At 65.1% G+C, this 55,979-nt stretch carries 54 protein-coding genes and 1 riboswitch (2 of these 55 cut by a window edge); of the genes, 29 read left to right on the top strand and 25 right to left on the bottom strand.

What is annotated here, in order from left to right:
- Positions 1–602, bottom strand: the 5' portion of a protein-coding gene (locus BCO18175_RS01565) for a hypothetical protein (protein ID WP_174979061.1). The gene continues 325 nt to the left of window position 1, outside the view; only the first 602 of its 927 coding nucleotides appear in the window; it begins with the start codon at positions 600–602; its stop codon lies off the left edge, out of view.
- A gap of 179 nt (positions 603–781) precedes the next feature.
- Positions 782–1,822 (bottom strand): hypothetical protein, encoded by a 1,041-nt coding sequence (locus BCO18175_RS01560; protein ID WP_174979060.1) that lies wholly within the window; start codon positions 1,820–1,822, stop codon positions 782–784.
- A 1,188-nt stretch (positions 1,823–3,010) separates the two neighbouring features.
- Between BCO18175_RS01560 and BCO18175_RS01555 the strand changes: the two genes are divergently transcribed.
- Complete coding sequence (locus BCO18175_RS01555) at positions 3,011–3,298, top strand: hypothetical protein (RefSeq protein WP_174979059.1); 288 nt, start codon at positions 3,011–3,013, stop codon at positions 3,296–3,298.
- A 161-nt stretch (positions 3,299–3,459) separates the two neighbouring features.
- Here the strand turns inward: BCO18175_RS01555 and BCO18175_RS01550 are convergent, their stop codons facing one another.
- The 3 genes from BCO18175_RS01550 to BCO18175_RS01540 form a co-directional block, all read right to left on the bottom strand.
- The gene (locus tag BCO18175_RS01550) at positions 3,460–4,695 is read right to left on the bottom strand and encodes a metal-dependent hydrolase family protein (RefSeq protein WP_174979058.1); all 1,236 of its coding nucleotides are present in this window, start codon (positions 4,693–4,695) and stop codon (positions 3,460–3,462) included.
- Positions 4,696–4,706: 11 nt separating this feature from the next.
- On the bottom strand, positions 4,707–6,023 hold the full coding sequence (locus tag BCO18175_RS01545; RefSeq protein ID WP_174979057.1) for an MFS transporter: 1,317 nt from the start codon (positions 6,021–6,023) through the stop codon (positions 4,707–4,709).
- Between the two features lie 128 nt (positions 6,024–6,151).
- Positions 6,152–7,063: a LysR substrate-binding domain-containing protein gene (locus BCO18175_RS01540; RefSeq protein WP_174979056.1), complete on the bottom strand. Its 912-nt coding sequence runs from the start codon at positions 7,061–7,063 to the stop codon at positions 6,152–6,154.
- A gap of 207 nt (positions 7,064–7,270) precedes the next feature.
- Between BCO18175_RS01540 and BCO18175_RS01535 the strand changes: the two genes are divergently transcribed.
- The 4 genes from BCO18175_RS01535 to yfcF all read left to right on the top strand — a co-directional run bounded on the left by BCO18175_RS01535 (position 7,271) and on the right by yfcF (position 9,200).
- The gene (locus BCO18175_RS01535; RefSeq protein ID WP_174979055.1) at positions 7,271–7,531 is read left to right on the top strand and encodes a hypothetical protein; all 261 of its coding nucleotides are present in this window, start codon (positions 7,271–7,273) and stop codon (positions 7,529–7,531) included.
- A gap of 43 nt (positions 7,532–7,574) precedes the next feature.
- Positions 7,575–7,802 carry a hypothetical protein gene (locus tag BCO18175_RS01530; RefSeq protein ID WP_174979581.1) on the top strand — a complete coding sequence of 76 codons (228 nt, stop codon included), beginning with the start codon at positions 7,575–7,577 and terminating at the stop codon, positions 7,800–7,802.
- Positions 7,803–8,013: 211 nt separating this feature from the next.
- Positions 8,014–8,424 (top strand): TIGR02594 family protein, encoded by a 411-nt coding sequence (locus BCO18175_RS01525; RefSeq protein ID WP_174979579.1) that lies wholly within the window; start codon positions 8,014–8,016, stop codon positions 8,422–8,424.
- 143 nt (positions 8,425–8,567) lie between these two features.
- Positions 8,568–9,200: a glutathione transferase gene (gene yfcF, locus BCO18175_RS01520; protein ID WP_174968278.1), complete on the top strand. Its 633-nt coding sequence runs from the start codon at positions 8,568–8,570 to the stop codon at positions 9,198–9,200.
- Between the two features lie 46 nt (positions 9,201–9,246).
- Here yfcF and BCO18175_RS01515 read toward each other — a convergent pair whose 3' ends face one another.
- From BCO18175_RS01515 to BCO18175_RS01485, 7 genes are all read right to left on the bottom strand, one after another.
- Complete coding sequence (locus BCO18175_RS01515) at positions 9,247–9,951, bottom strand: hypothetical protein (protein WP_174979054.1); 705 nt, start codon at positions 9,949–9,951, stop codon at positions 9,247–9,249.
- A 136-nt stretch (positions 9,952–10,087) separates the two neighbouring features.
- Complete coding sequence (locus BCO18175_RS01510; RefSeq protein WP_254607938.1) at positions 10,088–10,663, bottom strand: hypothetical protein; 576 nt, start codon at positions 10,661–10,663, stop codon at positions 10,088–10,090.
- A 198-nt stretch (positions 10,664–10,861) separates the two neighbouring features.
- The gene (locus BCO18175_RS01505) at positions 10,862–12,298 is read right to left on the bottom strand and encodes an efflux transporter outer membrane subunit (RefSeq protein ID WP_174979053.1); all 1,437 of its coding nucleotides are present in this window, start codon (positions 12,296–12,298) and stop codon (positions 10,862–10,864) included.
- A 19-nt stretch (positions 12,299–12,317) separates the two neighbouring features.
- Entirely contained in the window at positions 12,318–13,892 is a 1,575-nt protein-coding gene (locus BCO18175_RS01500) for a DHA2 family efflux MFS transporter permease subunit (protein ID WP_174979052.1), read from the bottom strand.
- 13 nt (positions 13,893–13,905) lie between these two features.
- Positions 13,906–15,000, bottom strand: a complete 1,095-nt coding sequence (locus tag BCO18175_RS01495; protein WP_174979051.1) for an HlyD family secretion protein — start codon at positions 14,998–15,000, stop codon at positions 13,906–13,908.
- Between the two features lie 64 nt (positions 15,001–15,064).
- Positions 15,065–15,496 carry a MarR family winged helix-turn-helix transcriptional regulator gene (locus tag BCO18175_RS01490; RefSeq protein WP_174918896.1) on the bottom strand — a complete coding sequence of 144 codons (432 nt, stop codon included), beginning with the start codon at positions 15,494–15,496 and terminating at the stop codon, positions 15,065–15,067.
- Positions 15,497–15,603: 107 nt separating this feature from the next.
- Positions 15,604–16,524: a LysR family transcriptional regulator gene (locus BCO18175_RS01485; protein ID WP_174979050.1), complete on the bottom strand. Its 921-nt coding sequence runs from the start codon at positions 16,522–16,524 to the stop codon at positions 15,604–15,606.
- Positions 16,525–16,614: 90 nt separating this feature from the next.
- On the opposite strand from BCO18175_RS01485, the gene BCO18175_RS01480 reads away from it, so the two are divergent.
- The 3 genes from BCO18175_RS01480 (at position 16,615) to BCO18175_RS01470 (ending at position 18,918) form a co-directional block, all read left to right on the top strand.
- Entirely contained in the window at positions 16,615–17,043 is a 429-nt protein-coding gene (locus BCO18175_RS01480) for a MarR family winged helix-turn-helix transcriptional regulator (protein WP_174968287.1), read from the top strand.
- Between the two features lie 185 nt (positions 17,044–17,228).
- Positions 17,229–18,476 (top strand): aconitase X, encoded by a 1,248-nt coding sequence (locus tag BCO18175_RS01475; RefSeq protein ID WP_174979049.1) that lies wholly within the window; start codon positions 17,229–17,231, stop codon positions 18,474–18,476.
- Complete coding sequence (locus BCO18175_RS01470) at positions 18,469–18,918, top strand: aconitase X swivel domain-containing protein (RefSeq protein WP_174979048.1); 450 nt, start codon at positions 18,469–18,471, stop codon at positions 18,916–18,918. The genes BCO18175_RS01475 and BCO18175_RS01470 overlap by 8 nt, the downstream gene beginning before the upstream one ends.
- Positions 18,919–18,939: 21 nt before the next feature.
- Here the strand turns inward: BCO18175_RS01470 and BCO18175_RS01465 are convergent, their stop codons facing one another.
- From BCO18175_RS01465 to BCO18175_RS01455, 3 genes are all read right to left on the bottom strand, one after another.
- Positions 18,940–19,542, bottom strand: a complete 603-nt coding sequence (locus BCO18175_RS01465) for a hypothetical protein (protein ID WP_174979047.1) — start codon at positions 19,540–19,542, stop codon at positions 18,940–18,942.
- On the bottom strand, positions 19,539–20,084 hold the full coding sequence (locus BCO18175_RS01460) for a hypothetical protein (RefSeq protein WP_174979046.1): 546 nt from the start codon (positions 20,082–20,084) through the stop codon (positions 19,539–19,541). The genes BCO18175_RS01465 and BCO18175_RS01460 overlap by 4 nt, the downstream gene beginning before the upstream one ends.
- Positions 20,085–20,180: 96 nt before the next feature.
- Positions 20,181–21,263 carry an AraC family transcriptional regulator gene (locus BCO18175_RS01455; RefSeq protein WP_174979045.1) on the bottom strand — a complete coding sequence of 361 codons (1,083 nt, stop codon included), beginning with the start codon at positions 21,261–21,263 and terminating at the stop codon, positions 20,181–20,183.
- 75 nt (positions 21,264–21,338) lie between these two features.
- Between BCO18175_RS01455 and BCO18175_RS01450 the strand changes: the two genes are divergently transcribed.
- Positions 21,339–23,372: an NADPH-dependent 2,4-dienoyl-CoA reductase gene (locus BCO18175_RS01450; RefSeq protein WP_174979044.1), complete on the top strand. Its 2,034-nt coding sequence runs from the start codon at positions 21,339–21,341 to the stop codon at positions 23,370–23,372.
- Between the two features lie 201 nt (positions 23,373–23,573).
- On the opposite strand, the gene BCO18175_RS01445 is transcribed toward BCO18175_RS01450, so the two are convergent.
- Both BCO18175_RS01445 and BCO18175_RS01440 read right to left on the bottom strand, forming a co-directional pair.
- Positions 23,574–23,978, bottom strand: a complete 405-nt coding sequence (locus BCO18175_RS01445; protein WP_174979043.1) for a DUF2471 family protein — start codon at positions 23,976–23,978, stop codon at positions 23,574–23,576.
- 164 nt (positions 23,979–24,142) lie between these two features.
- Positions 24,143–25,036: a LysR family transcriptional regulator gene (locus tag BCO18175_RS01440; protein ID WP_174968294.1), complete on the bottom strand. Its 894-nt coding sequence runs from the start codon at positions 25,034–25,036 to the stop codon at positions 24,143–24,145.
- Between the two features lie 86 nt (positions 25,037–25,122).
- On the opposite strand from BCO18175_RS01440, the gene BCO18175_RS01435 reads away from it, so the two are divergent.
- Positions 25,123–25,911, top strand: coding sequence for an NAD(P)H-dependent oxidoreductase (locus tag BCO18175_RS01435; RefSeq protein WP_174979042.1), 789 nt, complete (start codon positions 25,123–25,125; stop codon positions 25,909–25,911).
- A gap of 149 nt (positions 25,912–26,060) precedes the next feature.
- A complete protein-coding gene (locus BCO18175_RS01430) occupies positions 26,061–27,251 on the top strand; it encodes a hypothetical protein (RefSeq protein WP_174979041.1) in 1,191 nt (396 codons plus the stop codon).
- A 101-nt stretch (positions 27,252–27,352) separates the two neighbouring features.
- Here the strand turns inward: BCO18175_RS01430 and catC are convergent, their stop codons facing one another.
- The 3 genes from catC to BCO18175_RS01415 are packed head-to-tail and all read right to left on the bottom strand — an operon-like array spanning position 27,353 to position 29,754.
- Entirely contained in the window at positions 27,353–27,643 is a 291-nt protein-coding gene (gene catC / locus BCO18175_RS01425) for a muconolactone Delta-isomerase (protein ID WP_011355923.1), read from the bottom strand.
- 43 nt (positions 27,644–27,686) lie between these two features.
- Positions 27,687–28,589: a catechol 1,2-dioxygenase gene (gene catA / locus BCO18175_RS01420; protein WP_174917622.1), complete on the bottom strand. Its 903-nt coding sequence runs from the start codon at positions 28,587–28,589 to the stop codon at positions 27,687–27,689.
- Between the two features lie 31 nt (positions 28,590–28,620).
- On the bottom strand, positions 28,621–29,754 hold the full coding sequence (locus BCO18175_RS01415; RefSeq protein ID WP_089428086.1) for a muconate/chloromuconate family cycloisomerase: 1,134 nt from the start codon (positions 29,752–29,754) through the stop codon (positions 28,621–28,623).
- Positions 29,755–29,845: 91 nt separating this feature from the next.
- On the opposite strand from BCO18175_RS01415, the gene BCO18175_RS01410 reads away from it, so the two are divergent.
- The gene (locus BCO18175_RS01410) at positions 29,846–30,736 is read left to right on the top strand and encodes a LysR family transcriptional regulator (RefSeq protein ID WP_047851664.1); all 891 of its coding nucleotides are present in this window, start codon (positions 29,846–29,848) and stop codon (positions 30,734–30,736) included.
- 150 nt (positions 30,737–30,886) lie between these two features.
- Here the strand turns inward: BCO18175_RS01410 and andR are convergent, their stop codons facing one another.
- Positions 30,887–31,846 (bottom strand): anthranilate 1,2-dioxygenase regulatory protein AndR, encoded by a 960-nt coding sequence (gene andR, locus BCO18175_RS01405; protein WP_174979040.1) that lies wholly within the window; start codon positions 31,844–31,846, stop codon positions 30,887–30,889.
- Positions 31,847–32,059: 213 nt separating this feature from the next.
- On the opposite strand from andR, the gene andAc reads away from it, so the two are divergent.
- From andAc to BCO18175_RS01380, 5 genes are all read left to right on the top strand, one after another.
- The gene (gene andAc / locus BCO18175_RS01400) at positions 32,060–33,331 is read left to right on the top strand and encodes an anthranilate 1,2-dioxygenase large subunit AndAc (RefSeq protein ID WP_122949727.1); all 1,272 of its coding nucleotides are present in this window, start codon (positions 32,060–32,062) and stop codon (positions 33,329–33,331) included.
- Between the two features lie 14 nt (positions 33,332–33,345).
- Entirely contained in the window at positions 33,346–33,834 is a 489-nt protein-coding gene (gene andAd / locus BCO18175_RS01395; RefSeq protein ID WP_069251004.1) for an anthranilate 1,2-dioxygenase small subunit AndAd, read from the top strand.
- A gap of 20 nt (positions 33,835–33,854) precedes the next feature.
- The gene (andAb, locus tag BCO18175_RS01390) at positions 33,855–34,181 is read left to right on the top strand and encodes an anthranilate 1,2-dioxygenase ferredoxin subunit AndAb (protein ID WP_174917625.1); all 327 of its coding nucleotides are present in this window, start codon (positions 33,855–33,857) and stop codon (positions 34,179–34,181) included.
- Positions 34,171–35,391, top strand: a complete 1,221-nt coding sequence (andAa, locus tag BCO18175_RS01385) for an anthranilate 1,2-dioxygenase system ferredoxin--NAD(+) reductase (RefSeq protein ID WP_174979039.1) — start codon at positions 34,171–34,173, stop codon at positions 35,389–35,391. Before andAb ends, andAa begins: the two co-directional genes overlap by 11 nt.
- Before the next feature lie 170 nt (positions 35,392–35,561).
- Entirely contained in the window at positions 35,562–36,848 is a 1,287-nt protein-coding gene (locus BCO18175_RS01380; protein WP_174979038.1) for a DUF445 domain-containing protein, read from the top strand.
- Between the two features lie 48 nt (positions 36,849–36,896).
- Here the strand turns inward: BCO18175_RS01380 and BCO18175_RS01375 are convergent, their stop codons facing one another.
- Together BCO18175_RS01375 and BCO18175_RS01370 are read right to left on the bottom strand one after the other, a co-directional pair.
- Complete coding sequence (locus tag BCO18175_RS01375) at positions 36,897–37,196, bottom strand: addiction module antidote protein (protein ID WP_039344756.1); 300 nt, start codon at positions 37,194–37,196, stop codon at positions 36,897–36,899.
- A 3-nt stretch (positions 37,197–37,199) separates the two neighbouring features.
- Positions 37,200–37,517, bottom strand: a complete 318-nt coding sequence (locus BCO18175_RS01370; protein ID WP_174917674.1) for a type II toxin-antitoxin system RelE/ParE family toxin — start codon at positions 37,515–37,517, stop codon at positions 37,200–37,202.
- A 352-nt stretch (positions 37,518–37,869) separates the two neighbouring features.
- Here BCO18175_RS01370 and BCO18175_RS01365 point away from each other — a divergent pair, with 352 nt between their 5' ends.
- The 7 genes from BCO18175_RS01365 to BCO18175_RS01335 all read left to right on the top strand — a co-directional run bounded on the left by BCO18175_RS01365 (position 37,870) and on the right by BCO18175_RS01335 (position 48,162).
- Positions 37,870–39,510, top strand: coding sequence for an acetolactate synthase large subunit (locus tag BCO18175_RS01365; RefSeq protein WP_174979037.1), 1,641 nt, complete (start codon positions 37,870–37,872; stop codon positions 39,508–39,510).
- A 29-nt stretch (positions 39,511–39,539) separates the two neighbouring features.
- Complete coding sequence (locus BCO18175_RS01360; protein ID WP_174917629.1) at positions 39,540–40,973, top strand: aldehyde dehydrogenase family protein; 1,434 nt, start codon at positions 39,540–39,542, stop codon at positions 40,971–40,973.
- A 253-nt stretch (positions 40,974–41,226) separates the two neighbouring features.
- Entirely contained in the window at positions 41,227–42,810 is a 1,584-nt protein-coding gene (locus BCO18175_RS01355; RefSeq protein ID WP_174979036.1) for a Na+/H+ antiporter, read from the top strand.
- Between the two features lie 484 nt (positions 42,811–43,294).
- Complete coding sequence (locus BCO18175_RS01350) at positions 43,295–44,428, top strand: hybrid sensor histidine kinase/response regulator (protein ID WP_174979035.1); 1,134 nt, start codon at positions 43,295–43,297, stop codon at positions 44,426–44,428.
- 124 nt (positions 44,429–44,552) lie between these two features.
- Entirely contained in the window at positions 44,553–46,229 is a 1,677-nt protein-coding gene (locus BCO18175_RS01345; protein WP_174979034.1) for a methyl-accepting chemotaxis protein, read from the top strand.
- Positions 46,226–46,738 carry a chemotaxis protein CheW gene (locus BCO18175_RS01340; RefSeq protein WP_174979033.1) on the top strand — a complete coding sequence of 171 codons (513 nt, stop codon included), beginning with the start codon at positions 46,226–46,228 and terminating at the stop codon, positions 46,736–46,738. Before BCO18175_RS01345 ends, BCO18175_RS01340 begins: the two co-directional genes overlap by 4 nt.
- Entirely contained in the window at positions 46,735–48,162 is a 1,428-nt protein-coding gene (locus tag BCO18175_RS01335) for a CheR family methyltransferase (protein ID WP_174979032.1), read from the top strand. The genes BCO18175_RS01340 and BCO18175_RS01335 overlap by 4 nt, the downstream gene beginning before the upstream one ends.
- A gap of 63 nt (positions 48,163–48,225) precedes the next feature.
- Here the strand turns inward: BCO18175_RS01335 and BCO18175_RS01330 are convergent, their stop codons facing one another.
- Positions 48,226–49,278 (bottom strand): RNA-guided endonuclease InsQ/TnpB family protein, encoded by a 1,053-nt coding sequence (locus BCO18175_RS01330; RefSeq protein WP_174979031.1) that lies wholly within the window; start codon positions 49,276–49,278, stop codon positions 48,226–48,228.
- A gap of 92 nt (positions 49,279–49,370) precedes the next feature.
- On the opposite strand from BCO18175_RS01330, the gene BCO18175_RS01325 reads away from it, so the two are divergent.
- The 5 genes from BCO18175_RS01325 to BCO18175_RS01305 all read left to right on the top strand — a co-directional run bounded on the left by BCO18175_RS01325 (position 49,371) and on the right by BCO18175_RS01305 (position 55,591).
- Positions 49,371–50,078, top strand: coding sequence for a chemotaxis protein CheW (locus tag BCO18175_RS01325; protein ID WP_174979576.1), 708 nt, complete (start codon positions 49,371–49,373; stop codon positions 50,076–50,078).
- Positions 50,075–52,384: a hybrid sensor histidine kinase/response regulator gene (locus BCO18175_RS01320; RefSeq protein ID WP_174979030.1), complete on the top strand. Its 2,310-nt coding sequence runs from the start codon at positions 50,075–50,077 to the stop codon at positions 52,382–52,384. The genes BCO18175_RS01325 and BCO18175_RS01320 overlap by 4 nt, the downstream gene beginning before the upstream one ends.
- Entirely contained in the window at positions 52,381–53,400 is a 1,020-nt protein-coding gene (locus BCO18175_RS01315; RefSeq protein WP_174979029.1) for a chemotaxis response regulator protein-glutamate methylesterase, read from the top strand. The genes BCO18175_RS01320 and BCO18175_RS01315 overlap by 4 nt, the downstream gene beginning before the upstream one ends.
- A gap of 84 nt (positions 53,401–53,484) precedes the next feature.
- Positions 53,485–53,588: riboswitch (Fluoride riboswitch) on the top strand.
- Positions 53,589–53,667: 79 nt separating this feature from the next.
- A complete protein-coding gene (locus tag BCO18175_RS01310) occupies positions 53,668–54,909 on the top strand; it encodes a voltage-gated chloride channel family protein (protein WP_174979028.1) in 1,242 nt (413 codons plus the stop codon).
- Positions 54,910–54,979: 70 nt separating this feature from the next.
- A complete protein-coding gene (locus BCO18175_RS01305) occupies positions 54,980–55,591 on the top strand; it encodes a shikimate kinase (RefSeq protein ID WP_254607936.1) in 612 nt (203 codons plus the stop codon).
- 13 nt (positions 55,592–55,604) lie between these two features.
- Here BCO18175_RS01305 and BCO18175_RS01300 read toward each other — a convergent pair whose 3' ends face one another.
- Positions 55,605–55,979, bottom strand: the 3' portion of a protein-coding gene (locus tag BCO18175_RS01300; protein WP_174979027.1) for a riboflavin synthase subunit alpha. The gene runs 339 nt beyond the window's last position; 375 of the gene's 714 nt are visible here — the last part of the coding sequence; its start codon lies off the right edge, out of view — the gene reads right to left on this strand; its stop codon occupies positions 55,605–55,607.

Below are 55,979 nucleotides of genomic sequence, written 5' to 3'. Positions count from 1 at the left end.
AAGCCGGTGGCTTTGATCACTTCTGGATCGTCATTCAGCAGTTGGTCCGCGACTTGCTCGAACTGCTTCACGATTGGGTTGTCCACTTGGTCCGTGCGGATTTCCACATCTACCTTGCGTTGTTTCCGCTCAAGAAGAAAAGCAACTAGGTGTGAATATAGGCCAGAGAAAAGCGCCACGTGCATTGAGGGAACTTCGATTCGGGGACTTCCGCGCTTTACCCTTGGCTCTGCATCGCCGCGCGCAGCCTTTAACCCCGCCGCGTGCTGCTTCAGCATTTCCTGCAGATCCATATGGTGTTTATGGAAACCCTCGACGTGCATCGCATACCAGAAGCACGGCAATCCAGATTGACGAGTTGCGGCATAAAGCTCATCGCGTAGGGCCTGCTGTTTGTCTGCCGCCAAATCAGCAATGTGCAGCTTGCCTGAGGGCGGCGCATACTTTCTCCCAATAGCATCGAAAGCGGGCTTGACTCGCTCAATTTCAGATTCCGGGACCATGATGCCTGCAAAGACGCCGACTTCGCCCGGATATGCCTCTCCCCGATCGGCATAGCCTTTTGAACCGGATTCGTCGCAATAGAAGAACACTTTTGTCATCTAGTTATCTCAAGCAAGGTAAGCTAATTTGGGGGGCGCCGGCCGACCGCTATCGGGTCCGTATGCGCACATAAGAGATTAATATTTCTTAAACGAACTGGCTCGTTGTCCGTCGAGCAGACTACGCTCATCTTTGCTCTGGCGCAGGAGACGGAGTGAACTTGAGCCCATGTTAGGCATTAAGAATTTGATATGAAAATGGTTTTAATGAAATCATGCCTTGCATTAATAAATTCTTTGAGCCTCTGCTTCTCAAAATCAACGTCAAAATACGAAAGAGTTCCGCGTTGAATGCTATCAATGCCAACATTCTCGCTGCGGAGGTTGTTTATTCTATTTTGTGTTACGTAGTCATATGACCAGATATAAAATGAATTTATGCTGCTTATTTCATTTGAGTTGGCAATTTTTCTGTCATCCAAAATTCCAGAAAGTTGAGCTGTTATGTTGTTTAGTATATTGAAGAACTTGTCAACTTTATGCTCCAATAATTGAATACTTTCATCGTCTATATTACCCGAAACAATGCACTCAAAAACCAGCGAGACGATATAGTTGGATAGCGCGTACCTTGCAACTAAATAGCTGTTTGCGATATCCTGCGGGTTGAAATAACCTGATTGAACTAACTGCTCGAGTCGGCCAATAAATGTATGAAATGTTTGCTTTAAATCGATTCTGCGCTGCTGGAGATTGGTGAGTGTTGCGGCGCTTAAATTATTCGATTTCGATATGTGGGCGATATCATCAGATACATCTTGTATGAACTCGGCTATCGACTTGAGCTTGCTTATCTCCGGGATAATAAATTGGTCTTGAATTTGACTTAGATAATGATTGTTTTGATCAATCAAGTCTGCATATATAGCTGCAAGTCTTTGATTGAGCATGGGTACAACGCAAGTCATTATTTTCTGGGCAACATCCATGCTGCTTATTATTTCGAAACCTTGGTGTTGTGAAAAACCTCCCTTAACTGATTTTTCCATTGATGAGAAGCTTCCATCTTTATATCTAACGATCCTTTCTAGGGGGAGGCTCGTTTGAAAAAAAGGCGCTGCAGAGTTAAAATAATCTGATAGCCCGGAGAATAGGTCGCCAGAAACAATGTTCAATATATCGCTATTTTTCGAACTTCGGATATTTGATGTGGGAACAATAACCTCTGCGCCTAAGATGGCTTCCAGTAGGGCTTTCTTTTCTTCTTGATTGGCCATCATCAGATCCATTTTCCTTGGTTGTCTAACAGTGTTTCTACGGGCAGCGACATTCGCATAACAATTGACAACATCGCAAGGCATTATCGTACTCCAACACCACGCTTTTCAAGCGCCTTTACATATCCATGGCAGTATAACAACCTTAAAATCCCGTGACGTCGTAGTCATTCCTATCCTGTTAAAAGGAGAGGCTCGTGCCCAAACGGCAGCTTCGTAACCGGTTGCCGTCGTTTCGTAGCCTTGACGTAAGAGGCTGCAACGGGGAGCGGCTTCAGCCTATCGCATCCGGCAGCAATCGGCCATGGAACGAAACCACTCGCGCGGTAGGGGCTACGGCTAGGCGTGCCGGTTCGTGAGGGGGCCGCCGCGCGGTTCGGTATGTTGGCGAATGACGCTAAGTCAGATTTGGCCGAACAGCGGGAGTCGATCCGCGCGAGCAGATGTCTGTTCGACCTTGAAAGCGGACGGTGAGGTCATGATTGGTCGAAGGGCAGCTAGGGGTCGATGAGAGCCGGTCGCCCGTGCGCGAACGGGCCAAGCTGCCCTTGGACGTTCAAGGTGAATGGACGGTACAGCAGATAGTTCAACATTGAATGAGCGGGCCTGCCGGTAGGCAATGTACCGATGGCATATCGAAACCAAGCTGAGTGAATCTCGACATGTGGGTCGATTGCCGACTTTGGCATTGGCGGTAACCGCGCACGATTGGCATTCCAACTCAGTCCTTAAGGGTACGGCCACAAGCGGTGGTTCGCCATCCGCGCGTTGAGCGCTAACGATCATGTGCCATACGGCTTAAGAAGAATTGCGGTCAAGGTTTTCCCCGCAATTGAAATGGTTTGGGATCGATCGGCCTTAGCGATTCGTAGGTACAAGCCCCCCAAAACCACCGACCTGGAGCACTAGGCACGGGCGCGCACCTCCCTATACCTAACGGCCAATCCCCCTCAATCCCCCATTTCTGAGATGCCAGCGCGACTACACTGGTCTTGAAGCCTTGCTTCTCGCCATCGGGAGTAGAACGCAGTCCCCTTCGCGCCGATGGTCGACCGTAAGTCGTCTTGCCCAACAAGACCCAGTGAAGGGGGAGAAAGAAGGGGAAACCCAAGGCATCAAAGAAGCGCGGGCCGCATGGGCGGCAACCCATACGACCCGCTGACCACCACCAACTCATCACCGGAGTCGGCAATGGCTAACGCCTATAGTAAGACACGTCCCAAGAAGCTCAAACAGTATCCCGAGGTTGCGCTGATCCTCGACAACAAGCCTGACCTTCCGCAGGATGGCCAGCCGTACATGCCATGGATGCGCGCCATTGACTTGCATTTCGAGATGTTCGGATTCAAGCCGGGTGATGTCGTCTATCTTGAGTTCAACTTTGATTACCGAAAGGTCATCATCACGCCCGACTACAGCGCGCTGAACTGGCGAGAGCAGCCTTACGGTGCGGCGGCCCAGGAAGAGGAACAGGCATAAGCAGCAAGGGCCGCTTCGCGCGGCCCTTGCTGCTGGATTGCTGTTTCCGCGTGAACATAACTGAGAGCGGGCGCTATCGCGGGCGCGGTGTCCGTGTTGATGCTCACCTTTAACGATTGTCACGACCGCCGTATGCGGAGGGACCCGCGCAACCGCGAACCCTAACCCGCGCGCGCTTTCACGATCTTCCCTCGCTGCAATACATATTCGACGCGTTCACCTTGACCGGCCACCACTTCGATATCCTCAAGCGGATTCCCATCGAGCACGACCAGATCCGCGATCGCTCCCGCCGCCACCACTCCGAGTTGCCCCTGCATGTTGACGATCTCCGCCGCCACGGTCGTCGCTTGCCTGAGCGCTTCCAGATTCCCCAACACCTCGGCCCGGATCCGAAACTCTCCGCACTGAAATGCGTGCATTTCCCCGAGCAGATCCGACCCGAACCCCATCTTCACGCCGGCGTTCGCATAGATTTCCAGCGATTCGCGTCCCTTCTGCTGAACGGAAGCCACCTTCGCCACTGATTCAGGCGGCATCCCGAACTCCGCGCCGTGTTTGGCAAGCGCGTCATAAGTCACAAGCGTGGGCACCACAAACGCGCCATGCTCGTGCATCAACTTCGCCGCCGCCTCATCCACGAGATTCCCATGCTCGATCGTCCGAACCCCACAGCGCACCGCCCGCGCAATCGCCCGCCCCGTATACGCATGCGCCATCACATAAGTATTCGCGGCCTCGGCTTCATCCACGATTGCCCGAATCTCGTCCTCGGAGTACTGCGTGTTCGCAATCGGATCGGTCGGCGAAGCAACACCCCCTGAAGCCATGATCTTGATCTGCGTTGCGCCTTTCTGAATTTCTTCCCGCACGGCAAGCCGCACACCTTCGACCCCGTCCACCACCCGAGCAATCGCCCCCGTCCTGAAGCAGCAAGAACAAGGCTCCAGCAAATCCCCGCGAGGCCGAAAGTCCCCATGCCCGCCGGTCTGCGACAACGCCTTTCCCGACGGAAAAATCCGCGGCCCCGACACCAGCCCGGTTTCGACTGCCTGCATCAAGCTCCAGTCCGCGCCGCCTGCATCGCGCACGCTGGTGAACCCGCGCGACAACATCGCATCGAGAATCGGCAATGACCGAATCGCGGCAAGAATATTCGGCTGCGTCGCGTTCGCGCCGAGATTCGCATTCGAAGCCAGCACATGCACATGGCAATCGATGAACCCCGGCATCACGGTCTTGCCGCGCACGTCGATCAGTTGCGCATTCGGAAAATCCACCGGCCGATCGGTGACTTCGACAATCCGGTCGCCGTCGATCACGACATGATGATGGTCGAGCAGCAGGCCCTGTTCGAGATCGAGTACGTTGCCGCCGTGAAGCACGGTAATGGTCATGGAGAAGGTCCTTATCGAGTCGTTGACGTGTTGCGACGTGTGTCCTTCACGAAGCGCGTTCCGATGAAGCTGACGGCCGCCGCGAGGGTCACGTAGAAGGCAGGCGCCATGTTGCTGCCGGTGCGGGCGATGAGCCACGTGATCAGGAACGGCGCGAAGCCGCCGAAGATCGTGACCGCGAAGTTGTAGGCGACGGACAGCCCGGTCGACAGCACCTTGGTCGGGAACAGTTCGGCGAACGCCGCGAGGATCGGCCCCGTGTAGGTCGCGATCAGCACGCCGAACACGGCCTGGAACACGATCAGCGACGTGAATCCGGGCGCATGGTTGATCCACGCGAACATCGGCCACGCGAGCACGAAGATGGCAAGCGCCGATCCGGACAGGAACACGCGCCGTCCCCACACGTCGGCGAGCCGGCCGACGATCGGCGAGCAGCACATGATCATCAGCCCGCCGACCATGCCGGCCGCGAAACCGGTCGATTGCGGCAGATGCAGCGTGCGCACGGAATAAGTCGGCATGTAGAAGAGCAGCACGTAGGTGCAGACGGTCCACAGAATGACCATCGAAAAGCTCGCGAACGTCTCGCGCGGGTAGGTGGACAGCACCTCCTTCAGCGGCGAGCTCTCTTTCGCCTGCGCTTCGACGGCACTGAATGCGGGCGTCTCGTCGATATGGCTGCGGATGTAGTAGCCGACGGGCCCGACGATGATCCCGAGCAGGAACGGCAGCCGCCAGCCCCAGCTATGCAGCGCCTGCACGTCGAGTGACGTCGTGACGAAGGTGCCGGTCGCGGCGCCGAGCAGCACCGCGAAGCCGATGCTCGACTGGATCCAGCTCGAGTAGTACGCGCGCTTCTCCGGCGGCGCGTATTCGGTGAGGAACGCGGTGGCGCCGCCCATCTCGCCGCCGGCCGAGAAACCTTGCAGCAGCCGCGCGACGACGATCAGCAGCGGCGCGGCGATACCGGCCTGTTCGTAGGTCGGCGCGAGCCCGATGAGCGCGGTGCCGGCTGCCATCATGAGGATGGTGAGCGACAGCGCGGCCTTGCGCCCGACCTTGTCGGCGTAGATGCCGAGCACGATGCCGCCGACGGGCCGCATGAAGAAGCCGACGCCGAACGTCGCGACGGTCAGCAGCACGGACGTCAGTTCGTTGCCGGTCGGAAAGAACAGTTTCGCGATGATGACCGCGAAGAAGCTGTAGACGGTGAAATCGAACCATTCGAGACCGTTGCCGATCACGGTCGCGACGATGGCGCGGCGGCGCTGCTGCACTGCGGTATCGACGGCTGGCGCGGCGCGCGGGGAAAGCGTTCCTTGCATGGTCTCTTCCTCTATCGGAATCAGAAGACGGGACGGCTGCCCCGCGTGAATCCATGCTAAGGACAGCCGGATTTTTTTCTGAAACGAAAGATTCGCATGCATGCATGCGCTACACGCATGCATCGCGTTCAGGACGCGGTCTGCTTCTCCGCCTGTTCGAACAGCCAGCGTGTGAACAGGCGTGCTGCCTGGTTCTGCGCGCGGTCGTTCGGCGAGATCACGTAATAGCCGCCGCCATGGCTCGCGGATGCTTCCGTCACGCGCACGAGCAGGCCGGCCTCGATGCATGCGTCGATCATGTAGCGCCAGCCGAGCGACACACCCTGGCCGAGAATGGTCATCTGTACGATCTGCGGATACGAATTGATCGTGATGTCCTGCGGCAACGCCTTCTGTCGATCGATGTCATGCATGTTGAACCATTCGGGCCACGACATCCATTGGCGCTGGCCATCCTCGAGGCGCAGCAGCGTCTCGTTCGCAAGATCGGCTGCGTCGAGCGTGCGGCCGGCCAGATAGCCGGGCGCGCAGACGGGAAACACTTCCTCGTCGAACAGGCGGCGTGCGGTGTATTCGGCCGGGGCCTGCTGGCGCACGTAGTAGACGCCGACATCGAATTCCGCCGGCGACATCGACGCGAGGCCATCTCTTACGATCAAGCGCAGCTTGATGTTCGGATAGGCGGCGCGGAAATCCGGCAGGCGCGGCGTGAGCCACAGCAGCGCGACGCCTGACGAGCATGCGATTGTCAGTTCGAGATCGCCGTACGGCTTCATCACATCATGCGTGGCTTCCGCGCATTGCGTGAGCAGATGGTGGACCTGGGTCGCGTATTGCTCGCCGGCAATGGTCAGCCGCAGCGAACGATGCTCGCGGACGAACAGCGAGCGGCCGAGGAATTCCTCGAGCTGCTGGATCTGGCGGCTGATCGCGCTTTGGGTCAGGTGCAGTTCGGCGGCGGCTTTCGTGAAGCTCGCGTGCCGCACGGCGGCTTCGAACGCGACGAGGCACTGAAGGGGCGGCAGGGGCGTAATGCGCATGGCGGGTGTGAAGGTCTTGTGGCTCGCGACATCATAAGCGCGGATCGAAAGGAAATCACAAGCCGACGCATGGGTGAAAGCCCGACCGTCTGGTGCGTAATACAGATTTACAAAGTCTGAGCAATGCGGCGTCAACAGTGGGGCGGGACGGGGCGTTCACTACTGCAGCAACAATCCCATTCACGACAAGACGGAAGAACTGCACTCATGAAACTCAAATCCATCCCCGTGATTCTGTGCGCCGCTTTGATGGCGAATGCCGCGTTCGCCGACGAGCTTCACAACAAGGCGATGGCCGCCACGCACGATCTTCAGCGGTCCATCGAGGAAATGCACATCATCCAGCAGGAACATGGCGGCGAGTTCGGCGGCCACATGGCGCGTGCGGAGCAACTGGCCCGGCAAGCCGAGCAGGAGCGTGATGCCGCGCTCGAGTACTACCGCGCTCGGCATCCCGGCTGGCAGTAACGCCTGTCCGCCACACATGGCAACGACGTCTGGATGATCAATGATGAAAACGAAAACCTGTTACACCCTGGTCGCGTCGCTGCTGTTGGGCGCGTCGCTGTCCGGCTGCGTGGTGGCGCCGGCTGAACCGCCGGTAGTCGCCCCCGCTGGCGTCGTCTATGTTGCGCCGGTCGGCGTGATGCCGGCTCCCGGTTATTCGTGGCGCTATCACCCGCACTATGGGTGGGGATGGTGGCATCCGCACTACGGCTGGCATCGCGGCTGGCGCTAACGTGTGACCGCGCGGGAATGCCTGCGCGACGAATGTGGACGTAGGAGCAAGGCACGGGGAGATTTCCCCGTGTTTTTTTTGAGGGTTCCATGCCGTTGCGTCAGTCGCGGATCGTATTCATGCGAAGATTGAACGCACATCACACTCGCCCGAGAACGACGTGACCCTATTCAACCCTGAGAGCAAACCGGACGCCGCCCATCCGCCGTGGATGCCCGTCGCGATGGCCGAACTCGGCATCCGCCGCCATCCGCCAGGCAGCATCAACCCGCGAATCGTCGAATACAACAACCTGACGAACCTGGTCGGCTACGACGACAAGATTTCCTGGTGCTCGTCATTCGTCAACTGGTGCATGACGCATGCCGGTGTTCGCGGCACCGGATCTGCGCTCGCGCGTTCGTGGCTCGAATGGGGGAGGCCGCTGGAACGCCCGGTCTACGGCTGCATCGCGATCCTGACGCGCGACGACCCCGCAAGCTGGAAAGGGCATGTCGGTTTCTACCTGCGTCACGACGACGAGCAGGTGTATCTCTTCGGTGGCAATCAACTGGAAGAAGTACGCGAACTCGCCTACCCGTTGAACGAAGTGATCGGCTATCGCTGGCCCGACGCCGCATGATCACACCGCTGCAGCACATACAAAACAACGAACATCACGAAACCCGCCGCTGCTAACCTGTCACACAACCGCATCGACCCACCCGGAGCCCGTCGGCGCATCAACCCGCAGCCGCGAGCATCCGCACCCACAAGGAGCCAGCAGTGCAAACCGGTAATCTCCGTCTCTACGCGGATACGCAATACACGAGCCCTTACGCGATGTCGGTCTTCGTTGCGCTCGAAGAAAAATCGCTGCCGTACGAACTGGTGACCGTCGATCTCGGCAACCGCGCGCATTTCGCGCCCGACTACGCGGCGACATCGCTGACGCAGCGCGTGCCGACGCTCGTGCACGACGATTTCGCGCTGTCGGAATCGTCGGCGATTACCGAGTATCTCGACGAGACTTTCCCGGGCACGCGGCTCTATCCGGTCGAGCCGCGCCAGCGTGCGCGGGCGCGTCAGGTGCAGGCGTGGCTGCGCAGCGACCTGATGCCGGTTCGCACGGAGCGGTCGACCGAAGTGCTGTTCTACGGGCCGTCGAGCGAGCCGCTGTCGAGTCTGGCGCAGGCCGCCGCGCAGAAGCTGTTCGCGGCAGCCGACAAGCTGCTCGCACCCGGCGCGGCCAACCTGTTCGGCGAGTGGAGCATTGCGGATGTCGACCTGGCGGTGATGCTGAACCGTCTGGTGCTGAACGACGATCCGGTGCCGCAGCGTCTTGCCGACTATGCGCGTGCGCAGTGGGAACGGCCGTCGGTGCAGCGCTGGGTGAAGCTGAAGCGGCCGCCGCTGTAATTCTCGGATCTTTGTTGTGCGCGACGTCAGGGTGTGACCTGAACAATCAGTCGACCCGGTACCAGCGACCAGATTCTGGACACACAGCGGCTGGTGCGCCGTTCGACCAGACTTGCTCCTCATCCAGGTGCAGCGAGGTCGAAGGGGCGACGTCGAAGACTACCTTAAGTGCTTGCCCAACATGGGCATCTTCGATGGGAAGCTCCCAAGTCAGGAATATCTGGATGCAATCCTGGTCCGTCGCGAAGTCGACCTCATTAAAGCCGCTGCTGCGGCGCTGAATGACGCCATGAGGCTGGCCGGTATCGAATATCACAGCTGTCCCCCGGGTCAGGGGAATGCGATGGCCCGTAGAGGGAAAATGCAAGTCCAGCCCCCGGTCCTCGCTCAGGAATAGATTGCAGAAGGCCGCACTGCCATATTGCGCACCGTCATGGTGGTACTTCGCGCCACGACAGGCCATGAGGGCTACGTCGCTGGAGGCAAGCACGGTGGGCAGTCCTAGTGCGCACGTCCAGTCGGACATTGCCTGCACGCAGCGCTTATAGTCCGGCCAGCGCGCTTGCGTTCGCGCCAAAGGCATAGCCTCGACGTCCCCGGGTTCCAGGACGAGCCGCGACGATGTTTCTCTTTCCCAGTCTGCAAGCACGCGTGCGGAGGGAACGGGCACGTCGACCGTGCCTGATAGAACGATGTCACTTACGCGTCGACTGCGGATGGCGTCGCCGCTCCAGAAATAGGAAGTCAGCATGTCTCGAATTCGACTCTGTCGAAGGGGCATCTGGGCGATTGTAACGATTCAGCCTGATCACGTCGGCGAAAATCGGCCAGGAAGAGACATTCGCCCCCGTGGCGAGAATCGCTTCGATTAGTAGTGGAGGAACAGCTTATTCTGCAGCACTCCATTCACAGAATCGATTGAATAATCGGAATCCAACATAGTCAGCTTCCCGCTTGTATAGCCAACGGTAGTAGCAATCCCAGTAGCTAATCATTCGATCGCGCGTTCTTTGGAAAAAGAGCGAATTCTCTCGGAAGAACGCTCCGTAGATACATTGATCCATGGACGACAAGTGCGCTTCGACGGTATCGAGAATTTCAATGACATATTCGCCGCAGAGCTGCACAACGAACGGTGCAACCCAAGGTTCAGGAGCCGCTATTACCCGTTCGATCAGGCGCTGGCGCACATGGCCGTCATGATGTCTCGTTAGCAAGCACGCGTATACGGTGGCTTGAATTTCATTCAGACATGTGAACAAGGTTTCGTCGGGATTGTCGTAAATCCGATATGGGATGCAGAGCGATTCGCCTCGAACAACAACCTGCAATCCATCATCGGTCGCGTTGCCACGTCCAATCAAATCCGCGACGACACTCACATCTGAGCGCAACGCCTTCGGAAAGGCCGCTATGAATGAACTGAATAGGGTCGTGTTTGCAGTTGGTTGAGTGAGAGTCATACATCGTCGCGGGCAGTACGAGGTATTGCCATTGTGGCATGGGAGCCTCAGAGGCCTTCACTATTCCTCCCCAATGTCCGTTTCCGCTAACCGCGACTGTCCCCTTCGGGTCGATCACCGCCCTTGATGAGGTGACGTCCAAGCAAGCTCAGAGCTAATCTGACGCTGACTGACAGAGCGGGTCTAGACTTACACAGCTCAGTCCTTCGCCACAGCCTCCACCTCCTGCCCACCCGCCGCGTCATTCCTGCTCCACCCACCCCCAAGCGACCGATACAGCGCCACGGCCGCCAGCGCGTGCTCACGCTTGACCTGGTTGAGCGAATCCGAATCCCGCAGATACACCTCCTGCGCGGACAGCACATCCAGAAAGTCCGTCGCACCGCCCTTATAGAGCTGATTCGCCAGCCCAAGCGCCTTGTCCGACGCAGAAAGCGCACTACCCAGCCTGCGTGACGCCTCATCGGAACTGACGAGATTCGCCCGCGCATCCTCAACTTCCCGCAACGCCTGCAGCATCGTCTGCCGTAACCCGAGTTCCGACTCGCGCATCCGGCTTTCGCTCTGCGAGATATCGGCGGTAATCCGCCCCGCATTGAAGATCGGGCTCGTCGCGCTCAACGCCGCACTGAACAGGTTATCGGTCAACGTAGGCAACCCGAGATACGAAGCCGCCAGAATCCCGTCCGTCAGGTTCAACGAAAACTTCGGATACCGCTCGGCCTTCGCGACACCGACTTGCGCCGCCCGCCGCTCGACCTGCGCATACGCGGTCAGCACATCCGGCCGCCGCAGCAACGCCTGCGAAGGCAACGTCCCCGGCGAGCCAACCGGCGGCGCCGGAATCTCCCCGGCCTGCGCGAGCACCAGCCGATCGACCGATTTCGGCGTGCGCCCCGAATACACCGCAATCAGATTGAGCTGATGCGAAACCTGCGCCTGCGTCGGCGGAATCCGCGCTTCGAGTGCATCGAGCTGGTTCTGCGCACGTGTGACGTCGAGTTCCGTCGACAGCCCGAACGCCTGCCGCTTGCGCGTGAGTTCGAGCGCATGCTGCCGGATCTTCGCGTTGTCCTGCAGGATCTTCAATTCCTGCTGCGCCCAGCGCAGATCGACATACGCGGAAGCCGCATCGGCCGCGAGCGCGAGCCGCATCGCATCTTCCGCATGCTTCTGTCCGACGAGTTCGGCCTGCGCGGCGAGCAGATCGAGCCGTTCGCCGCCGAACACATCGGGCGACCAACTCAGCGCGAGTCCCGCGCCAGCCTGCCGCACATAGCCGAGCGGCGGCGGTGTGTTCTGGCGGGCGTCGGCCGCATGCGCGGTCGCGTCGAGTTCGGGCAGCAGCACCGCGCGCTTCTGCACGGTCAGCGCCTGCGCCTGCTTCACGCGTTCGGCTGCTGCCTGCAGATCGAGGTTGCCGTCGAGCACGGTGGCGATCAGCCGGTCGAGCACGGGGTCGTGAAATTGTGCCCACCACGCGGCGGCGTCGATGTCCGCGCGCGGCACGTCGGTATCCCATGCATCGGGCGCGAGCGTTCGAACCGAATCCTGAAGCGCCGGATGCTGTGCTGGCTGCACCGCACACCCTGCGGCGAGTGCGCTGACGGCGAGGGCGACGAGAAGTTTTTTCATGATGATGATGACCTCAACCTCAGTGCGCGTCCGGGGGCGGCGCGTTCAGGGAAATGGGTTTGGAGAAGACGACCGCGATCAGCGCGACAACGAAGCACAGCGACAGCGCGTAGTACGCATCTGCGTAAGTGAGCGTCAGCGCTTCGCGATAGATCAGGTGGTGCAGGTTCGCGAGCCCGGCTTGCGCGGTGTCCAGCGTGTTGCCGGCCACGGATGTCCAGTACGCGGCCTGGCGATCGAGCAGCGATGCGACCTGCGGCTGGCCGGCGCTCACGTGCTCGTTCAGGCGCAGGTAGTGAAAGTTCAGCCGGTCGTTGAGCATCGTCGCACTCACCGCGATGCCGATCGCACCGCCGAGATTGCGCATCAGGTTGAACAGGCCGCTCGCCGATTTCAGGCGCGACTGCGGTAGTGAGCCGAGCGCCATCGTCACGATCGGCGGCACGCTGAATTGCTGGCCGATGCCGCGCAGCGCTTGCGGCAGCAGCAGTTCGCGCCAGCCCCAGTCGTGCGTGATCGGCGTGTACAGGTAGCAGCCGAGCCCGAAGCAGATCAGCCCGAATACAAGCAGCGCGCGCAGGCTGAAGAAGCGCGCGGCAAACGCATACGCGCAGAGCGCAACCAGCTGGAACGCGCCGACCGACAACAGCGCCATGCCGATCTGCAGCGAGCTGAACGCGCGCACCTGCGCAAGAAACAGCGGCGTCAGGAACACAGTCACGAAGATCCCGATGCCGGTCACGAACGAAAGCAGGCTGCCGATCCCGAAGTTGCGCACGACGAGCGCGCGCAGGTCGACGACCGGATCCTTCGCGGTCAGCGCATGCACGATGAACAGGAAGCCGCAGATGCCGGAGATCCACGCGCAGATCACGATCGCGTCGTCGCCGAACCAGTTCTTGCGCGGGCCTTCTTCCAGCACGTATTCGAGGCAGCCGAGGAAGCCCGACATCAGCACGATGCCGAGATAGTCACCGCTCTTGATGAGGCTGAGGTCGGGTTCGTCGATGTGCACGTAACGCGGCACGAGCAAGGCGACCGCGATACCCGGCACGAGGTTCAGGTAGAACAGCCAGTGCCACGACCATTGATCGGTGATCCAGCCGCCGATCACGGGGCCGATCGCCGGTGCGAGTGACGCGAGTGCGCCGATGGTCGTCGATGCGATCAGCCGCTGCTTGCCGGGGAACAGCACGAACGCGGTGGTGAATACGGTCGGGATCATCGCGGCGCCGAGCGCACCCTGCAGCCCGCGAAACAGGATCATCGAGTTGATGTCCCATGCGACGCCGCACAGCATGCTGGTGATCGTGAAGCCGACCGCCGATGCGGCGAACAGCCAGCGCGTCGACATCACCTTCGACAGCCAGCCCGACATCGGGATCACGATGATCTCGGCGATCAGGTAGGCCGTCTGCACCCAAGACAGTTCGTCCTGGCTCGCGGACAAGCCGCCGCCGATGTCACGTAGCGACGACGCGACGATCTGGATGTCGAGCGTCGCCATGAAGAAGCCGACGCACATCAGCGCGAAGGCGAACACGCGCTGCTTGGTCGGTTGCGACGCCGGGTCGCCGGAAAACGCGGTGGTCATCGTCGTCTCCCGTTCAGCTCGCGCGGCCGGTATGCACGGTCACGACCGCGGACAGGCCGGGGCGCAGCACGTGGTCGAGGCCCGGCTGCGGATCGAGATGCACGCGCACGGGCACGCGCTGGACGATCTTCGTGAAGTTGCCGGTCGCGTTCTCGGGCGGCAGCACGCTGAAGGTGGCGCCGGTGGCGGGCGCGAGGCTGTCGACGCGGCCGTGCAGCTTCGTGCTCGACGCATCGAGCGACACGTCGACGCGATCGCCCGCGTGCATCTTGCGAAGCTGGTCTTCCTTGAAGTTCGCATCGATCCACAGTCCGGAAGCCGGCACGACCGTCAGCAGCGGCACGCCGACGTTCGCGAGCATCCCGACGCGGCCCGTGCGATTGCCGACGTAACCGTCGACCGGCGAGCGGATCGTCGTGTATTCGACGTTGAGCGCGGCGACGCGCTGCGCGGCAAGCGCGGTATTCACGCGGGCCCGCGCATCGGCGAGCTGCGCGCCGAGCACGTCGAGCTGACGCTTCGACGCGAGCAGCGCGGCGTCGCTGCGCTCGACGGCGGCGCCGGCCTTCGAGTAATCGGCGTCCGCGCGTTCGACGATCTGGTTCGACACGGCGTCGGATTTGACGAGCTCGCGGTAACGCACGCGATCCGAGGCGGCACGTGTCAGCTCGGCCGACGATGCGTTCTTGTCGGCCGCCTGCTGGCCGATCACCGCATTTTGCAGTTGCTGCTTCGCTTCGAGCTCGGTCACGGCGGAGCGCGCGCTGTCGACTTCGGCGCTGGCCTGCGCGAGCTTCGCGTCGTAGTCGCGCGCATCGAGCTGCACGAGCACGTCGCCGGCCTTCACGCGCTGGTTGTCGGTCACGAGGATCTTGTCGACGAAGCCGTTGACCTTCGGTGCGAGCACCGTCACGTCGCCGCCGACATACGCATCGTCGGTGCTTTCCTGGAAGCGCAGCACGAACAGCCAGTCGAGCGCGGCGGCGACGACGACGATGACGACGGCACCCACCGCGATGCGCATCCACGGCACGCGGCGCTGTTGCTTCGCGGGCCGGTCGAGAGTGGCTGCTTCACGTGATGACGCAGCGGCTTGGGTCGTATCCATCGATTCACCTATGTATATGCACTTATCAAAGCGATCGACGGCATGTCGTCGATCGGGGAAGGGGCTAGCGTTCCGGCAGGTTGTGCGTGATCCGGAACAATTCGTCTCTCAGGCGGGCCGCCTGCGTCGACCCGAACCGCTGCTCGAACGCTTCCTGCGCGGCGAGCCAGTGCACCTGCGCGTCGGCGATCTTCGTTTCGCCGTGCGCGGTCAGCGCGAACGTCTGGCGGCGGCACGGCGGCTCGATCCGGCCTGCCACCAGCGCCGCGCCGACGAGCGGCTTGAGCGCGCGCAGTAGTGCGGTGCGTTCGATCACCAGCACGGCCGACAGCGTCGCCATCGTCAGTCCCGGCCGGTCGCGCAGCAGCGCGAGAATGCTGTACTGCGACGCCGTCACGCCCGCCCGCGACAGATAACGCTCGTAGAACTGCGAGATCCGGCGGGCGGCTTGCCGGACCGCGAAGCAATCGTCATCGGTGAGCGTTGTCTTGTGCATGTACACATATTGGGGTGAAGGGTGGTGCGAATCGATGGTCGGGGCAGGATCAGATTGGTGTCGTGGCTGTACCAATCGACGGCAGACCGGTGCGTTCGCGCGCCGGATCAGGCCGCCGCCGGAACAATCCAGCCTTCGCGGTCGCAGTAGGCGGCCGTGTAGTCGATGAACGCCTTGACCTTCGCGGGCAGCAGCGCGCGGTTCGCGTACGCGAGCTTGATCTCGACGAACGCATCGACGAGATCGGCGTCGGCCAGCAACTGCACGAGCGCGCCCGACGCGAGCTGGGCGCCGACGAGCGTCTTCGGCACGACGCCGATGCCGAAGTCATGCAACACCATTTCGCGGTTGAAGACGGGGCTGTTCGACGAGATGTCGAAGCGGAACGGCACGGTCAGCGTGTTGCCGTCAACGCGGAACGACAGCGCGGGCCGGCGCAGCGACGGCGACATCGGCACGAACGGATGGTCGGCGAGATCGGCCGGCGTGACCGGGCGTGAATGGGTGCGCAGATACGCGGGCGTCGCGACGATCACGAGCGGAATCCGCTCGATGAGCCGCACGACGGTCGATTCGCTCGTCAGCATGTACGGCACGACGATGCCGATGTCGTAGCCTTCGCCGACCAGATCGACCGGGCGCTCGGTCAGCGTCACGTCGAGGCGCACCTTCGGGTGTGCGGCCTTGAAGCCGGCGATCAGCGGCACCAGCTGGTTCAGCGCGGCCGTCGTGTGCGCGACGAGGCGCAGCAGGCCCTCGGGCTCGCGTGTGTGCGTCTGCGCTTCCGCTTCGAGCGAGTCGAGTTCGTCGAGCACGGCGGCGCAGCGCTCGTAGATGCGCTCGGCCGTTTCGGTCAGCGATACCTGGCGGGTGGTCCGGTGCAGCAGCCGGCTGCCGAAACGCGCTTCCAGATCCGCGACCGCGCGCGACACGACAGGCCGCGCGAGGCCGTGCATGTCGGCGGCGCGCGTGAAGCTGCGCATCTCCACCACCGACCGGAAAATCCGCAGCTTGTCGATGTAGTCCATGTCCGTCTCCTTGACGCGAGGCCGGCCACCGGCCTTGTTACGGCGGAGTGTACATTGACTTTATGCATATGCACATATAAATTGCGAAGCATGAACGACACCTCGATTGCCCACGCGTGCAACTGCCTCGCGCTGCGTCAGGCGGCGCGCTTCGTCACGCAACTGTACGAGCGCCATCTGGCCCCGGTTGGCGTCACGCCCGCCCAGTTCTCGATCATGGCGAACCTGACGCGCCAGCCCGGCCTGCTGATGAGCGAACTCGCCGATACGCTCGTGATGGATCGCACGACGTTGTTGCGCGCGCTGAAGCCGCTGCAGCGCGACGGCTTCGTCGCGACGGCCGCGTCCGAGCACGATACGCGCGCGCATGCGCTGAGCCTCACGAAGCTGGGCGAGCGCACGTTCGCGCAGGCAAAAGTCGCGTGGCAGGCCGCGCAGGACGAATTCGAGACGCAGTTCGGCCGCGACCGCGCGAAGGCGCTGCGCGACGAGCTGTTCAGTGTGACCGCGGGACGTTAGACGGACCGGCGGCAAACTGGAACGGAATTCGATCCATTGGTCGCTTTGGTGGCGCTGGAGAGTGGAAATTGGTTTTTGAAACTGTCCGGATTGATGTCGATCTGGACAGTTTTTATTTCCAGTTGTAGAGTCCCCTGACGGGTTTCACGGGCCGGCGCCGCCGGCACGCGTCAGAGGAGCAACCGATGCTGCAGTTGAGTGACCGCGACAGCGCGATGCTGCGCGGGGATTTCGGCGATGGCGTCGCGCGCGCGATGCGGATCGTCGCGCGCACGGCGCAAGTGATGTCCGCGCCGCACCTGATCGACATCACGTCCGCCCATATCGACGGCTGCCTTTACCACGGCCAGACCAGCCTCGACTTCGTCGAGTATTTCGTCGACACCGGCGCGAAGGTCGCGGTGCCGACCACGTTGAACGTCGGGTCGCTCGACCTGATCCATCCCGAGCTGTACCACGGCGACCGCACGATCCAGCGCGACGCGCAGCGCCTGATGGACGCGCATCTGCAGCTCGGCTGCGAATCGAGTTTCACGTGCGCGCCATATCAGCTGAAGAACCGTCCCGCGAAAGGCGAGCAGATCGCATGGGCGGAATCGAACGCGATCGTGTTCGCGAATTCGGTGCTCGGCGCGCGGACGAGCCGGTACGGCGATTTTCTCGACCTGGCCGCCGCGATCACCGGGCGTGCGCCGTATGCGGGGCTGCATGTCGAAGCGAACCGCGCCGCGCGGATCGTGTTCAACGCACCGGACTTCAGCCGCCTGCCGTCGCGCGACATCTATTTCGCCGCGCTCGGGCTGCTGATCGGCAGGATCGCGGGCGCGGTCGTGCCGGCGATCGTCGGGCTGCCGGCGGACACCACCGAAGACGAGCTCAAGGCGCTCGGTGCGGCCGCCGCATCGAGCGGGGCCGTCGCGCTGTTCCATGCGGTCGGCGTGACGCCGGAAGCGCCCACGCTCGACGCCGCATTGCACGGGCAAGCGGCGCAGCGCACGGTCGACGTGACGATGGCCGATCTCGACGAGATTCGCCGCACGCTGAACCACGGCGCGGCTGGCGACACGCTCGTCGCGGTGGCGCTCGGCACGCCGCATTTCTCGCTCGCCGAATTCCGCACGCTCGATGCCTTGCTCGACGCGTTCGACGGCAAGCCGGCCTGCGATTTCTACGTGAACACGAGCCGGTTCATCCTGTGGGAGCTGGACGAAGCCGGCCTCGCGGAGAAATTCGCTGCGCGCGGCATTCAGATCGTCGTCGACACGTGCACGTACATCACGCCGGTGATGAAGCAACTGTCGGGGCTCGTGATGACCAATTCGGGGAAATGGGCGTCGTATGCGCCCGCGAACATCGGTGTGACGGTCGCGTACGGCAGCATGCGCGAATGCGTGCGCTCGGCGTATGAAGGAAAGGTGCGATTCGATGACTGAAGCGACGCGCAAGGTGTTGACGGGCGACACGCTCGTGCCGGGCAGCGCATGCGCGTGCCCGTTCGTGCTCGACAAGCCGCTCAGCTTCTGGGGCGGCTACGACTCCGGCGTGGGAAAGATCGTCGATCGCGGGCATCCGCAGGCCGGCGCGAGCCTCGCCGGCAAGGTGATGGTGATGCCGCACGCGAAGGGATCGAGTTCGAGCAGCAGCGTGCTCGCGGAAGCGGTGCGCAACGGCACGGGGCCGGTCGGGATCGTGCTGAAGGAGCGCGACCTGATCATCTCGATCGGCGCGATCGTGGCTGCCGAGCTGTATGCGATCGCGGTGCCGGTGGTGTGCGTGACCGATGAGGTGTACGACGCGATCGTCGCCGCTACGGGCGATGTGCGGATCGAAGCGGGTGAGGGGGACGGCGGCGCGCGGATCTGCGTCGACCGGTGACGCGTCGTGCGCCGGGGCGGCTCAGATAAAGCGAATGTGCGGCGTTTCTTCCTTTGCGAGTGACAGTGCGTTCCGGGCGGCATTCATTTCGCGCTTGCCGCCGGGTTGCCTGAGCCGCCGGATCTCGGGCCACACGATTGCGCCGAACACGGTGCGCAGGATCGTGCTCAGCAGGAAGAAGACGATCGCGGCTCCGCCGAACCATGTGGATATCTCCAGCGCGCTGTCCGTGCTGCGTTCCATCGCGGACACGAGGCCGACGGTGATGGCCATGGCGACCAGCAGGCCGATCGTTGCAACAACATCGGTGCGGGCAGCAACGACTTTCGCGGTGCGAACGAGATACACCGAGCCGTCGGTCACGTTGCGGATAGCGTAGATGGCGCGGCGATCCTGACTTTGGGCGTATGCGACTGTCAACCGGTCGCCCGCGACGATGAACACGCTTCGCGTGCTGTCCGTCCTGAGTGTGAGCGGTACGTCGATCGTGTCGAGCTGGAGTGCGATCTCCTCGATGCTTTGCGTGGTCATGCCCAGGTTGTTGCTCCAGACCTTCGTACTGATCGTTTTCTGGCTGACGGACTTCACGCAGCCCGACGCGATCTGCATGGCGCGATCGGTCATCCGTTGCTCCGTTCCACCGTGAAACCGGCTGGTTCGTATTGCCACTTTTCCTGGGCTTCGCGCCGTTGAGGCCGAAAGACCAGTTCGGACAGGCCGGCGATCGCAAGCAGGGTGCCCAGCAGGCTGATGATGCCCACGACCAAGGTCACCGCGCCGACGAACGCCCAGCCCGATTTGAAGGCGGCGCCGTCGATCAGCAGGCTCAGCATGAAGATGCACGACGCCCACGCGAGCAGCGACAGGTTGCTGTTCTTTTGTCGGAACGCATCGTAAGGCGCGATCGCCAGGTCGTTGCTCCTGATCCACGCGATTCGACGGCGGCCTCGATCGTCGAAGACACACGCGCGCACCGCCATCCCGGGCTTCAATCGATCGATCTGCTTGAACGCTTCTGCATCGATATCGTCCGCCGCGATGAAGTAGCAGGCGTCCTGCATCGTCAGACGATAAAGCGGCACCTTCTTGATATCGGACGCGACACGGATGAGGTTCGTGTCGATACGGTCGATCGTCGATTCGATCAGGGTGGTGTGGTCGGGCATGGGGCGGAGAGTGCGCCGGCGGGCGCCGCTTGGGCTTGGCATTGATCATACCGATGAAATCGCGGGCGGGGGCGACGTGCCGCTCGCAGTTTCGCATTACTCGCGTGCGGCACCCGCGGCCGCCTCCCGGTAAGCACTCGGCGTCTGCCCGGCCCAGCGCCGGAACGCCCGCGTGAAATTTGCCGGGTCGGTAAATTGCAGCCGCTCGGCGATCGTTTTCAGGTCGAGATCCGACGCGGCGAGCAACTGCTTCGCGTCGCGAAACCGCGCTTCGTCGAGCAATTGCCGGTAGCTCGAACCGGCTTCCTCCAGCCGGCGCCGCAGCGTGCGTGTCGACACGAGCAGCGCGTCGGCGAGCGTCTCCGGCCCCGGGTAATCGCCGGCCCCGCGTGCCAGCTCCGCGCGCACGCGCTCGACCAGATCGCCTTCGTCCTGACGCACCTGCGCATACTCACGCTCCACCTGCACGAGCGCCTGCCGGTGCGCGACTTCGTCGGCGAGCGGTAGCGGCCAGTCGAGCACGTCGTGTGCGATCCAGAGCGCGTTAGCGGCGCAGCCGAATTCGACCGGTGGCAACTGGTCGCGATAGCGCGCGAAATAGGGCGGCTCCGGCCACGCGAATTGCAGCGTGATCGGCGGCGACGTGCGCCCGGCCCATTGAGAGATGTTCTGCGCGAGCCCCGTCAGCACGAATTCGAACATCACGTGATGCTGCAGCACGGGGCTCGCCTGCACGCCATGCAGTTCGAGCGTCGCGCCGCGTTCGTCTTCTGCATAGGTCAGGCGATATTGGCGGTTGCGCATCCGGAAGTAGCGCTGCGTGACGGATAGCGCCTCGCGGATGTCCCGCGCGGTCAGCGTCGCGTAGCCGAGAAAGCCGTGCACGGTCGGCTTCAGCAGCAGCCCGAACGCGAGCCCGATGCCCGGATCGCCGCCGATCTCGATCGCATTGAGCACGAGCCGCCCCCATTGCGACGGCGCGACGCGCGCGTCCGGTTCGGCCAGCACCGCATCGCGCAGGCCGGTGCCGGCGCGCACGGCGGCCAGGTCGACGCCGCGCGCGGCCAGCGCCTGCAGCAGCAGGCGCGTATAGGCGACCGGAATCGTCGGCCGGCGCAGCCCGAGGCGGTCCTTGGCGAGAGGGGAGGTCATGTCGATTTGGCCGGAAATGACAAGCATTATGGCTGTTTGCCCCCTCACGTTCAAGGCGGCGCGCGCCTACGATGTCACGCATCGCTTATTGGCACGATCATCATGACCACGACTTTTCCCCACCTGCTCGCACCGCTCGATCTCGGCTTCACGACGCTGAAGAACCGCGTGCTGATGGGCTCGATGCACACGGGCCTCGAGGACAGCCGCAAGACGCTGCCGCGGCTCGCCGAATATTTCGCCGAACGCGCGCGCGGCGGCGTCGGCCTGATCGTGACGGGCGGCTTCGCGCCGAACGTGGCCGGCTGGACCAAGCCGTTCGGCGGCACGCTGATGACGTCGGCCGCCGCGCGGCGGCATCGCGAGGTCACGGATGCCGTGCACGCGGAGGACGGCAAGATCGCGCTGCAGATCCTGCATACGGGCCGCTACGGCTATCACCCGTTCGCGGTCGCGCCGTCGAAGATCAAGTCGCCGATCTCGCCGTTCGCGCCGCACGAACTGAGCGCGCGCGGCGTCGAACGGCAGATCCGCGCGTTCGTCCGCTGCGCGAAGCTCGCGCGTGAAGCCGGCTACGACGGCGTCGAGATCATGGGCTCCGAAGGCTACCTGATCAACCAGTTCATCTCGATGCATACGAACAAGCGCACCGACCAGTGGGGCGGTTCGTACGAGAACCGCATCCGCTTGCCGATCGAGATCATCGAGCGCACGCGCGAAGCGGTCGGCCGCGATTTCATCCTGATCTACCGGCTGTCGATGCTCGACCTGATTCCGGACGGCAGCGACTGGAGCGAAACCGTGCAGCTCGCGAAGGCCGTCGAGCGCGCGGGCGCGACGATCATCAACACGGGGATCGGCTGGCACGAAGCGCGCGTGCCGACGATTGCGACGTCGGTGCCGCGCGGTGCGTTCGCCTGGGTGACGAAGAAGATGAAGGGCGAGGTCGGCATTCCGCTCGTGACGACCAACCGGATCAACCGTCCCGAAGTGGCCGAGCAGATCCTCGCGGACGGCTGCGCGGACATGGTGTCGATGGCGCGCCCGCTGCTCGCGGATGCCGAGTTCGTGATCAAGGCCGCGCAGGGCCGCGCCGACGAGATCAACACCTGTATCGGCTGCAACCAGGCGTGTCTCGATCACGCGTTCAAGAACAAGATCGCGTCATGCCTGCTGAATCCGCGTGCGTGCCACGAGACGGAGCTGAAATACACGCCCGCCGCGCAGCCGAAGCGCATCGCGGTGGTCGGCGCGGGGCCGGCCGGGCTCGCGTGCTCGACCGTGCTCGCACAGCGCGGCCATCAGGTCGACCTGTTCGACGGCGCGGCCGAGATCGGTGGCCAGTTCAACATGGCGAAGCGGATTCCGGGCAAGGAAGAGTTTCACGAAGCGCTGAGCTACTTCGGCCGTCAGGTCGAGTTGACCGGTGTGAACCTGCACCTGAACCGCCGCGTGGACGCGAGCGACCTGATCGCGGGCGGTTACGACGAGATCGTGCTCGCGACCGGTGTCGCGCCGCGCGACCCGAAGATTCCGGGGCAGGACGGGCCGAACGTGCTCAGCTACATCGACGTGCTCGCAGGCAAACAGCCGGTCGGCCGGCGTGTCGCGGTGGTCGGCGCGGGCGGGATCGGCTTCGATGTCGCCGAGTATCTGGTGCAGGAGGGTGAATCGCCGGCGCTCGATCTCGAAGAGTGGAAGGCCGAGTGGGGTGTGACGGACCCGGCCGCGACGCGTGGCGGCGTGACGCGTGCGCAGGTCACGGCGCCCGCGCGTGAAGTGACGCTGCTGCAGCGCAAGGCCGCGCCGCTCGGCAAGGGGCTCGGCAAGACGACCGGCTGGATTCACCGCGCGACGCTGAAGATGAAGCAGGTGAAGATGATCGGCGGCGTGAACTATGAGCTGATCGATGCGCGCGGCCTGCACGTGTCGTACGGCGAGCAGCGCACCGATCACGAATTGATCGAAGCCGACACGATCGTGCTCTGCACGGGGCAGGAGCCGCAGCGCGCGCTGCTTGCGCCGCTGCAGGCGGCCGGGCGCTCGGTGCACCTGATCGGCGGCGCGGAACTGGCCGCCGAACTCGACGCGAAGCGCGCGATCGATCAGGGCTCACGGCTCGCGGCACGGCTGTAACGGGCGGCCGCTGCAACGGCCGCCCGGGCGTACGCCGCGTGGCGGCGATCCGCCTGCGCGGCAATTCGTGGCTCACCGCTCGATGCGTCGATTCGCTGGCGCAGGACTGAAATGAGCAGCAGCGCCGGCCGCGTCGCCACGTCACGTGGCGGCGCTATCCCGACAGACCGCGACCGCGAACGCGAACGGCCCTCACGCGGCTCAGGCCGCTTCGGCCCGCTCTTCCTCTTCCGCTTCCAGCATCGCCTTGACGATCAGGTAGATGGCCGGCAGGTCGTCATCGTCGCGGCGCCAGTCGACCGGCTCCTCGACATCCGAGGCGACCAGGCGGCTGTCGCGCAGCCGGATGAACGCGTCGACGACGGCCGGATCGTTGCGGTTCAGGAAGCCGGCATTCGAGAATGCCAGCTCTTCGACGTTCAGCAGCGCCTGCCAGCTCATCGTGCGGACGGCCGCGGGATGGGTTCGGCGCCGCAGGCCGAGCGCCCGCTGCGCGGGGCCGCCCGCGACACGCTGCAGATCGACGACCGCCCGCTGCGCGGCGCGCTCGAAGTGGACGGGGTTGAAGCCGGGTTGCTCGGGATCGAATGCGGATGCCTGGAACATGGTCGCCTCACAAAAGTCCGTTCGTCTGTGAATGACGGAATTCGGGTCAAATGGTGCAAAAGCACTGTAAATATATACAGTGTTTGGTGCGGTTTCAAGCCCCGGATGAAGGATTTTGTGTGACGGCGATCGAAGCGGGTGGCAGCACCGGACAGGCGAACGATCTACACCGCTGCCGCGATCGTCTCCCGCAACCACCGGTGCGCCGGATCGCGATGCACGCGCTCATGCCACAGCATCGACATTTCATAGCCGGGCACCTCGACCGGCGCTTCCACCACACGCAATGCGGGTACGTCACGCACCAGCCGCTCGGGCAGCATCGCGACGAGATCGGTGCTCGCGACCGCCGACATCACGAACAGGAAGTGCGGCACCGACAGCACGACACGCCGGGCGGCGCCCACCTTCGCGAGCGCTTCGTCGGTCACGCCGAAGAAACCGCCGCCGTCGGGCGACACGATGACGTGTTCGAGCGTGCCGAACTGCGCGAGCGTCGGGCGTCGCTTCAACTTCGGGTGCCCGGCGCGGCCGATGAGCACGTAACGCTCGGCGAACAGCGGCAAGCGCCGCATGCCGGGCGGCGACCCTTCGGATGTGTGGAAGGCGAGATCGATCCCGTTTCGTTCGGCATCCTGCTCGATGCGCGGCGGCACGAGTTCGACGACGGCGAGTCGCGTGGCGGGCGCGGCCGAGCGCAACGCGCTCAGCGCGGGCAGCACGATCGTCGATTCGCCGTAGTCGGTCGCTGCCACACGCCACGTGTTCGTCGCGGTGGCGGGATCGAACGGCGTGGCCGGAATGACCGCACGCTCGACCGCTTCGAGCGCATCGCGCAACGGTTCGCGCAGCGCTTCCGCGCGCGCGGTAGGCCGCATCCCGCGTGGCCCCGGCAGCAGCAGCGGATCGCCGAACACGTCGCGCAGCTTCTGCAGCTGCACGCTGACCGATGGCTGCGACATGTTCAGCTTCTCGGCAGCGCGCGTGACGTTGTGTTCGGCGAGCAGCACGTCCAGTGTGACGAGCAGATTGAGATCGAGTCGCCTGAGATTATTCATGGCTATACCTGGAATATCAGGAATTCATTTCAAATATACCGTGGGTAACGGCATCCTGCAGTCATTCAATCCACGGAGTGACGAACATGAATGTGCTGATCGTGTATGCCCATCCCGAACCGCGTTCGCTGAACGGTGCGTTGCGCGACTTTGCCGTCGAGCATCTCGAAGCGGCCGGCCACACGGTGCAGGTGACCGACCTGTATGCGATGAACTGGAAGGCGGCGTTCGATGCGAGCGACGTGACCGATCGTGCGCCCGACGCGCGGTTCGATCCGTCGCTCGACTCGAAGCGCGCGTTCGCGGCGGGCACACAAAGCGAAGACATCGCACGCGAGCAGGAGAAGCTGAAGTGGGCCGATGCGGTGATCCTGCAGTTTCCGCTATGGTGGTTCTCGATGCCGGCGATCATGAAGGGCTGGTTCGAGCGCGTGTATGCCTACGGTTTTGCATACGGCGTCGGCGAGCATTCCGATACGCACTGGGGCGATCGCTACGGTGAAGGCTCGTTTGCCGGCAAGCGCGCGATGGTGATCGTCACGACGGGCGGGTGGGAATCGCATTACAGCCCGCGCGGCATCAACGGGCCGATCGACGACGTGCTGTTTCCGATCCAGCACGGCGTGCTGTACTACCCGGGGTTCGATGTGTTGCCGCCGTTCGTGATCTACCGGACGGGCAAGATGAACGACGCGCGCTTCGACGAAACGCGTGCGGCGCTCGGCAAGCGTCTGGATGCGTTATCGACCGCGCAGCCGATTCCGTTCCGGCGGCAGAACGCGGGTGATTACGAGATTCCGGCGTTGACGCTGAAGGAAGAAATCGCGCCGGGGAAGGTGGGGTTTGCGGCGCACTTGGCGCACGCGCATGGATGACGCATGGCAGGCCCGCGCGAGAAAGCGACGCGCGGGCATATCGACACATGCGCTCGAATCAAGTAATTTCCGGAGACCGACACGATTCGTCTACACAATAAGCCGGCATATCCCGCGCAGCGAGTCGGTCTCGACGGAGAACAACAACGATGACTTCCGAACAACCGGGCCAGGCAGAACCGATCGATGACAACCGCGCCGTCCTGCTGATCGAACTCGAAGCCGGCGGCTATCTGACGGAGGAGCAGGCGGCGCGCGTCACCCAGCGTCTGAGGGACGCACCGGCCGAGCTTCCCGACACCGATTCCGCGCGCAAGATGCTCGACTGGCTGATCGCCGAGGGCTACACGACGGCGGAAGCCGAGGCGAAGGCCACGCATGAACTGCTGGACGGCCGCTACGCGAGCGGCAACGCGAAAATCGTCCTGATGACGGTGCTGGAGGAGATCGATCCGCCCCGGTTCGAACAGCGTCGGAACGAAACGGTCGCATCGATGCAGCGCGAGCAAAAGAAGAAGCAGATGCTGATCGGCTTCGGCGGCCTGGCTGCCGCGCTGGCGGTGGGCGCCTACCTGTTGTGGCCCGCATCGGCGCCCGCATGCAGCGCATCGAGCACGACCAAGGCGCTGAGTGCGCTGATGTTCGGCGCGCGCATGGACATGATGCGCAAGAACCCGATGCAGATGCTGGACCAGGGCAGCATGCCCTTTCCCCGCATCAGCAACCATCGCGAAGTCGGTTACGACGAGGCGAATCAAGTGCGGGGCTGTCTGGCGGACCTGAGTATCGCTGACGAGCATACGACGCTCGGCTATGTGGTCCGGCACGACGACAAGGACAAGAGCGCTTTTGCCGTGCAGATGTTCCCGTCTGAATACGTGACGGCTCGCTACAGTGCGCAGGGACTCAATCCGAAGCTCGGCGCGCCGCTCGGCCGCGACGTCATCAGCACGGCTTTCATGGCGGGTGTCGCACAACTCGACAAGAATGTGTCGGAGCGTTCGCCGAGCTACGGCAAGCCGCTGCCCGGCGACGACGAGCCGACGACGCTGACGAGCAGCGTGCTCGGCGTCATGCCTGCCGCCGACTGCAAGCAGATCGACGGCGACCATGTGTCGTGTCCGTTGCTGATCGATTATCGCGACCGGCTGCTCGGCGCGATCGGCGCGCCGTCGATGCTGCAGTTGAAAGGCGATTTCACGTTCGTCAAGGAGGGCAGCGGCTGGAAAACCGCCGACGATTTCGACAAGACGCTGATGCAGGCGATCGTCGCGCGACGTGTTGCGAAGGTGTATGGCGACGAAGTCGCCGACAAGATGGAGGCGCAGAAGCAGAAGTAGGGCGCGCGGCAACCCGATCCACCGCTGCGGATGACGAAACGAAACGGGCAGCCTGCGAGGTAATCGCAGGCCGCCCGTGTTGTCAGTGCTCGACCGGCTGCTTACCGATCGTCTTCCCGCACCGAAGAAGGATGCCGGCACAGCGCCCGCACTTCCATCTCCATATACGGGAACAGGGGCAACTGGCTCAGCAGGTCATGCAACTGCTGCACGCTTTCGACGTCGAAGATGCTGACGTTCGCATACTGCCCGGCGATCCGCCACAGATGTCGCCACGTCCCTTCGTTCATCAGCCGCTGGCACATCGCCTTTTCTTCCGCCTTCAGCGTGGCCGCCTTGACCGGATCCATATCCGTCGGCAGACGGACGGTCATTTCCACATGAAACAGCATCCTGCACTCCTTGCGTTATCGGTTCGTCGAATCGGAAGGCCGCTCACGCCTGCGCGCGGGCTCGCTCGACGTCGCTACCCGGCACGTCCTGCTTTTCCTTGAGCAGCGAGAAATCGAAGTCGATCAGCGCGAACTGCCCGTCGACGCCATACGGCTTGCCTTCCGCGCCTTCGGCCTGCTTCACCGGCGGGATCAGCCCGTCGCGCGTCGCGAATGCGAAGTCGTCCCACAGATGCGGATCGCCATCGATGTTGATCTGCGTCGTCAGCTTACGATAACCGTCCGCCGAAACGAAGAAGTGAATGTGCGCCGGACGATGGCCGTGGCGGCCGAGCTGGTCGAGCAGTTGCTCGGTCTTGCTGCCCGGCGGCACGCTGTAGCCGACCGGCAGCACGCTGCGGAAGCTGTAGCGACCTTCGGCATCGGTGCGGATCGAGCGGCGCAGGTTGAACGCCGGCTGCGACTGATCGAAGTACGAGTAGTTGCCGAGATGGTTCGCGTGCCACACCTCGACCAGCGCGTTCGCGATCGGCGAGCCGTCCTGGCCGAGCACCTGGCCGCGCATGATGAGCGTCTGGCCCGGATCGGTGCCGTCGTCGAGACGCGCATGGCCGACCGATTCCGGCGCACCGGCGACATACAGCGGCCCTTCGATCGTGCGCGGCGTGCCGCCCTGGATGCCGGCCTTCTCCTCGGCTTCGTCCATGCGCACGTCGAGGAAGCGTTCGAGGCCGAGGCCCGCGGCGATCAGCCCGAATTCGCGGCCGGCTTCGTTCAGGTAGTTCAGCGCCGTCCAGAATTCGCTCGGCTGCACGTCGAAGTCCTCGATCGTGTAGCAGATGTCCTTCACGATCCGGTTGACGATCGCGCGCACGCGCGGGTTGCCCGGCTTCTCGGCGGCGTCGTCGAAGGTCTTCAGCAGTGCGTCGATGGCTTGCTTGTTCATCTGTGTCTCCGGTTTCGGTTGTCGTGTGGGGTCAGCGGGCGTCGCGTCGCATCCGTTCGATGCGGGCCCAGTCGAAGGTGATGCCGAGGCCGGGCGCTGCCGGCAGGTGCAGCTTGAAATCCGCGTAGCGCAGCGGCTCGACGAGGATTTCCTCGGTGAGCAGCAGCGGACCGAACAGCTCGGTGCCCCATTTCAGCGAGTCGAACGTGCTGAACAGTTGCGCGGACGCCATCGTGCCGGCCGCACCCTCGAGCATCGTGCCGCCGTACAGTTCGATGCCGGCCGCCGCCGCGATCGACGCGACGCTCGCCGCACCCTGCAGGCCGCCCGATTGCGCGATCTTCACCGCGAACACGTCGGCCGCGCGATCCTGCGCGAGCGCGAACGCATCGACCGGGCCGTGCAGCGCCTCGTCGGCCATGATCGGCACTTGCGCCAGTTGCGTGAGGCGTTTCAGCCCCGCGCGGTTGGTCGCTGCGATCGGCTGCTCGACGAGGCTCACGCCGGCTTCCGCAAGGCGCGCGCCGGCCCAGATCGCGTCGGTCTCGCTCCATGCCTGGTTCACGTCGACGCGCACGTCGCCGCGTTCGCCGAGCGCGCGCTTGATCGCGATCACGTGCGCGACGTCGTCGGCCACCGCGTTCGAGCCGATCTTCAGCTTGAACGCGCGGTGGCGGCGGGCGTCGAGCATCGCTTCCGCTTCCGCGATGTCGCGCTGCGTGTCGCCGCTTGCAAGCGTCCATGCGACATCGACCGCATCGGTCCGGCGGCCACCGAACAGCTCGGACAGCGGCACGCCGAGGCGGCGCGCCTGAGCGTCGAACAGCGCGGTCTCGATCGCGCACTTCGCGAAGCGGTTGCCTTGGAACAGCTTGCGGGCGCGCGCCAGCGCGGCGCCCGGACGCGTCGCGTCCATGCCCTGCAGCAGCGGCGCGAAGTAGGTGTCGATGTTGACCTTGATGCTTTCGGGGCTCTCCTCGCCGTACGCGAGACCGCCGATGGTGGTCGCCTCGCCGACACCTTCGATACCGTCCGTGCATCGAACACGGACCAGCACGAGGGTCTGGCAATTCATCGTGGCGACCGACAGTTTGTGGGGCCTGATCGTTGGCACGTCGACGAGCAGCGTCTCGATGCGTTCGATGGTGGCGGCAGTTGCTATCATGCGATTCCTCCTGTTGGTGCACATGGTAGGAATTCCCGCCCCGCGTCGTCCAACACTCTTTCCGACTACTTCCATACCTTTGAGGCATGAAATGGAATTGCGTCAGCTCCGCTACTTCATCGCCGTCGCCGAGGAAATGAACATCACGCGGGCGGCCGAGCGGCTGCACATGACGCAGCCGCCGCTCAGCCGCCAGCTCCAGGCGATCGAGGACGAGATCGGGTTGCCGCTGTTCGAGCGTGGCGCGCGGCCGCTGAAACTGACGGATGCGGGGCGCGTGTTCTATGCGCAGGCGAAGCGCCTCGTCGACCAGGCCGACGAGCTCGGCCCGCTGACGCGGCGGCTCGCGCAGCTGTCGGAGCGGATCGTGATCGGCTTCGTGCCGTCGACGCTGTACGGCGCGCTGCCGGACGTGATCCGCGCGTTTCGCGAGGCGCAGCCGGACGTCGAGCTGTCGCTTATCGAAATGTTCACGCTCGAACAGCTCGGCGCGCTGAAGGGCGGGCGGATCGACGTGGGCTTCGGCCGGCTGCGGTTCGACGACGACCAGCTGGTGCGCGAGGCGCTGATCGAGGAAAAGCTGATCGCGGCGCTGCCGGTCGGGCATCCGCTTGCCGATCCGGCCCGGCCGCTGACGCTCGCGGATATCGCGAACGAGACGCTGATCGTCTATCCGAGCACGCCACGGCCGAGCTTCGCCGATCAGCAGCTGTCCGCGCTGCGCGACGGCGCGCTGGTGCCGGCGGCCGTTCACGAGGTGCGCGAGTTGCAGACGGCGCTCGGGCTCGTGGCCGCGCAGGTGGGCGTGTCGCTGGTGCCGGAGAGTGTGGAGGGGGTGCGCGTGAAGGGCGTGGTCTACCGGCGGTTGCCGGAGCCGGCCGCGACGTCGCCGATCATCATGAGCCGCCGGCTGCACGGCGAAAGCGCCGCCACGGCTGCGTTTTGCGCGATTGCGCGGGAGATGATCGTGCCGGCGGGGTGACGATCGTCGTTGCCTCTACAAATCGCAACTAACGGTCTGTTTCCGCAGGCATTGGCAAATCCGGGGAGGGCGTCGCGGTCTCATGCCGCTCCGTGCAAAGTCACAGGCCGGCCGTGCAAGCCGCCGGGCGCGCGAGCATGCGCGACGACGTTACCGCTTCCCGTCGAGCGTTTCCGACGGCGATTCCCCGAACTTCTCCCGATACGCGATCGCGAAACGCCCAAGGTGCGTAAACCCGCAATCGAGCGCGACATCGGCGATCCGCCGGTCGGACGCCGTGCCGCGCAGCAACTCGCGCGCATGGTCGAGCCGCGTCGCGCGCAGGTATTGCATCGGGCTCATTCCGCGGAACTGCAGGAACGCGTCGCGCAGCGTGCGTTCCGGCACGTTGGCGGCCTGGACGATATCGGCGAGCTGCAGCGGCTGCGCGTAGTGCGCGTTCACGAACTCCTGCGCGCGCCGCACGAAGCCCGGCGCCGGGTCGCGGTGCGATGCCTGCAGCACGGAAGGCGGATGGCCTTCGATCAGCAGGTCGATCAGCAGGTGCTCGAGCTGCGACGCAACACGCGGGTTCGCGTTCGCGCGTTCGAGCAGTTCGGGCGACCGTGCGACGAGCATCAGCTGCTGGCGCCACGCGGCGAGCGCGGCGTCGCTGACGTGCAGCACGGGATCGAGCGTGGCGCGCGGGTCGCCCGTCAGCGAGCCGACGGTCGCCGCGTCGATGCGCAGCACGAACTGCTCGCAATCGGCCGACAGCACCGCGTCGAAGCGCTCGCCGGGCGCGCACAGCACGCCGGTCTGGCCGTCGACGCCGAGTTGCCGCCCCATCGCGCGCACCTCGGCCTGGCCGGACAGGCAGAACATCAGCAGGTAGTAGCCGTCGACCGCGTCGACCTGCACGCGCATCGCGTCGCCGAACGCGATCGTGCCGATCCCGAGCCCGCCGAGCCTGACGAAATCCATGTGCGACGCACCGCGCGTGCGGCCGTTCGGCAGCAGCGCATGCGGCTGCATCACGCGCGAGATCCGCTCGCGCGTCTCGTCGAGATCGCGGGATTCGAACAGCCGGTGCGCGCGCAGCGCGAGCGGCTCGAACGACGTTGGGGACATGGGCATCAGCCTTGGTGTAGACGGCCTGCGCTTCGATCCGATCAATAGGTCGCGATCGTGCGCCGGGCCGTATGTGCCGTCATGCTAGCGCAGAAATCCGCCGAAAGTGGATATTGCACCGCCGCAATCGCACTTTCCGGATAGACGGCGAATATTAGCTTTTCAAAAATCGGCTCCATGCATTCAACGAAACGGATCGACCAGGAGTCCGACATGGAGCAGACAGAATCGCCCGTCGTTTTCGCCGCCCGCGGCGACGCGTCCGACGTGACCTTCCCGCACGAAGACGGCTCGCGCGTGCCGTACAAGGTGTTCAGCTCGCGCGCGGTCTACGATCGCGAGCAGGAGCGGATCTTTCGCGGCCCGACGTGGAACTTCGTCGCGCTGGAAGCGGAAATCCCGAACGCCGGCGACTTCAAGAGCACGTTCGTCGGCGATACGCCGGTGGTCGTCACGCGCACCGAGGACGGCACGCTTTCCGCGTGGGTGAACCGCTGCGCGCACCGCGGTGCGCAGGTGTGCCGCAAGTCGCGCGGCAACGCGAGCTCGCACACGTGCGTCTATCACCAGTGGAGCTTCGACAACTCGGGCAACCTGCTCGGCGTGCCGTTCCGGCGCGGCCAGAAGGGGATGTCCGGGATGCCGGCCGACTTCGACCCGAAGCAGCACGGGCTGCGCAAGCTGCGCGTCGACAGCTATCGCGGGCTCGTGTTCGCCACCTTCAGCGACGACGTGATGCCGCTGCCCGACTATCTCGGCGAGCAGATGCGCCCGTGGATCGACCGGATCTTCCACAAGCCCATCGAGTATCTCGGCTGCACGCGCCAGTATTCGAAGTCGAACTGGAAGCTGTACATGGAGAACGTGAAGGACCCGTATCACGCGAGCATGCTGCACCTGTTCCATACGACCTTCAACATCTTCCGCGTCGGGATGAAGGCGCGCTCGATTCCGGATGCGAACCACGGGCTGCACAGCATCATCACGGTGACGAAGACCGGCGACGATACGTCAGCCGCGTACAAGCAGCAGAACATCCGCTCGTTCGACGAAGGATTCCATCTGGAGGACGAATCGATCCTCGATCTCGTGTCGGAATACGACGAGGACTGCACGAACCATATCCAGCCGATCTTCCCGCAGCTCGTGATCCAGCAGATCCACAACACGCTGGTCGCGCGGCAGATCCTGCCGAAAGGCCCCGACAACTTCGAACTGATCTTCCACTTCTTCGGCTACGCGGACGATACGCCCGAGCTGCGAGCGCTGCGCATCAAGCAGGCGAACCTCGTCGGGCCGGCCGGCTATATCTCGATGGAGGACACGGAGGCGACCGAGCTCGTGCAGCGCGGCACGGTGCGCGACGGCGACGCGACGTCGGTGATCGAGATGTCGCGCGGCAATCCGGACCAGCAGGACACGGTGATCACTGAAAGCCTGATCCGCAAGTTCTGGGTCGGCTACCAGAAGCTGATGGGCTATTGAAGCGGGAGCGCGGAATGATGGAAAACCTGACGGAAGACATGAAGACGTGGTTCGAGATTTACATGCTCCAGAACCGCTATATCGGGCACCTCGACAACGACCGGCTCGAAGCATGGCCGACGATGTTCACCGAGGACTGCACGTACGAAATCGTGCCGAAGGAAAACGCCGACCTCGGGCTGCCGGTCGGGATCGTCCACTGCACGAACCAGCGGATGTTGCGCGACCGCGTGGTGTCGCTGCGGCACGCGAACATCTATGAAGAACACACGTACCGGCACATGACGTCGGGCCTGACGATCGTCGCGGAACGCGACGGCGAGATCGACACGGAGAGCAACTACGTTGTCGTGCAGACGCGCAGCAACGGCGAGTCGAACGTGTACCAGGCCGGCAAGTACTATGACACGGTCGTGCGCACGCCGGACGGGCTGCGCTACAAGACCAAGCGGGTGATCTACGACACGTCGCGCGTGCAGACGCTGCTCGCCACCCCGATCTGATACGGAAGCAAGGAACAGACATGACCGAAGCAACGCTCGCCGAGTGGCATCCGCTTGGCACTTTCGACGAATTCTCAGAAGACGAACCGGCAGCGCGCGTCGCCGGCCAGAAGCCGATCGCCGTGTTCCGGATCGGCGACGAACTGTTCGCGATGCACGATCTTTGCACGCACGGCCATGCGCGGCTGTCCGAAGGCTATGTGGAGGATGGCTGCGTCGAATGCCCGCTGCACCAGGGGCTGATCGACATTCGCACCGGCGCGCCGAAATGCGCGCCAATCACCGAACCGGTGCGGACCTATCCGCTCCGGATCGTCGACGGGCAGGTGGAAGTCAATGTCGGCTGATCCGTTCGTGATCGTCGGCGCCGGGCATGCCGCGCGGCGCACGGCCGAAGCGCTGCGCGAGCGCGATGCCGCGGCGCGCATCGTGATGATCGGCGCCGAGCGCGAGCTGCCGTACGACCGGCCTGCGCTGTCGAAGGATGCGCTGTTGACGGACGGCGGCGAGCAGCGTGCGTTCGTGCGCGACGCCGCGTGGTACGACGCGCAGCGTATCGAGTTGCGGCTCGGCACGCGTGTCGACGCGATCGAACGCGATGTGCAGCGCGTGCGGCTCGACGACGGCACGACGCTGCCTTATGCGCGGCTCGTGCTCGCGACGGGCTCGCGGGTGCGCACGTTTGGCGGGGCGATCGACGAAGGCGTCAGGCCGCATTACGTCCGCACGGTCGACGATGCGCGTGCGTTGCGCACGCAGCTTTCGCCGGGCCGCCGCGTGGCGGTGCTCGGCGGCGGCTTCATCGGCCTCGAGGTTGCGGCGGCGGCGCGCCAGCTCGGTTGCGACGTGACGGTGATCGATCCGGCACCGCGCTTGCTGCAGCGCGCGTTGCCGGAAGTCGTCGGCGCGTACGCGCATCAGTTGCATGATGCGCGCGGTGTGGTCTTCCAGATGGCGACGCTGCCGCGCGCGATCCGTCGCGCACCGGGCGGCGGCGCGATCGTCGAGACCGATCGCGGCGATGTGCCGGCCGACCTCGTCGTGGTCGGCATCGGCGTGGTGCCCAATATCGAGCTGGCGCAAGCGGCGGGGCTCGATGTCGACAACGGGATACGTGTCGACGCGGGCTGCCGCACGGTCGATCCCGCGATCTTCGCGGCGGGCGAGGTGACGATGCATTTCAATCCGCTGCTCGGGCGTCACGTGCGGATCGAATCGTGGCAGGTAGCCGAAAACCAGCCGGCCGTCGCGGCCGCGAACCTGCTCGGCGCCGACGAAACCTATGCCGAGTTGCCGTGGCTGTGGTCCGATCAATACGATTGCAACCTGCAGATGCTCGGGCTGTTCGGCAGTGAACGCACGATCGTCGTGCGCGGCGATCCGGGGAACGGGCCGTTCACGGTGTTCGGGCTGGGCGACGACGGCAGGATCGTTGCGGTGGCCGCGGCGAACCTGGGGCGCGACATCGGTGCGTCGCGTCGGCTGATCGCGGCGGGGGCGGTGCCCGATCCGGTGAAGCTCGCCGATCCGGCAGTGAACCTGAAGACGTTCATGTAGCAGGCGCACGGTCGGCCGGCCCGACATGCGGTAGCGATGCCGGCCGGCGCCGTGCGCGATCTGCCGGTCCGATCCGGCGCAGTGCCGCCCGCACGATGGGCGTCGCAATGTTTGTCGGCAGCACCGCAACCGGTGCATATTAGCGGCATCGTTCGCCCGACCGGTTGCCCATGACGCCAGACAAAGCCCTCGAACTGAAACGCAGCAAGCGCCGCGCGCTTTGGCTGCTGCTGGCCGCCGTCGCGGTGTTCGTCACGACGATCCTGCTGCCGCGCGGCCCGTGGGTCGACGGCTTCAAGGCCGTGGCGGAAGCCGCGATGGTCGGCGCGCTCGCCGACTGGTTCGCGGTCGTCGCGCTGTTCCGCCGTGTGCCGATCCCGTTCGTGTCGCGCCATACCGAGATCATTCCGAAGAACAAGGACAAGATCGCCGACAACCTCGCGGTGTTCGTGCGCGAGAAGTTCCTCGGCCCCGACGCGCTCGCCGCGCAGATCCGCCAGCACGATCCAGCGCAGAAACTCGGCGCGTGGCTCGGCGAGCCGGCGAACACCGATGCGCTCGGCGGCTATGTGACGAAGCTGATGAGTTTCGCGCTCGACATGACCGACGACGCGCGGATCCAGTCGTTCGTCCACGACGCGTTTCGGGCGGTGATCGACCGGGTCGACCTGTCGCAATCGGCCGGCGCGATCCTCGACACGCTGACGAAGGACGGCCGCCACCAGGCGCTGCTCGACGACGCGATCGAACAAGTGGTCGACGTGCTCGACAAGGAGGAGAACCGCGAGGTGATCGCGGGCTTCATCGTCGAATGGCTGAAGACGCAGTACCCGAAAGTCGAGAAGATCATGCCGACGCAGTGGTTCGGCGAGAACGGCGCGCGGATGCTCGCGAGCGCGGTGAGCCGCGTGCTGGAAGGCGTGGCGGCCGACCCCGAGCACGAACTGCGGCAACGCTTCGACCGGACGGTCGTGCGCTTGACCGAGCGGTTGAAGCACGATCCCGCGTTCATCGAGAAGGGCGAGGAGATCAAGCGCTATATCCGCGACGGCGCCGCGTTCAACGAGTATGTGCGCGACTTGTGGGACCAGTTGCGCGCGTGGCTGAAGGCCGATCTCGCGCGCTCCGATTCGGCGCTGCACCGGCAGGCCGCGACGCTCGGCGGCTGGCTCGGTGCGCGGCTGGCGGAGAGCCCGGCATTGCGCGCGTCGCTGAACGAGCACGTCGAGAAGGCCGTGCACGAGATGGCGCCGGATTTCGCGGATTTCCTGATGCGTCACATTCGCGACACGGTGCGCAACTGGGATGCGCGCGAGATGTCGCAGCAGATCGAGCTGAACATCGGCAAGGATTTGCAGTACATCCGCATCAACGGCACGCTGGTTGGCGGACTGATCGGGCTCGGGTTGTATCTGGTGTCGCTGGTGCCGCGCTGGGCGGCCGGCTGGCTGCACTGACGCGGCCACCGGTATCGCGCGGCGGGCGCGACGGGCCGCGCCCGCGTATCACGCGTGCGCTTTCGAACCGTGCAGTTGCAGGCCGAGCGCCTTGATGACCTTCAGGATCGTGCCGAAGCTTGGGTTGCCGTCGTGCGACAGCGCCTTGTACAGCCCTTCGCGCGACAGGCCCGCATCGCGCGCGACCTGCGACATGCCGCGTGCACGCGCGATCACGCCGAGCGCGTGCGCGATGAAGGCCGGATCGTCGCCGGCTTCCTGCAGGCACGCTTCGAAGTAGTCGGCCATGTCGTCTTCGGTTTTCAGGTGATCGGCCGAATCCCACGGCCGGGTGCTGATCTTGTCCATCGGTTACTCCATGTCGAGATGCGCGAGCATCGCGTGCGCGGCGCGGATGTCGGCCTGTTGCGTCGATTTATCGCCGCCGCAGAGCAGGATGACCCAGATCGTTCCGCGCCGGACGTAGTAGACGCGATAGCCGGGGCCGTGGTCGATCCGCATCTCGACGACCGGCGAGCCGGCGGACTTCCAGTCGCCCGGATTGCCCATCGAGAGACGATCGATGCGTGCCTGGATGCGGCGCTTCGCGACGCGATCCTGCAGGCCGGCGAACCAGGCGTCGAAGACGCCGGTGGTCCGGATGCTGAACGTAGGCGCACTGTAGGGCATCGATTGCAGTATGTCAACCATGGTTCACAGGTTTGGTGTGTTGAATTCCGTTGCCGCTACAGTAGGGCCGCCGGCTTCGTTTGCGTGCCAATTGGCCATTCGGCCGAAGTCGGGATCTTCCGAATCCGTCTACAATCAAAATCGTCTTTGCCGCCCGTGCGTGCTTGCCGCGCGCGGGCGGGTCCGTTTGTCCTCCGGTATCCGGAGGCGCCGCCGTGCAGCGTGGGTTGCGCGGCGGGCAGTGCCGTGGTTTGTGTCCAGTAGGTAAAGCGTCCGCGTGCCGTAGGCCGGCGCGCGTTCTGAACGCTGCGTGTCCGTAGGCCGGGCAGGCGGCATCAACCGAGAGTCCCCCATGAAAGCATCGGATCTGTTCGTGAAGTCGCTGGAAGCCGAAGGCGTCGAGTACGTGTTCGGCATTCCCGGCGAGGAAAACCTCGATCTGCTCGAATCGCTGCGGCGATCGAAGATCAAGCTCGTGCTGACCCGGCACGAGCAGGCGGCCGGGTTCATGGCCGCCACCTACGGCCGCCTGACGGGCCGCACCGGCGTGTGTATCGCCACGCTCGGGCCCGGCGCGACGAACTTCGTGACGGCTGCCGCGTATGCGCAGCTCGGCGGGATGCCGATGCTGATGATCACCGGGCAGAAGCCGATCAAGTCCAGCAAGCAGGGCCACTTCCAGATCGTCGACGTGGTCGACATGATGCAGCCGCTCACGAAGTTCACGCGGCAGATCGTGTCGATCGGCAACATCCCGTCGGCCGTGCGCGAGGCGTTCCGCCGCGCGGAGGAAGAGCGCCCGGGCGCCGCGCACCTCGAACTGCCGGAAGACATCGCGCACGAGGAGGGCGACGGCAAGCCGATCCCGCGCAGCTACAGCCGGCGGCCGGTGGCCGAGGAGAAGGCGATCGCGCATGCGGTCGACGCGATCCAGGCCGCGCGCCATCCGCTGCTGATGATCGGCGCAGGGGGCAACCGCAAGACCACCTGCAAGATGCTGCTCGAATTCGTCGACAAGACGGGCATCCCGTTCTTCACGACGCAGATGGGCAAGGGCGTGATCGACGAGACCCACCCGATGTGGCTCGGCAACGCGACGCTGTCCGATGGCGATTTCGTGCACCGCGCGATCGAGCATGCGGACTGCATCATCAACGTCGGCCACGACGTGATCGAGAAGCCGCCATTCTTCATGCGTACCGACGACAAGACCGTGATCCACGTGAACTTCCTCGGCGCGCAGGTCGATCCCGTCTACTTCCCGCAGATCGAGGTGGTCGGCGACATCGCGAACGCGGTGTGGCAGATGAAGGAGGCGCTCGCGCCGCAGCCGCACTGGGATTTCGCGCGCTTCGCGATGATCAAGGAGCATTTCGACGCCCATCTGGAGAAGGGCCAGCACGATCCGCGCTTCCCGATGTACCCGGTGCGGATCGTCAACGATCTGTACAACGCAATGCCGGTCGACGGCATCGTCTGTCTCGACAACGGGATGTACAAGATCTGGTTTGCGCGGTACTGGCGCGCGCATGAGCCGAATTCGCTGCTGCTCGACAACGCGCTCGCGTCGATGGGCGCGGGCTTGCCGTCGGCGATCGCGACGAAGATCGTGCATCCGCAGCGCAAGGTGATCGCCGTGTGCGGCGACGGCGGCTTCATGATGAATTCGCAGGAGCTCGAAACGGCCGTGCGGCTGAAGCTCGACCTCGTCGTGATGATCCTGCGCGACGACGCGTTCGGGATGATCCGCTGGAAGCAGGAGAACATGAACTTCCCCGATTTCGCGATGACGCTGCAGAACCCCGATTTCGTGTCGTATGCGCAAAGCTACGGTGCGCACGGGCACCGCGTCGAATCGGCCGACGATCTCGAGCCGCTGCTGCGCGAGTGTTTCTCGTCGCCGGGTGTGCACGTGATCGACGTGCCGATCGATTACTCGGACAACGAGCGCGTGCTGAACCGCGAGATCAAGCGCCTGTCGGCGCAACTCTGAATGTCCCGTTCACAGGAAGGAGTCGTTCCATGTTGAAGGAAACCTATCCGTACTACCTCGCCAACGAAGCCGTCTACGCGAACACCGATCTGGAAGTGACGGACAAGTTCAGCGGCAAGGTCGCGACCCGCGTCGCGATGGCCGACGCGAAGGCCATCGACGCGGCGATCGGCGCGGCGGTTGCCGCCGCGAAGCCGATGCGCGAGCTGCCGGCCTACAAGCGGCAGGCCGTGCTCGACCATTGTGTCGCGCGCTTCCGCGAGCGTTTCGACGAGCTGGCCGAGGCGCTGTGCATCGAGGCCGGCAAGCCGATCAACGATTCGAAGGGCGAAGTAACGCGCCTGATCGACACGTTCCGCGTGGCGTCCGAGGAATCGGTGCGCATCGACGGCGAGATCATCAACCTCGAGATCTCCGCGCGTGCGCAGGGCTATACGGGCTACACGAAGCGCGTGCCGGTCGGCCCGTGCTCGTTCATCTCGCCGTTCAACTTCCCGCTGAACCTCGCCGCGCATAAGGTTGCGCCCGCGCTCGCGGCCGGCTGTCCGTTCGTGCTGAAACCGGCGAGCCGCACGCCGATCGGCGCGCTGATCATCGGCGAGGTGCTCGCGGAAACCGACCTGCCGAAGGGTGCGTTCTCGGTGCTGCCCGCGCATCGGGACGGCGCCGACCTGTTCACGACCGACGAGCGCTTCAAGCTGCTGTCGTTCACGGGTTCGCCGGCCGTCGGCTGGGCGCTGAAGGAGAAGGCCGGCAAGAAGAAAGTCGTGCTGGAGCTTGGCGGCAACGCGGCCGCGATCGTCGATGCGGACCAGCGCGACCAACTCGACTACGTGGTCGAGCGCCTTGCGTTCGGCGCGTACTACCAGTCGGGCCAGAGCTGCATCGGCGTACAGCGGATCCTCGTGCATGCCGATCTGTACGACGCGCTGCGCGAGAAGCTGATCGCGAAGACGCGTTCGCTGAAGATGGGCGATCCGAAGGATCCGTCGACGTTCGTCGGCCCGATGATCTCCGAATCCGAGTCGCGCCGGCTGTCGGGCTGGATGGACGCGGCGGTCGCGGCAGGCGCGAAGATCGTCGCGGGCGGCAAGGTCGATGGCGCGATGTTCGAGGCGACGCTGCTGGAAAACGTCGGGCATGAGCAGGACCTGTACCGGAAGGAGGCGTTCGGCCCTGTTGCGATCCTCGAGAAGTTCGACCGCTTCGACGACGCGCTCGCGCGCGTGAACGACAGCGACTTCGGGCTGCAGGCCGGCGTGTTCACCGATTCGCTCACGCATGCGCAGCGCGCGTGGGACGAGCTGGAGGTCGGCGGCGTCGTGATCAACGACGTCCCGTCGTTCCGCGTCGATAACATGCCGTACGGCGGCGTGAAGGATTCGGGCCTCGGCCGCGAAGGGATCCGCTACGCGATCGAGGACATGACCGAGCCGCGGCTGATGGTCGTGCGGCGCCGGTAGCGCGCGGGCAGGCAGCGCGATGCCGCGACGGCACGCGGGCGGGCGATCGGGCCGGCCCGCGTGCCATTTTTCATGGCGGCGCGCGTAGCGGGCCGGTGCCGGGTCTGCATCGCGCGGGTACCGTGCCCGCATCGCGCGGCGGGCTGCCCGAACGCGCTCGACTGCGGGCCTTGCCTCGTGATGTAATCGCGCGAAACTGCCGACCGGGGTACGACGCCGGAAAGCGCGAATTCATTCTTCACGAGGTCGATTCATGTCCCCCGTCTCGGCATTCAAGCTGGTTTTGTTGTCATTCCTTGCGATCGTCGCGCTCGAATGCATCGCCAAGCGGCTGCGGCTGCCGCCTGCCGCCGCGCTGCTGATCGGCGGCATCGGCATCGCGTTCATCCCCGGCCTGCCGCCGATCAATCTCGATCCCGAACTGGTGCTGCTGGTGTTCCTGCCGCCGCTGCTGATGGACGGTGCGTACTTCTCGGTGTGGGAGGAGTTCAAGCGCAACGTCGGCGGCATCCTGCTGCTCGCGATCGGCGCGGTCGTGTTCACGACGTTCGCGGTCGGCTTCGCCGTGCACTGGGTGGCGCCGTCGCTGCCGTGGGCCGCGTGTTTCGCACTCGGCGCGATCGTGTCGCCGCCCGACGCCGTTGCCGCGAAGGCCGTGCTCGAACGCGTCGCGCTGCCGCGCCGGCTGATGGTGCTGCTCGAAGGCGAGAGCCTGCTGAACGATGCGGCTGGCCTCGTGCTGTTCCGCTTCGCGGTCGCGGCCGCGCTTACCGGTGCGTTCAGCCTCGAGCACGCGGTCGTGCGTTTCGCGGAGCTCGGGTTCGGCGGCGTGGCGATCGGCTTCGCGGTCGGCAAGCTCGTCGTGTGGTTCCTGAAGCAGCTCGACGACGACTATCTGGTGATCACCGTCGCGGTGATCGCCGGCTGGATCGCCTATATCGCGGGCGAAATGGTCGAGGTGTCCGGCGTGATCGCCACCGTCACGGCCGGCATGATCATCGGCTGGCATCAGCACGAGGTGTTCTCGGCGGCCGTGCGCACGCGCGGCACCGCGTTCTGGCAGGTCATCGTGTTCCTGCTCGAAGCGATGGTGTTCGTGCTGATCGGGCTGTCGCTGCGTGGCGCGATCCACCGGCTCGGCGGCTTCGAGCAGGTGCTCGCCACGATGGTGCCGCCGATGCTCGCGGTGCTGGCGGCGGTGATCGTGTCGCGTTTCGTGTGGATCTACGCGGTCGAGGCGCTGAAATGGCCGGTGCGCGGGGTCGCGCGGCGCGGCGAAGCGCCCGACTGGAAGGCCGCGACGATCATGAGCTGGGCCGGGATGCGCGGCGTCGTCACGCTGGCGATCGCGCTGTCGCTGCCTGAGGCGATGCCCGGCCGCGACGTGATCCTGGTCGCGTCGTTCGCGGTGATTCTCGTCACCGTGCTGCTGCAGGGCACGACGATCGGCCCGCTGATCCGGCTGTTGCGCCTGCCGCAGCGCGAAGAGCGCGCGGCGCATCACCTGACCGAGCCGCAGACGTGGGCGTACGTCGAGGCGGCGCAGCTCGCGGCGATCCAGCCGCTCGTGCGCGATGAGAACGGGGTCGTGATCCATCCACGCCTGCTCGAGCAGTACACGTACCGTGCGGAATTGACGGAAAGGGCGAAGAACGAGCCCATGTATCCGGCAGAAGTGCGAGCCGCGCACTACGACGTCGTGCTGGCCGCGATCAAGGCCGGGCGCGCGGAACTGTTGCGCCTGCACCGATCGGGCCACATCCACGACGAGATGCTGCACGCGCTCGAGCGCGACCTCGACCTGCAGGAAGTGTCCGCGCAGCACGCGCGAGGGTAAGACCGCACACCTGCGTCATCCCGCCATCAAGCGGCCGGCGCGAGCCGGCCCGAAGCGCGCCCGGGTCAATCGTTGCCCGGCGCGCTTTTTTGCTTCCTCCCGCCGGCCGATTCGGCGTATTTCCATCCGGCCCTTAAATGCTGAAAACAGCCAGCCTTGCAGCGCATGCAAACCTTATCGCGCCGGTCCCGCAAACGTTATCGTCTTTCGAATCCGGAAATGATCTGATTTAACTGTTTCCGTCTCTTTCTGCATATTTGGCAAAACTAAACCGGATTGAGATAGATGCTGTGTTCTAATTTCATTTAGAATCAGCCGGTTATGTTTATTGAGAGAAAGGATGCGGAGGTAATGCGGCCGCCAACGGGGAAGAAATCGGCGTCCGGTGCCCTGCAAGGCAGTGCTGACAGGCCAAATCGGCGGAATCAGGTGGGGCTTTCAACCGCCAAAATAAGATAGCGTCCAAGCCGGATAAACAACTCCTATGAAAGAATCGATTGGAGAATCGGCGTTTGAAACTGTATTTATGAAAGAATCGAGCGGTGATAATGCCTCGGATTGTCTTGAATCGGGGTTATCGGTCCTTCTCGTCGACGATCAACCGTTCGTCGGCGAGGTGATCCGACGCGCATTGCGCAGCGAACACGACATCGACCTGCACGTGTGCACTGACGCGCACCGGGCGATGGCGGTCGCGCGCGACGTGAAGCCGACGGTCATCCTGCAGGATCTCGTGATGCCGGAGATCGACGGCCTCGATCTCGTCCGTGCGTGGCGCGCGGACGCCGGCACCGCTCGCGTGCCGATCATCGTGCTGTCCGCGAAGGAGGAGCCGATCGTCAAGCGCGAGGCGTTCATCGCCGGCGCGAACGACTATCTCGTGAAGCTCCCCGACGCGATGGAGCTGGCCGCCCGTATCCGCTATCACTCGAATTCGTACCTGATGTCCCGGCAGCGCGACGAGGCGCTCGATTTCCTGTCGCACGACATGCGTTCGCCGCAGACGTCGATCCTCGCGCTGCTCGACGTCTACCGGACCGAGCACGGCGAGATGCCGGCGATCATGGAGCGCATTGCCGGCCATGCGCGGCGCGCGCTCGCGCTGGCCGACGGCTTCATCCACCTGACCCGCGCGCAGTCCGAGCGCCGCGCGCACGAGGTCGTGAGTCTCAACGAGATCGTGCTCGACGCCGTCGACCAGCTGTGGGAGAAGGCGGCCGGGCTCGGAAGCCGGGTCGCCGCGCACGTGCCTGATGCCGAGTGCGTGACGATGGGCGACCGCATGATGCTGACGCGCGCGGTCGCGAACCTGATCGACAACGGGCTGAAGTACGGCCCGGCCGGCACGGACGTGCACTGCACGCTGAGCAGCGAGGACGGTGCATGGCTGATCGGCGTCGAGGATACCGGCGCCGGGATCGCGCCGGAGCAGCGCACGGCCGCGACCGAGTCGTTCGTGCAGCTCGAATCCGCGCATGGCGCGGCGCGCGGCGGCTTCGGCCTCGGTCTCTCGTTCGTCCGCGCGACGGCGGCGCGGCATCGCGGCCAGATCCTGATGCGCAATACGGCGCGCGGCTTCATGGTCGCGCTCCGGCTGCCGGCGCAAGCGGAGCGGTGATGTCGCGGCGCGGCCTGCCGGCGCCGCGCTGCCCGCAGACCCCGATGCGCTCGTGGCGCGCCGTCCGGCGCGCTGGCGGGCGCGGATTTTTTTCAACGCTGACTTTAGAAAGCCCATAACGAACATGGCCACCGTGACGCCCCGCGCGACCAATGAAAGCCTGCATCCGACGATCGGCGCTGCCCGGCTGACGCTCGGCAATCGCATCCTGCTCAGCTTCGGCGTGCTGTTCGTGCTGATGCTGGTGACAGCCGGCGTCTCCTACGAGCGACTGCGTGCGATCAACGCCGAAGCCGTCAGCATCGAGCGCGACTCGTTGCCCGGCGTCTATCTCGCGTCGTCGCTGCGCGGTTCGGTCAACGAATCGTTCATGCTGCTGCAGCAGGCGACGTTCGTCGAAACCGATCCCGACAGCGTGCATCGCGATCTCTCGAAAATCGCCGATGCGCTGAAGGAAGTCGAGGCGCTGTCGGTCGACTATCAGAGCACGACGTTCCGCGACGACGACCGGCAGCGCTTCGCGGCGTTCCGCGGCGCGTTCGACCACTACGTGCCGCTGCTGAACGAAGCCGTGCAGAGGAGCCGCGTGTCGCGCGAGGAGGCCGTCGCCGCGTACTCGAAAGTGCTGCCCGCGTGGACCGAAGTTGTGCGCAACGCGAACGTGCTGGTGCAGGAAAACCGCAAGTTCGCCGAGCAATCCGCGAAGCTGATCCGCGAATCCGTGCAGGACACCGAGGTCGTGCTCGCGGTCGCGGTGGCGTTCGTGCTGCTGTCCGCGCTCGGGCTCGGCTACGGGCTGTACCGTTCGGTAACCGTACCGATGGCGCGGCTCGTCGAGGTGCACGACGTGATGCGCACCGGCAACCTGACGCGCCGCCTCGACCTGCGCCGCCGCGACGAATTCGGCACGCTCGAGACCGGCTTCAACCGGATGGCCGACGAGCTGACCGAGCTCGTCGCGCGCGCACAGCAGTCGTCGTTGCAGGTGACGACGTCGGTGGCCGAGATTGCGGCAACGTCGCGCGAACAGCAGGCGACCGCGAACGAAACCGCGGCGACGACGACCGAGATCGGCGCGACGTCCCGCGAGATCTTCGCGACGTCGCGCGACCTGCTGCGCACGATGAACGAGGTGGCCGGCGTGGCCGAGCAGTCTGCGACGCTCGCGGGCGTGAGCCAGAGCGGGCTCACGCGGATGGGCGAGACGATGCGCAGCGTGATGGACGCGGCCGGTTCGGTGAACGCGAAGCTCGCGATCCTCAACGAGAAGGCGCTGAACATCAACCAGGTGGTCGCGACGATCACCAAGGTGGCCGACCAGACCAACCTGCTGTCGCTGAACGCGGCGATCGAGGCCGAGAAGGCCGGTGAATACGGCCGCGGCTTCGCGGTCGTCGCGACCGAGATCCGCCGCCTCGCCGACCAGACGGCGGTGGCGACCTACGACATCGAGCAGACCGTGAAGGAAATCCAGTCGGCCGTGTCGGCGGGCGTGATGGGGATGGACAAGTTCTCCGAGGAAGTGCGCCGCGGAATGCTCGACGTGCAGCAGGTCGGCGGGCAGCTGTCGCAGATCATCGCCGAGGTGCAGACGCTCGCGCCGCGTTTCCAGATGGTCAACGAAGGGATGCAGACGCAGGCGAACGGCGCCGAGCAGATCACGCAGGCGCTGTCGCAACTGTCGGAGGCCGCGCAGCAGACGGCCGAGTCGCTGCGCCAGTCGTCGCAGGCAATCGACGACCTGACGCTCGTCGCGAACCAGCTGCGCACCAGCGTGTCGCGCTTCAAGGTCGACGCGTGACGCGCGCCGACACGCAGAACGGCGCCCACGCGCTGTTCCTGATGTTCGAGCTCGACGGCGAACGCTATGCACTCGACGCGGCCGGCATCGACGAGGTGCTGCCGCTCGCGATCACGAAAGCCGTGCCCGGCGCACCCGAATGGATCGCCGGGCTGCTGATGCGTGGCGGCCAGCCGGTGCCGGTGATCGACGTGCCGATGCTGGCGCTCGGGCGCCGCGCGCATGCGTTGCGCTCGACGCGGCTCGTGATGGTCCGCTACCGCGCGGACGAGGCGGGCGGCGAGCGCACGATCGGGCTGATCGTCGAGCGCGCGACCCAGACGATGCGGATCGACCGCGCGGCGTTTCGGTCGAGCGGCATTTCGACCGCGCGCACGCGCTGGCTCGGGCTCGTCGCGAACACGCCCGATGGCGTCGTGCAGCAGGTATCGGTGTCCGACCTGATCGGTGACGTAGCGCGCCTGTATCTGTTCGACGGCCTGTCGGGCCACGGGGGAGAGTCCGCATGAAAGAGTCCGAATCGCGATTTCGCGGCTGGTTGCTGCGCGAGACCGGCATCGACCCCGATTCGCTCGGCAACGACTTCATGACCCGTGCGCTGACGGAGCGCGTGCACGCGCTGCAGGCGGACGGCGAGCGCCTGCCGTCGGCGGCGCGGCCGCCCGTGACGCAGGATGCGCTCGACGCCTACTGGCAGCAGCTCAACGCGTCGGCCGACGAACGGCGTGCGCTGATCGAGCTGTTCGTCGTGCCCGAGACCTGGTTCTTCCGTGACCGCGAGGCCTTCGCGACGCTCGCGCGGCTTGCGGCGGAACGGCTCGCCGCGCTGCCCGGCCGCGTGATCCGCGTGCTGAGCGCGCCGTGCTCGACGGGCGAGGAGCCGTATTCGGCGGCGATGGCGCTGCTCGACGCGGGGCTCGACCCGGCCAGTTTCACGATCGACGCGATCGACCTCAGCGCACGCGCGATCGAGCAGGCGCGGCTCGGCAGCTACGGGCGCAATGCGTTCCGCGGCACCGCGACGGAGTTTCGCGCGCGGCACTTCATGCCGACCCGCGACGGCTGGCTGCTCGACGAGCGCGTGCGCGCGTGCGTGCAGTTCAGTCAGGCGAACCTCGTCGAACCGGCCGTGGACACGGGCATTCGCTACGATTTCGTGTTCTGCCGCAACGTGCTGATCTACTTCGATCGTGACGCGCAGGATCGCGTGATCCGCTCGCTCGACGAGCGCCTTGCCGACGACGGCATGCTGTTCGTCGGGCCGGCCGAAACGGGTGTCGCGATGCGGCACGGGATGCGCTCGGCGCGTGTGCCGCTGGCCTTCGCGTTTCATCGCGAGCCCGCCGGCGCGGCGGCCGACGTATTCGCGGCCCGGCCGGCGGCACCGCTGTCGGCGGCGGCGCCGTACCGGCGCGCGGAGCGCTTCACGGTTGCACCGCTCGCGGCGACGCGCTCGGTGCTGGCGGTCACACCGCCGGCCTGGCTCGGCGACACGCGTCAGCCGTTCGCGGCGCCACCGCCCGCGATGCAGGCGACTGCGTTCGACGGATGGGCCGACCTGCCGGTGGCGGCGGCCGAATCGGCTGCGCCGGTTGTGCCGGTTGTGTCGGTTGCGGCGGTCGCTGAAGTCGCCGCGCCGACGCTGGAAGATGCGCAGGCGCTCGCGAATGCCGGCGCGTTCGACGAGGCCGAGCGTGTGCTCGCGCAGTTCTCGGCGCGTGTCGGTCCGCATGCCGATGCGTTCTACCTGAACGGGCTGATCGCGGATGCGCGCGGCCGCGCCGCGGAAGCCGGCGACTTCTACCGGAAGGCGCTGTACCTGCGGCCCACGCACCACGAAGCGCTGACCCATCTGGCGACGCTGCTCGACGTCGGCGGCGATCGTGCAGGCGCGCAATGGCTGCTCGAGCGCGCACGGCGCTCGGCCGGCTGACACGACGACGGGAATGGGACCGACACCGCGATGACCAGAGGAATTCTTGACGTCCTCTTCCGCCTAAAGGCGGAGGATTCCCACACCTGGCGATGCACGTCCGCATCGGAGAATGTTCAGCGCAGCGTTGGTATCTCGATCATGCTCGACACCACAGTCACTGCAGGCCCATTCTCTTATTCGCAGTCCCGCGATACCTTTCGGCCGCGTCGTGCTGTCTTGCGACCCGCACGCCGAACAGGACTGGGTCGAACCGCTTTCGTCGACTTCCTCGAACGTGGCCCCGTGCGCGATCGCTTTGTAGCGGAGCTTGTTTCGGAAGGACGACCAGGATGCGTCGTAGACGCTCTTCGCCATCCTGGTTCTGGCGAGTTTGACAGCCGACACGTTGCCGACCGCGATGTAATCGAAGCGCCGCACCAGATCGAGCGCGAGCTTGTGCTGGAAGTCGGCGCGGGCATTCGCAATCTTGGCGTGCAGCTTCGCGATATGTCGTTTGTGCTTTCGTGCCCGTTGCGCTTTCGCCAGCTTTTCCGCCGCTCGTCGACTGAACTGGTCATTGGGCAGCTTCTCGCCGGTCGAAAGTGTGGCGAAGTCTTTCAGGCCGAGATCGATGCCGACGCCGGAACGGACCGGGCGGGCCTGCACATCGGGCATCTCGATCACGATGTTCAGAAACCAGTTGCCGCGTGCATCCTGGGCGAAGTTGGTCCCGTCCTTGATCTTGCCTTCGGGAAGCGGGCGGCTGTTGAACACGCGAAAGGTGTTGCCGGCAAAGCGGAACGCCTCACCCTCGCGCTTCAGGTCACGGCCCTTCAGCGGCACCCAGCCAAGCGATTTCTTGCCGCGATATCGCAGGTAAGGGCGTCGATGCAGGCTGCGCGACTTCGCATATTGTTCGCACGTCGCGTTGATCGTGCCGGAGTGGATGCCGAGTTCCTTGCTACTGCCGGTGGTCAACACGTTCAGGTCGAAACCCGTCGGCCACTTCTTGTTCCACTTGAGCGCGTGTTTCTGCGTGTCATTGCAGAAGTTCCAGACGAAGTTCACCGCACGGCTCTGCTTGTTAAGCAGTCCGTTGAGCGACTTCACGCGGTAGCGGTAGACAAGAATCATGCAGGTGATCCTAACCCGTGGAAGAAGCTACCTGTCAACAGCACGCCTTTCCTTGCCGCCATCAATGGCGGAGTTTCTCGGAGCAATTTCTGATGAACCGCGCCGCCGCTGCCATTGACGAGACGACGATCGACGTCGACGATTGCTGGAACCGGATCGGCACGCGCGGCGACCGCACGTGCGAGCGGCTGAACGACTGCCTGCGCTGCCTGAATTGCTCGGTGTACGCGTATCACGCGGCGAAGCTGCTCGAGCGCCCGCTCGACGGGGCCGAGATGGCCGACACCACGCGCCGGATGAGCGCGCCCGGCGCGCCGCACGTGCACGACGCCGATGCCGATGCGCACCACGCGGCGCTGGCGTTCCGCGTGGCCGGCGAATGGCTCGCGCTGCCGATCGGCGTGCTGCGCGAGATCGCCGGCACGCGCCCGATCCACTCGCTGCCGCATCGCCGCAATTCGGCCGTGCGCGGCGTGGTCAACATCCGCGGCACGCTGCGCATCGCGATCTCGATCGGTGCGCTGCTCGGCCTCGATGCCGACAAGGGCGGCAGCGGTGGCGACGATGGCCGCTTCACGCGGCTGCTGGTGGCTGCGCACCAGGGCGACCCGGTCGTGTTTCCGGTCGACGAAGTCGAGGGCGTGCTGCGCTTCGGCGCATCCGACTGGGTGCCCGTGCCGGCGACGGTCGGGCGCGCGAGCGCCGGCCTGTCGCGCGGCGTGCTGTCGTGGCGCGGCAAGTCGGTGGGCCTGCTCGACGACGACCGCCTGTTCGACGCGGTGACACGGAGCATGCGATGAGCGGCGATGACGACCTGAGCCACCTGTCGCTGCTCGAGCTGTATCGCGAGGAGACCCGCACGCAGACCCAGGCGCTGTCCGAGCGGCTGCTCGCGCTCGAATCGGGCGAGCCCGATTCCGTCGCGCTCGAGGCATGCATGCGTGCCGCGCATTCGCTGAAGGGTGCTGCGCGCATCGTCGGTGTGCCGCTCGGCGTCGACATCGCGGGGCGGATGGAAGAGTGCTTCGTCGCCGCGCAGGCCGGCACGATCGCATTGACGGCCACGCACGTCGACGTGCTGCTGGCGGGCGTCGACCTGCTGGTGCGCGTCGGCGATCCACAGGGGCAGCCCGTGACGTCGACCGAGATCGACGTGTTCGCGGCGGCGCTGACGGGCGCCGACGGCGCGCAGACGATGCAGGCGCCGGCCGCCGTGCCGCCGTCCGCGCCACCGTCGGTCCTGCCGTTTCGCGAGCACGACGGCGCCGCGAACGAGCCCGTCGGGGCCAGTGCCTCGGTGCCGCCGCTTGCCGTATCGGGCGGGGTGCCCGATCCGGCCCAGGCCGGCCGCGTGGCCGGCGCCGGCGCGATGCGCCGCGTGCGCGCGGACACGCTGAACCGGCTGCTGAGCCTGTCCGGCGAATCGCTGGTCGAATCGCGCTGGCTCAAGCCGTTCGCCGAATCGATGCTGCGCGTGAAGCGCGCGCAGCGCGATGCGGCCCGTTCGCTCGATCTGATGTACGAACAATTCGCCGACGATCTCGACGCGGGCATGCTCGCGTCGATGAACGAAGTGCGGCACATGCTCAACGACCTGCAGCGTTCGCTCGCCGAGCGCATGGACGAATTCGACCGCTTCGAGCGGCGCAGCACGCATATCGCCGAGCAGCTTTACGACGAAGCGCTGCAGTGCCGGATGCGGCCGTTCGGCGACGCGACACGCGCGTACCCGCGCATCGTCCGCGATCTCGCGCGCTCGCTCGGCAAGCAGGTGCGTTTCTCGATCGTCGGCGAGGGCACGCAGGTCGACCGCGACATTCTCGACCTGCTCGACGCGCCGCTCGGCCACCTGCTGCGCAATGCCATCGACCACGGCGTCGATTCGCCGGACGCACGGCGCGCGCGCGGCAAGCCGGCCGAGGCGAGCGTGACGCTGGAGGCGCGTCACAGCGCGGGCTCGCTGCTGGTCAGCGTGATCGACGACGGCCCGGGCGTCGACATGGACGCGCTGCGCGCGGCCGTCGTGCGCCAGCGCCTGACCGACGACGAGACGGCCGCGCGGCTGTCCGATCCCGAACTGCTCGAATTCCTGCTGCTGCCGGGCTTCTCGATGCGCGATGCGGTGACCGACGTGTCGGGCCGCGGCGTCGGCCTCGACGCGGTGCAGGAGATGGTGCGTGGCGTGCGCGGCGCGGTGCGGATCTTCAACGAGCCGGGTGCGGGCATGCGCTTCGTGCTGCAGTTGCCGCTCACGCTGTCGGTGATCCGCAGCCTGCTCGTCGAGGTCGGTGGCGAGCCGTATGCGTTCCCGCTCGCGCATGTGCGCCGCACGCTCGAACTCGCGCACGACGATATCGACGTGCTCGAAGGGCAGCCGCATTTCCCGTTCGACGGCCGGCGCGCGGGCCTCGTTGCCGCGCACCAGCTGCTCGACGCGGGCGAGCCCGACGTTGCGCGCACGAGCACGGCGGTCGTGGTCGTCGGCGCCGAGCCCGAGCTGTATGGCGTCGCGGTCGACCGTTTCCTCGGCGAGCGGATGCTCGTCGTGCAGCCGCTCGACAGCCGCCTGCACAAGATCCAGAACATCGCGGCCGGCGCGCTGCTCGAGAACGGCGACCCGGTGCTGATCGTCGACGTCGAGGACCTGATCCGCTCGGTCGACAAGCTCGTGCGCGGCGGGCAGCTCGCGCGGCTCACGCGTGATCCGCAACTCGCGCTCGTCGATCGCCGCCGCCGCGTGCTGGTCGTCGACGATTCGCTGACGGTGCGCGAGCTCGAACGCAAGCTGCTGGAAAAGCGCGGCTACGACGTGACGGTGGCGGTCGACGGGATGGAAGGCTGGAACGCGGTGCGCAGCGATGCGTTCGATCTCGTCGTCACCGACGTCGACATGCCGCGCATGGACGGCATCGAGCTCGTCACGCTGATCAAGAGCGATCCGATGCTCAAGCGCGTGCCGGTGATGATCGTGTCGTACAAGGATCGCGACGAGGATCGCCGTCGCGGGCTCGATGCGGGGGCCGACTACTACCTCGCGAAGAGCAGCTTCCACGACGAGGCATTGCTCGACGCCGTGCACGACCTGATCGGGGACGCGCGCGGATGAACATCGGCATCGTCAACGACCTGCCGCTCGCCGTGGAGGCGCTGCGCCGCGTGCTCGCGCTGCGCACGGACCACCGCGTGCTGTGGGTCGCGACCGACGGCGACGAGGCGGTGGATTTCTGCGTCGCGCATCCGCCCGATCTCGTGCTGATGGATCTCGTGATGCCGAAGGTCGACGGTGTCGCGGCAACGCGCCGGATCATGGCGCGCGCGCCGTGCGCGATCCTGATCGTGACGGCGAGCGTCAGCGCGAACACGTCGTCGGTCTACGAGGCGATGGGTGCCGGCGCGCTCGATGCGGTCGATACGCCGACGCTCGCGCTCGGGCTGTCGGCCGATGCGTCGCCGCAGGCGCTGCTCGCGAAGATCGACCAGATCGGCCGGTTGCTCGAAAGCCGCACCGCGGCGTTCGTACCGCCGGGGCCGGCGCCCGAGCGCGGCCAGCCGACGCTCGTCGCGATCGGTGCGTCGGCGGGCGGGCCGACCGCGCTGACCGCGCTGCTGCGGGCGCTGCCGGGCGATTTTCCGGCGGCAATCGTGATCGTCCAGCATGTCGACCAGGCGTTCGCGCTCGGGATGGCCGAGTGGCTCGACGGTTATACGCGGCTGCCGGTGCGCGTCGCGCGGCAGGGCAGCGTGCCGCAGGCCGGCGAGGTGCTGCTCGCGGCGACCAACGATCACCTGTATCTGTCGCCGCGCGGCGTGCTCGGCTATACGCGGCATCCGGTCGAGACGCCGTACCGGCCGTCGATCGACGTGTTCTTCAACAGCGTCGCGGACGGCTGGCAGGGCGAGGCGTTCGGCGTGCTGCTGACGGGCATGGGGCGCGACGGCGCGCTCGGCCTGAAGGCGATGCGCGCGAAGGGTTGCTACACGATCGCGCAGGACGAGGCGACCAGCGCCGTCTACGGGATGCCGAAGGCGGCCGCGGCGATCGGGGCGGCGTCGGCGATCCTGCCGCTCGAGCGGATTGCCCCCCAGCTGATCTCGCGCGTCACGCGCCCGCTGCGCGACTGACGGCGCTCGAGGGGCGCGCGACACTGCCCCGGTCCGGTGGGCAGGCGTCCGCATTGCGGGCGGCGCGGGGCGTCGCGTACAATGGCGGCCAGCGGAGATGGCATGCCTCCCTGCGGTCGTACGCGGCGCGTTGCGCACGGTGCGACCCTCAACCGCCGGTTAGCCCGGCTGATGATGCCTGCGTGTTCCTGGGTCGTCAGGAGGTCGCAGGCCGTCCATGCGGTATTCTGCCGCCCAGGTTTTGATGTTCCGTCGAATCTGGAAATCATGTTTTTCACGACTTCTGCCGATCTTCTCGCGACCGTGCGCTATGTGTGCCGCTGGCTCGCGCTCTCGGCCCTGCTTGGCACGCTGGCCGGCACGGCTTCCGCCCTGTTCCTGATCGCGCTCGACTGGGCGACCGGCACGCGCGTGGCGCACCCGTGGCTGCTGTGGGGGCTGCCGGCCGCCGGTTTCGCGACCGGCTGGATCTACCATCGCTTTGGCCAGTCGGTCGCGCGCGGCAACAACCTGCTGATCGACGAGATCCACGACCCGAAGGCGCTCGTGCCGAAGCGGATGGCGCCGCTCGTGCTCGTCGCGACCGTCGTCACGCACCTGTTCGGCGGCTCGGCCGGGCGCGAGGGCACGGCCGTGCAGATGGGCGGCGCGCTCGCCGATCGCATCACGCACGTGTTCCGCCTCGATCGCGAGCATCGCCGCGTGCTGCTGATGGGCGGCATCGCGGCCGGTTTCGCGTCGGTGTTCGGTACGCCGCTCGCGGGCGCCGTGTTCGGGCTCGAGGTGCTCGCGATTGGGCGCGTGCGGTACGACGCGCTGCTGACCTGCGTCGCCTCCGCGATCGTCGCGGACGTCGTATGCCGTGCGTGGGGCGTGCATCACACGGCCTATGCGATTCCGTTCGTGCCGGCCGTGTCGGCGACGGGGCTGGCCGTGACGGTCGTCGCGGGCATGTCGTTCGGCGTGGTCGGGCGGCTGTTCGCGTTTGCGACGCATGCGCTGACCGCGTGGTTCCGGCGTGTCGTCCGCTACGCGCCGCTGCAGCCGGTGCTCGGCGGCCTGCTGGTCGCCGCGGCCGCGACCGCGCTGAACGTGCCGCAGTATCTCGGCCTCGGCATCCCGACGATCGAGGCCGCGTTTCATGGCCCGCTGCCGCTCTACGATTTCGCGGGCAAGTTCGCGTTCACCGTCGTCACGCTCGCGTCGGGGTTCAAGGGCGGCGAAGTGACGCCGCTGTTCTACATCGGCGCGACGCTCGGCAACGCGCTCGGCCAGGTGCTGGCGCTGCCGGTGCCCGTGCTCGCGGGGCTCGGCTTCGTCGCGGTGTTTGCCGGTGCGGCCAATACGCCGATCGCATCGACGATCATGGCGATCGAACTGTTCGGCGCGGATATCGGCGTGTATGCGATCGTCGCGTGTGTCGTCGCGTATCTGTTCTCGGGGCACGCGGGGATTTATCGCGCGCAGCGTGTGGCGGTGGGGAAGGGCGCGCAGGCGGAAGTGGAGTGAGGCGGGCGCGGAAGGCAGGTTCGTCGCGGCTCCTCGGGGAACGCGATGCATGCGACTTCGGAGGGGGCGCGTGTCGTTGCTGGTACATCTGATCGGGCCGGGCGGTGCCGGCAAGACCACGGTCGGGGCGCTCGTCGCCGCACGCCTGAACTGGCGGTTCGTCGACGTGGATCGATGCTTCCTGTCCGTGCACGGAAACATCGCCGATTTCATCCGGGACCGGGGCTATGCCGAGTATGCGTCGCACAACGTCCGGCTGTACGAGCAACTCAAGCGCGACATGTCGGCGCCCGCGATCTGCGCGGTTTCGTCCGGGTTCATGCTGTACCCGGACGATGTCGCGCCAGCCTATCCGGCACTCCGCCGTGGCATCGAGGAGGACGGATTCACCGCGCTCCTGTTGCCTTCGTTCGATCTCGAACGCTGCGCGAAACTGGTCGTGGGCCGGCAACTGTCCCGGCCATATCTGGATGCGAATGAAGCCGACGAGACGCGCAAGATCCGCGGCCGGTTTCCTGCGTTCATGCGCCTGACCTGCAAGCGGTTTGAGAGCGACGGCCCACCCGAACATGTGGCCGCCGACATCGAACGCTTTATCGTCGCGTCGATGTCACCGAGCGAAGGCCGCCCGGAACCGGTCGCGGGCGGGCGGCCAATCCCGGTGCTTCGGCGACGGACCTGAAACGCCCGCTCCGTTACTGCTTCGGCAGCCGCGCGACATGGCGCGCCAGCAGTTCCTCGATATCGATGCCTTTTTCCGCCAGCAACGCGGTGACGACGCCGTTCAGTTCGCCGAGCGTTTCCTTGACCGATTCCCGGATCGTATCGACGACCACCTGCGTGCTGCGCTCGATCTCGATGTTGACCGTGTCGTTGACGCCCTTCGCGTCGAAGGTCGTCGCGCGGCGCGTTTCGGGAATCAGCCAGACATCGAACCAGCCTTCGTCGCGGTTGACGTCGGACACCGTCAGGCTGCAGCCGTTGATCGCGATATAGCCCTTCGCGAACACATAGCGCTTGAACGCCTCCGGCACGCCGATACGCACCATCCGGTTATGTTCGGACGACGC

It is taken from the genome of Burkholderia lata (genome assembly GCF_902499335.1).
In the GTDB taxonomy this organism is placed as follows: Bacteria; Pseudomonadota; Gammaproteobacteria; order Burkholderiales; family Burkholderiaceae; genus Burkholderia; species Burkholderia lata_B.
Note: the sequence above shows the minus strand (reverse complement) of the source record. Positions and strands in the feature narration are given on the sequence as shown.

Bases quoted from the DNA above. Each gene is read 5' to 3' on its own strand.
- BCO18175_RS01560 (WP_174979060.1), bottom strand. From the start codon at position 1,822: ATGATGGCCAATCAAGAAGAAAAGAAAGCCCTACTGGAAGCCATCTTA.
- BCO18175_RS01555 (WP_174979059.1), top strand. From the start codon at position 3,011: ATGGCTAACGCCTATAGTAAGACACGTCCCAAGAAGCTCAAACAGTAT.
- BCO18175_RS01550 (WP_174979058.1), bottom strand. From the start codon at position 4,695: ATGACCATTACCGTGCTTCACGGCGGCAACGTACTCGATCTCGAACAG.
- BCO18175_RS01545 (WP_174979057.1), bottom strand. From the start codon at position 6,023: ATGCAAGGAACGCTTTCCCCGCGCGCCGCGCCAGCCGTCGATACCGCA.
- BCO18175_RS01540 (WP_174979056.1), bottom strand. From the start codon at position 7,063: ATGCGCATTACGCCCCTGCCGCCCCTTCAGTGCCTCGTCGCGTTCGAA.
- BCO18175_RS01535 (WP_174979055.1), top strand. From the start codon at position 7,271: ATGAAACTCAAATCCATCCCCGTGATTCTGTGCGCCGCTTTGATGGCG.
- BCO18175_RS01530 (WP_174979581.1), top strand. From the start codon at position 7,575: ATGAAAACGAAAACCTGTTACACCCTGGTCGCGTCGCTGCTGTTGGGC.
- BCO18175_RS01525 (WP_174979579.1), top strand. From the start codon at position 8,014: ATGCCCGTCGCGATGGCCGAACTCGGCATCCGCCGCCATCCGCCAGGC.
- BCO18175_RS01515 (WP_174979054.1), bottom strand. From the start codon at position 9,951: ATGCTGACTTCCTATTTCTGGAGCGGCGACGCCATCCGCAGTCGACGC.
- BCO18175_RS01510 (WP_254607938.1), bottom strand. From the start codon at position 10,663: ATGACTCTCACTCAACCAACTGCAAACACGACCCTATTCAGTTCATTC.
- BCO18175_RS01505 (WP_174979053.1), bottom strand. From the start codon at position 12,298: ATGAAAAAACTTCTCGTCGCCCTCGCCGTCAGCGCACTCGCCGCAGGG.
- BCO18175_RS01500 (WP_174979052.1), bottom strand. From the start codon at position 13,892: ATGACCACCGCGTTTTCCGGCGACCCGGCGTCGCAACCGACCAAGCAG.
- BCO18175_RS01495 (WP_174979051.1), bottom strand. From the start codon at position 15,000: ATGGATACGACCCAAGCCGCTGCGTCATCACGTGAAGCAGCCACTCTC.
- BCO18175_RS01490 (WP_174918896.1), bottom strand. From the start codon at position 15,496: ATGCACAAGACAACGCTCACCGATGACGATTGCTTCGCGGTCCGGCAA.
- BCO18175_RS01485 (WP_174979050.1), bottom strand. From the start codon at position 16,524: ATGGACTACATCGACAAGCTGCGGATTTTCCGGTCGGTGGTGGAGATG.
- BCO18175_RS01480 (WP_174968287.1), top strand. From the start codon at position 16,615: ATGAACGACACCTCGATTGCCCACGCGTGCAACTGCCTCGCGCTGCGT.
- BCO18175_RS01475 (WP_174979049.1), top strand. From the start codon at position 17,229: ATGCTGCAGTTGAGTGACCGCGACAGCGCGATGCTGCGCGGGGATTTC.
- BCO18175_RS01470 (WP_174979048.1), top strand. From the start codon at position 18,469: ATGACTGAAGCGACGCGCAAGGTGTTGACGGGCGACACGCTCGTGCCG.
- BCO18175_RS01465 (WP_174979047.1), bottom strand. From the start codon at position 19,542: ATGACCGATCGCGCCATGCAGATCGCGTCGGGCTGCGTGAAGTCCGTC.
- BCO18175_RS01460 (WP_174979046.1), bottom strand. From the start codon at position 20,084: ATGCCCGACCACACCACCCTGATCGAATCGACGATCGACCGTATCGAC.
- BCO18175_RS01455 (WP_174979045.1), bottom strand. From the start codon at position 21,263: ATGCTTGTCATTTCCGGCCAAATCGACATGACCTCCCCTCTCGCCAAG.
- BCO18175_RS01450 (WP_174979044.1), top strand. From the start codon at position 21,339: ATGACCACGACTTTTCCCCACCTGCTCGCACCGCTCGATCTCGGCTTC.
- BCO18175_RS01445 (WP_174979043.1), bottom strand. From the start codon at position 23,978: ATGTTCCAGGCATCCGCATTCGATCCCGAGCAACCCGGCTTCAACCCC.
- BCO18175_RS01440 (WP_174968294.1), bottom strand. From the start codon at position 25,036: ATGAATAATCTCAGGCGACTCGATCTCAATCTGCTCGTCACACTGGAC.
- BCO18175_RS01435 (WP_174979042.1), top strand. From the start codon at position 25,123: ATGAATGTGCTGATCGTGTATGCCCATCCCGAACCGCGTTCGCTGAAC.
- BCO18175_RS01430 (WP_174979041.1), top strand. From the start codon at position 26,061: ATGACTTCCGAACAACCGGGCCAGGCAGAACCGATCGATGACAACCGC.
- catC (WP_011355923.1), bottom strand. From the start codon at position 27,643: ATGCTGTTTCATGTGGAAATGACCGTCCGTCTGCCGACGGATATGGAT.
- catA (WP_174917622.1), bottom strand. From the start codon at position 28,589: ATGAACAAGCAAGCCATCGACGCACTGCTGAAGACCTTCGACGACGCC.
- BCO18175_RS01415 (WP_089428086.1), bottom strand. From the start codon at position 29,754: ATGATAGCAACTGCCGCCACCATCGAACGCATCGAGACGCTGCTCGTC.
- BCO18175_RS01410 (WP_047851664.1), top strand. From the start codon at position 29,846: ATGGAATTGCGTCAGCTCCGCTACTTCATCGCCGTCGCCGAGGAAATG.
- andR (WP_174979040.1), bottom strand. From the start codon at position 31,846: ATGTCCCCAACGTCGTTCGAGCCGCTCGCGCTGCGCGCGCACCGGCTG.
- andAc (WP_122949727.1), top strand. From the start codon at position 32,060: ATGGAGCAGACAGAATCGCCCGTCGTTTTCGCCGCCCGCGGCGACGCG.
- andAd (WP_069251004.1), top strand. From the start codon at position 33,346: ATGATGGAAAACCTGACGGAAGACATGAAGACGTGGTTCGAGATTTAC.
- andAb (WP_174917625.1), top strand. From the start codon at position 33,855: ATGACCGAAGCAACGCTCGCCGAGTGGCATCCGCTTGGCACTTTCGAC.
- andAa (WP_174979039.1), top strand. From the start codon at position 34,171: ATGTCGGCTGATCCGTTCGTGATCGTCGGCGCCGGGCATGCCGCGCGG.
- BCO18175_RS01380 (WP_174979038.1), top strand. From the start codon at position 35,562: ATGACGCCAGACAAAGCCCTCGAACTGAAACGCAGCAAGCGCCGCGCG.
- BCO18175_RS01375 (WP_039344756.1), bottom strand. From the start codon at position 37,196: ATGGACAAGATCAGCACCCGGCCGTGGGATTCGGCCGATCACCTGAAA.
- BCO18175_RS01370 (WP_174917674.1), bottom strand. From the start codon at position 37,517: ATGCCCTACAGTGCGCCTACGTTCAGCATCCGGACCACCGGCGTCTTC.
- BCO18175_RS01365 (WP_174979037.1), top strand. From the start codon at position 37,870: ATGAAAGCATCGGATCTGTTCGTGAAGTCGCTGGAAGCCGAAGGCGTC.
- BCO18175_RS01360 (WP_174917629.1), top strand. From the start codon at position 39,540: ATGTTGAAGGAAACCTATCCGTACTACCTCGCCAACGAAGCCGTCTAC.
- BCO18175_RS01355 (WP_174979036.1), top strand. From the start codon at position 41,227: ATGTCCCCCGTCTCGGCATTCAAGCTGGTTTTGTTGTCATTCCTTGCG.
- BCO18175_RS01350 (WP_174979035.1), top strand. From the start codon at position 43,295: ATGAAAGAATCGATTGGAGAATCGGCGTTTGAAACTGTATTTATGAAA.
- BCO18175_RS01345 (WP_174979034.1), top strand. From the start codon at position 44,553: ATGGCCACCGTGACGCCCCGCGCGACCAATGAAAGCCTGCATCCGACG.
- BCO18175_RS01335 (WP_174979032.1), top strand. From the start codon at position 46,735: ATGAAAGAGTCCGAATCGCGATTTCGCGGCTGGTTGCTGCGCGAGACC.
- BCO18175_RS01330 (WP_174979031.1), bottom strand. From the start codon at position 49,278: ATGATTCTTGTCTACCGCTACCGCGTGAAGTCGCTCAACGGACTGCTT.
- BCO18175_RS01325 (WP_174979576.1), top strand. From the start codon at position 49,371: ATGAACCGCGCCGCCGCTGCCATTGACGAGACGACGATCGACGTCGAC.
- BCO18175_RS01320 (WP_174979030.1), top strand. From the start codon at position 50,075: ATGAGCGGCGATGACGACCTGAGCCACCTGTCGCTGCTCGAGCTGTAT.
- BCO18175_RS01315 (WP_174979029.1), top strand. From the start codon at position 52,381: ATGAACATCGGCATCGTCAACGACCTGCCGCTCGCCGTGGAGGCGCTG.
- BCO18175_RS01310 (WP_174979028.1), top strand. From the start codon at position 53,668: ATGTTTTTCACGACTTCTGCCGATCTTCTCGCGACCGTGCGCTATGTG.